We start from the raw sequence: 54815 nt of genomic DNA, 5'->3' as shown, positions 1-54815 counted from the left end.
CAGGTACATGCCGAGCTGGCCGGCGCCCATCATCCGTTGCACGTCCTCGATTTGCAGCAGTTGCCGGCTGCCCATCGAATTGTCGTCCCAACGCATCTGGTGCAGGTAGTTCAGCGCCGCGCGGCCCTTGTCGTTGTTGAAGTCGGCCTTCCAGGCGTCGCCGGCCTTGCTAGCGATATCACCACCCATCGAGTACATCCAGGCGGTGAAGTGCCAGCCGCCCTGGTTGTTCTTGCTGTAGTCGGCATATCCAACGGTGTTGTTGCCCAGCGCGCTGATCTTCTTGGCGGCGGCCCGTACGTCATCCCAGGTTTTGGGTGGATTGTTGGGATCCAGCCCGGCCTTGGTGAACAGCGTTCGGTTGTAGAGCAGGCCCATCGTGTAGTTGGCGGTTGGTACGCCGTAATACTTCCCTTTCCCGTCACTGAAAACGTCCCGCAGCTGTGGCTGGATGTCCTGGTAGTGCGGCACTGACGGCAAGTAGCTGGTGATGTCGGCGGCCTGGTGCCGGGCGATCAGCTGAGCCGGATCGGTGAGATAGACGTAGAAAACGTCCTCGAGCTTCCCGCTCGCGAGTTTCGCGCTGAAGGTCTTCGGATCCATGAAGCCTTCGTGCGGCTGGATGTCGATGTTCGGATGCGAGGCCTCGAAAGTGGCCACGTCCTGGTCGAAGATCTTCCGATCGAAAGGCTGCGTTTTCGGTGGTTGGCCGTTGATGCTGATGACGATCTTGCCGCCGGCCTGATCGCCGGACGCACCGCAGGCAGCGGCACCAAGGCACAGCGCGGCGACGCTCAACAACGCCGCTGTTTTTTTGCCGAATCTGAACGGTTTCATCGGTGGAGCGCCTTTCCTGCGCGGGCGAGCAGACCGTCGGCGCGCAGCGTCGGATCGCTGGTGCCGGCGGGCGGTGAAGGGGTCGGTGGGTGTTCGGCGTCACCGAGGGTTCGGCGGGCCGTCGTGTGACAGGCACCATAATCAGCAAGGACACCCGAGCGCAATATCACGACGAAAATTCGCAAAATCAAGACAGTCGCAAGAACAGGCAATTCTTGCAACGGTCAAACATCGATTAAGCGGTCATAAAACGGCGATTGGGAGAACCATCCAGACCTGGACGGTCAGGCAGTCGTACGAGTGACTGGTGCAGTGGAGCCACGGACGACCAACTCCGGTTCGTACAACAGTTCTTCGGTCGGTACGTGCCCGCCGGCCAGTTGGGTGGCGAGCAGTTCGACGGCCGCGTAGCCCATCGCTTCGATGGGCTGCCGGATGGTGGTCAGCGGCGGGTCGACGCAGGTCATCAGCGACGAATCGTCATAGCCGATCACCGAAACCCCGGTCGGGCAGCGCATGCCGGCCCGCCGGACGGCCCGGATCGCGCCGAGCGCGAGCGGGTCGCTGGCGCAGATCACCGCGGTGACCCCCGACCGCAGCAGCCGGGTGGCCGCGGCCTGGCCGCCTTCCAGCGAGAACATCGCGTGTTCGACCAGCGCCGGGATGCCGGCCTCGGCCGTACGCTCCCGGAACGCGGCGAGTTTTCGTTGCGACGGCACGTGATCGGGCGGTCCGAGGAGCAGACCCACCCGGCGGTGACCGAGCGCGAGCAAATGCCCGAGGGCCTGCTCCGCGGCGACCGCGTCATCACACGACACGCGCGGGAAGTCGAGCCCGTCAACGGCCGCGTTGACCAGCACCGTGGGCAGCCGCCGGTCCAGCAATGTGCGGTAGTGCTGGTGCGGGGCGCAGGCCTGGGTGTAGAGGCCACCAGCGAAAACCACCCCGGAAACGTGCTGTTGGAGCAGCAGGTCGACATGGTCGGCCTCGGACACGCCGCCGGCCGTACCGGTGCACAGGACCGGGGTGAAACCGCGCTGGGCCAGCGCGTTTCCCATCACGTCGGCGAAAGCCGGGAAGATCGGGTTCTGCAGCTCCGGCACGACCAGGCCGACCAGCTTGGCTCGCTCGCCGCGCAATTGCGTCGGTCGCTCGTATCCGAGCACGTCCAGCGCTGTCAGCACCGCGACCCGAGTGGCCTCGGCGACCCCCGGCCGTCCATTGAGGACACGGCTGACCGTCGCCTCGCTGACCCCCCCACCTTGTGGCGACCTCGGCCAGCCTCTTACCTGCCATGGTGGAATCTTACGACAGATCGACGGAAGTTCTTGCGGAAACTTGCGACGGCTTTCAGGCTACCTGCGGGCACGATCGTGGGCTGGCGTGGCGGCGACGTACCAAGGGGCGAGAAGGGCGGCGGTCTCGGCGAGCCGCGGGGTGAGGGCGAGCAGATCCTGCGAGGTCACCAGGAAAGTCACCGTGGAGATGCTGAGCCCACCGATGGGCCGGCCCTGCCGGTCCAACAGGGCCGCCGCGACACACCGGATCGTCGGCTCGTTCTCCTCGTCGTCGACGGCATAGCCGCGGTCGCGGACCTCGGCCAGGTTGGCCTCCAACTTGTCCAGGTCGGTGAGTGTCGCGGGCGTACGGGCCGGCATCCCCACCTCGGCCAGCAGCTGCGCACGCTCGCTCGCCGGCAGGTACGCGAGGATCGCCTTCCCGATCGCGGTGCTGTGCAACGGCAGTTGCATGCCGACGTGCGAGGCCATCCGATATGGCTGGTTGCCCTCGATCTTGTTGACGTAAACGGCCTGATTTCCGCTGCGCAGCCCCACGTGCACGGTGTTGTCCACATCGGACTGGAACTGCCGCAGGATGGACTCCGCGCCGACGCCGTGGGCACCGGAAAGGCGGGCGGCCAGCGCGTACGACCGCGGTCCCGGCGCGTACCGGCCGAAGCCGTCCGCGCTGACGAAGCCGGCTTCGCCGAGCTGCGCGAGGATCCTGTGCACACTCGGTTTGCTGACGCCGGTCTCGGCGGCGATGTGGCCGAGCCGGTGCGGGCCGACGCCGGTCGCCACCGCCTCCAGGATCCGTAGCGCTCGGAGCGCGGCGCCGTCCGCCGAAGCGCTCGCCGCGGGTTCGGTTGGGGTCGCGTTTTCGATGGTCACATTGACACCTCACCGGCTGCGTCCATAGGCTCGCGTTCGTGTTAATGGAACCACGTTCCGCCCACCAAAACCGATAATCGACTGCACAAGGTGGGCGAAAAGCCGGTTTTAATGGTTTTTGTCGAGTTAATGCGGGCAGTCTGTGCCTGATGAGGCGATATTTTGCCAGCGGTTGGCGGAAGGAAAGCGTGGATGAGTGCCGAGATCGTCGAGCGGATCGGGGCGGCGAGGGTGCTGCCGGTGGTGCGCGCTCCTGACCGGCAAACCGCTCGTACGTACGCCAAAGCCGTCCTCGACGCCGGCCTCGGCGCGATCGAGCTGACCACCACGATTCCGGGCTGGGCCGACCTGCTGCCCGAGGTGGTGGCCAACGCCGGCGACACGCTGATCGGCATGGGAACGGTGACCTCCGCGGCGGACGCGGCCTTGGCCGTCGCACTCGGCGCACATTTCCTGGTCAGCCCGTATCCCGTCGAGGATGTCCGCACTTTCGCACGAGAGCACGGAATCCTGTTCATCGAAGGCGGCATGACGCCAGCTGAGCTGGCGGTGACCGTACCAGCCGGAATCGGCAAGCTGTTCCCAGCACACGTCGGCGGGTTGGCCTATCTGAAGTCGGTGAGCGCGATCCTGCCCGGCCTCAAAATCATCCCGACCGGTGGGATCCCGGTCGCGGACGTACCGGATTGGTTGGCCGGCGGGGCTTTCGCGGTCGGGGTGGGCAGTGATCTCTATGCTGGCGGGGATATTTCGGCGAAGCTTGCGACCCTGAAGGTGGATGATTGACAGAGGTAGTCACGTATGTGGAAATGACCGCACGCGACCAGTTGCTGCCTTCGGCGGCCGTTGAAGGTGTCGGGCTTTCGCTGGAACCACCAGGCGATCCCGTTATCCGGCCGCTGCTGGCGCGAGTCGCCGCACCGCATGCCTGGCCGAGTCTCATGTGGACGGACGAGCAATGGACAGCGTGGTTTGCCGAGCCGCGCCGGCGGCTGTGGAGCGTACGGGTCGACGGCGCGCGCGCGGTCGGCGTGGCCGAATTGGAGGCCCAGCAGGGGCCAGCGGTAGAGATCGCCAGTTTTGGCTTGGTGCCGGAGTTTGTCGGCCGGGGGATCGGTGGATACGCGCTGACACTGGCGATCGAGCAGGCCTGGCGTTTCGATCCGACCGGGGACGGGCCAGCCAACCGGGTGTGGCTGCACACCTCCACGTTGGATCATCCGCACGCGCTCCAGAACTACCAGCGACGTGGATTTCGCCCGTACCACACCGAAACCCGCTGACTTCTACGGCCACTCGGACAGTGCGTGACGAGATTGCTGGGCTGCGGCAGCAGGTCGTCGTCCAACTGACCCAGCAGCTGGGGGCGACCAAGGACGCGGGCGTACAGGCGAAAAAAAAGTCACGGCAGTCACAGCTGGATGCTCGAGAGCGGAACAAAGTCCCACACTCGACACCCAGAGCGGGACAAAGTCCGACAGTCAACACCCCGACCCCCCACCGGGCCCAGGTACCTACAAATCTGACGCATACCCTCGGCTGGTCCTTCCAGCAGTTCGGCTGTCGGCCGATGGTGGTTATCTGAGCTGGCGGCTGGCGCGCCGGAGAAGGCGCGTCTGGTCGTTTCGTCGGCGGGGAAAAAAAAAACGACTCGATGGCGAGTTCGGTGAGGGTGATGTCCATTGGCGTACCGAAAGTGGCGATAGTGCTGAAGAAAGACAGCTCAACCTCGCCCAGCCGGATCCGCAGCGGGATCACCAAATCGGCGGCGGTCGGCTGTTCCGGATGCGTGACGGGGGAGCCGTAAGCGACCACCTCGTCGTAGAGCTCCTGCAGTTCCGCGCTGCCGCCGGCGGTGATCTGCCGATAAAGCCGAGCGAGCAGGTGTTCGCGCCATTGCGCGAGATTGGAGATCCGCGAAGAAGCGCCGTCCGGGTGCAGCGCGAGCCGCATGACGTTGATAGGCGGCGCCAGCAGCTCGGGGGAGATGCCGTCCAGCAGCGCGGTCATGCCGGTGTTGCTGGCCACCAGGTTCCAGGCGTCGTCTATCACCAGCGCCGGGTACGGCTCGTGGCCGGCCAGGATGGTGTCGATGGCGGCGCGTACGTCCTGCATCTGCGGAGCGTTCAACGGAGTTTCCGTGTAGGCGGGCGCGTGGCCGGCCGCGACCAGCAGCGTGTTGCGCGCTCGTACGGGCACCTCGAGGTGCTCGGCGAGGCGCAGCACCATCTCACGGCTGGGCTGGGCCCGGCCGGTTTCGATGAAGCTGACGTGCCGGGCCGAGGAGTTCGCGGCCAACGCCAGCTCCAGCTGGCTGAGCCGGCGACGCTGGCGCCAGTCGCGAAGCAGCGGGCCGATGCGCAGTTCCTGCCGAGGTGCTACCACGTTCGGCACTCTACGGCGGAGCCCGTGTGCAAGCCCATTACCTCCGAGGTAATCGACACCGTCCCGGCCCGCCACTGACGATGTATTCATGCACATTGGCATCATGCTTCCCAGCCGCGAGACCGCGATGACGGGTCACCACGACGCGGCCGCACTCATAAGTTTCGCCCAGGCGGCCGAGCAGGCCGGCTTCGACTCGGTGTGGGCCGGCGACTCGCTTGCTCGTACGCGCGTCGAACCTCTTTCCCTGCTTTCCGCGGTCGCCGCCGTGACGTCTCGCGTACGGCTCGGGACCGCTGCACTTATAGCCCCGCTTCGCCATCCACGACTGCTGGCGTACCAAGCCGCGTCCCTCGACCAGCTGTCCGCCGGCCGGCTCGTTCTCGGGCTCGGGTCCGGTGCGCCGGGGCCGACCAGTGAGAGCGAGTTCGCCGCTGTCGACATCCCGTTCGCCAAAAGGGCCACGCGGCTGGACGACGCGGTCGACATTCTCCGTCGTACGTGGCAGACCGAGGGCCCGTTGCCGCCGGTCCAACCGGGTGGGCCGGCGCTGTGGCTGGCCAGTGGCGACAGTCCGCGGGTGATCGCCCGGGTCGCCGATCACTACGACGGGTGGCTGCCCTACCTGCCAGACGTCGACGCTTACGCGCGCGCGCTTGGGAACAGATCGTCGGCCGGACGGATCGGACCATCGCCGCGGGTCTCTACGCGACGCTGGTCGTCGACGCGGACGAGAATCGCGCCCAGCGGACTCTCGACAGCTATGCGCAGTCTTACTATCGCCAGCCGCTGGACGTTATGAGCACGATCCAGGCGTACAAAGGCGGCTCCGCGGAGGCGTGTGTGGACTGGCTCGGCCGGTACGTGGAGGCCGGCGCCCAGCATCTGATCCTGCGGATCGGGTCGCTCGCAGCCCGTGAGCAGCTCGACGTACTCGCCGAGCGCGTCCTCCCGAAGATCCGGTAAAAGGTGACCTTATGGACGCAAACGAAATAATCGCGCTGATCCCGTTCGCCGCTGGGCTGGGCATCCAGCTCGACGAGGCGACGGCGGCCCGGGTCGTGGGCCGGATGAGCTGGTCGGAGCAGGTGTGTACGACCGGCGGCATCGTCCACGGCGGTGCACTTATGGCATTCGCTGACACGATCGGTGCGCTGTGTGCCGCAGTCAATCTGCCGCCCGGAGCCGGCACCGCGACGATCGAGTCGAAGACGAACTTTCTTCCGAGCCGTACGCGCCGGTGAGGTGACCGCGACCTGCGTACCGCTGCATGTCGGCCGCAGCACCATCGTCGCCCAGACGAACCTGACCGACGACCAGGGTCGGCTGGTCGCCCAGACCACCCAAACCCAGGCCGTCCTGCCCGCTGGCGACTGATCAGACGCTGTTTTGCGGACCTCGGTAGGGCAGCGTCTGGCTGTAGACGACGTTCGTCGTGGTGCTGCCGAAGGAGGCGAGTTCGTTGACGATCTGCTCCAGATGCGGCATGGAGGTCGCGGCCACTTTCAGCGCATAGCAGTCATCCCCGGTGGTACGCAGGCATTCCAGGATTTCCAGCCGTTCCTTGAGCAGCTGGTGCAGCGGCTCGTGGTGGCTGCCGGGATATTTGAGGCGTACGACGGCAAGAACGGGAAAACCGGCCTTCTCGAGATCGATCTCGGCGCGATAGCCGGTGATCACTCCGGTTGCCTCCAGCCGCTTCAGTCGCTCGGTGGTCGCCGAGGCGCTGAGGTTCACCCGGCGGCCCAGCTCGGTCAGTGGGATGCGGCCGTCCCGCTGCACCTCGGCGAGGATGTTCCAGTCGGTCGCATCAAGACTCTCGGTCATCGCCTCAGAATACCGGGAGATCCACGGCCGATGAAGTTGTACGCCGGGAGAAGTCTCTTTCGGTCGGCGATCCACCTTGGATAGCCTTGACCTGTGCGAATGGGCGTGAACGTGCCGAACTTCGGCCCCGGAACCGATCCTGGCGTGCTGCGTGACTGGGCGCGGACGGTCGAGGGTCTCGGTTTTGACCTTCTGATGCTGTCCGACCATCTGGCGGTGACTCCTGATGTCGCCGAGCAATACCCGGCGCCTTTCTACGAGCCCTTCACCGCCCTTTCCTGGCTGGCTGGCGTGACCCAGCGGGTACGGCTCGGGACCTCGGTTCTCATTGTCCCGTACAGGCATCCGCTGCAGATGGCGCGAATGGTCGCCAACCTGAACCAGTTGAGCGGTGGACGGCTGGTGTTGGGCGTTGGCGTCGGGTGGGCGAAACAGGAGTTCGCGGCGCTGGGCGTGTCGTACGAACGGCGTGGGGCACTGACCGACGCACATCTGGCTGCCATGAAAGCGGCCTGGGACAACAAAGACGACTATCGCGGTGGCCAGATTCCGATCTGGGTGGGCGGTGGCAGTGATGCCGCGATGCGCCGGGCCGTCCGCGCTCGGCGACGCCTGGCATCCGTTGCGATTCTCGGCAGGCTGGCTGGACGAGCGGCTTCCCAGATTGAGATCTCTTGCGTACGAGCAAAAACGCCCGGTGCCGGCGCTGGCGCCGCGGATTGTCTTGCGGTTGACCGAAAAACCTGTCACCGTCGCCGGCCGGCTGGTCGGTGAAGGGACCATTGATCAGGTCATGGAAGACCTGGACCGCTTGCGGATTCTCGGCGCGGACACGGTCATTCTGGATCCGGTTGGCGACGATCCCGAGGAAACCCGTCATCCACAACAAGCTTGGCAGGCGATCGCCACCGTGGCGGCCCGCTGGAACTGGGAGAAGAAATGAAGCCAGAAGAGGAAAAAACTTCCTTCGCCGCGCGGTGGACCAGGCCGCCAAGGCTCGGGCCACCGGCGACGCGCCGTTCGGATCGCTTTTGGTGGGACCCAACGGTGACGTGCTCGCCGAGGACCGCAACACCGTACTGACCGACAACGACATCAGCGCGCATCCCGAGCTCAAGCTGGCCCGCTGGGCGGCTCGCGAGCTGGATGCCGAGACCGCGGCCGGGACGACCCTCTACACCAGCTGCGAGCCCTGCGGCATGTGCGCCGGCGCGCTCGCCCGCTCCGGTGTCGGGCGAGTCGTTTTCGCGCTGTCCAACGCGCAGCTGGCCGAGCTGAAACCCGGTGGCGGTTTTCCGGCGGTGCCCTCGGAAGGGCCGTCGTCGCTGGAGGAGGCAGTGCGTGCGGTGATCGCCGGCTACTACAGCTGATCTCGGGCGCCATGAGTGAAATTGGCGCGCTTTTGAGCGCCGGATCGGGAATGATCGGCGATCGTGCTACTGACCATCGCCACCACTCACCAGCCGGCCACCGATCTCGGGTTCCTGCTGCACAAGCATCCCGACCGGGTGCAGACCTTCGACGTCACCGCCGGGCACGCGCATGTCTTCTACCCGGCGGCGTCTGAGCATCAGTGCACCGCGGCGCTGATGCTGGAAATCGACCCGATCGCGCTGGTTCGTGGTCGCGGTCGAAAAGACGAGGGTTTCGCGCTGGGGCAGTATGTCAATGATCGGCCGTACGCGGCGTCCAGCATGCTCGCGGTCGCGCTCGGCAAGGTCTTTCGCACGGCGATGGCCGGCCGCTGCGACCACCGCCCGGAGCTCGTCGACGTGGCGATGCCGTTGGTGATCCAGGTGCCGACGCTGCCCTGCAAGGGCGGCGCGGACCTCGCGGCCCGGCTGTTCGAACCGCTGGGCTGGCAGGTCGAGGCGACCGAGGTCCCGTTGGACGAAACGACGATTCCGGAGTGGGGATCCTCGCGCTATGTCGCCTTGACCTTGACCGGCACGATGCGGCTCGCCGACGCGCTAAACCATTTGTACGTGCTGATGCCAGTTCTGGACGACGCCAAGCACTACTGGGTGAGCCCGGACGAGGTGGACAAGCTGGTCCGGGCCGGCGATGGCTGGTTGTCCAGTCACCCGGCCAAAGAGCTGATCAGCCGGCGCTATCTCGCGCACCGCGGCGGCCGGTTCGTACGATCGGCGCTGGCGCGGCTCGCCGAGGTCGACGACACCGAGCCCGAAGAAAAATGGACAACGCGGTCACCGAAACGCAGGACGAGCGACCGATTCCGCTGGTCCAGCACCGCCATGGCGCGGTGCTCGCGGCGCTGCGCTCCAGTGGCGCCCGCCGGGTCGCCGATCTGGGCTGCGGTGAAGGTGCGCTGGTGGGGGAGTTGCTGGCCGAGCCGGCCTTCACCGAGGTGCTGGCCACGGACGTGTCCGTACGAGCGCGCTGGAAATCGCGGCCCGCCGGTTGCACCTGGAGACCATGCCGGAGCGCAAGAAGGCGCGCCTGCGGCTTTTCCAGTCCTCGTTGAACTACCGCGACGAGCGACTGTCCAATCTGGACGCTGCTGTCTTGATGGAGGTCATCGAGCATGTCGACCCGCCTCGGCTGTCCGCGTTGGAGCGAACCGTCTTCGGTGAGGCGAAGCCGAAAACCGTGCTGGTGACCACGCCGAACGGGGAATACAACGTGCGTTACGAGACGCTGCCGGCCGGCCGGTTCGGGCATCGCGACCACCGGTTTGAGTGGAGCCGCGGCGAATTCCAGTCCTGGGCCGGTGAAACTGCCCGAACCTGGGGTTACCAGGTCCGTTATCTACCGGTGGGAACCGACGATCCCGAGGTTGGTTCGCCCACTCAAATGGCTGTTTTCACCCGTGTGGAGGTGACCGCATGACCAAGGAACTCACCGTTCCGGAGCTGAGCCTGGTGGTGCTGATCGGCGTCACCGGTTCCGGCAAGTCAACCTTTGGGCGCGCTCACTTTCTTCCCACCGAAGTGATTTCCAGCGACTTTTGTCGGGCATTGGTGGCGGACGACGAAAACGACCAGGCGGCGACCCCGGATGCGTTCGCGGTGCTGGACTTCATCGCTGGCAAGCGGCTGGCCGCTGGACGGCTGACCGTCGTCGACGCGACGAATGTGCAGCCCGAAGCACGCAAGAAGCTGGTCGCGCTGGCCCGCGAGCACGACGTGCTGCCGGTGGCGATCGTGCTCGACCTGCCCGAGCGGCTCTGTGCGGATCGCAACGCGTCCCGGCCGGACCGCCAGTTCGGGCCGCACGTGCTGCGCCGGCAGCGAGACCAGTTGCGGCGCAGCCTGCGAGGCCTGGGCAAGGAAGGTTTCCGCAATGTCCACCTGCTGCGCAGCGAGGAGGAGATCGCGGACGTTCAGATCGTCCGTACGAAGCTCTTCAACGACCTTCGCGACCAGACCGGTCCTTTCGATGTCATCGGTGACGTGCACGGCTGCCGCGCCGAATTGGAGTCGTTGCTGGAAAAACTCGGATACACGCTCGCGTACGACGACGGCCGCGCGGTGGGCGCGCACCACCCGGCCGGCCGCCGCGCCGTCTTCGTCGGTGACCTCGTCGACCGCGGACCGGACACCCCGGGCGTGTTGCGGCTGGTGATGGGCATGGTGGCGGCCGGCGACGCGTACTGCGTCAGCGGCAACCACGAGGCCAAGCTGGTGCGCGCGTTGCGCGGGAAGAACGTACGAGTGACGCATGGGCTCGCCGAGTCGCTCGAACAGTTGGCCGCCGAGCCCGAGGATTTCCGTGCCGCGGTGGAGAAGTTCACCGACGGCCTGATCTCGCACTATGTCCTTGACGACGGCCGGTTGGTCGTCTCGCACGCCGGACTTGTCGAGCGCTACCAGGGCCGGGCATCCGGCCGGGTCCGTTCTTTCTGCCTGTACGGGGAAACCACCGGCGAGACGGACGAGAGTTCGGGCTGCCGGTGCGGTATCCGTGGGCGAACGACTACCGCGGCAGGGCCATGGTGTTGTACGGGCACACCCCGGTGCCGAACGCGGAGTGGGTCAACAACACCATGTGCCTGGACACCGGCTGCGTTTTCGGCGGCCGGTTGACAGCTTTGCGTTACCCGGAAAAGGAAGTCGTCTCGGTGCCGGCCGACAAGGTCCACTACGAGCCGGCCAGGCCGTTCCCGAAGGACCCGGCTGCCGCACCGGCCGAGCCCGGCCGGCGGGACCCGGGTGTGCTGGATATCAAGGATGTCCTGACAAACGGTGGCATCGAGACCCGGCTGCAGGGCCGGGTGACCGTGCGGGAAGGCCACGCGGCCGCCGCGCTGGAGGTGATGAGCCGGTTCGCGGTCGATCCGCGCTGGCTGCTCTACCTCCCACCGACGATGTCGCCGGTGGCCACCTCGTCGCTGCCGGACCTGTTGGAACACCCGCGACAGGCGTTCGACGCGTACCGTACCGAAGGCGTGGATGCGGTGGTCTGCGAGGAAAAGCACATGGGCTCGCGGGCGGTTGCCTTGGTGTGCCGCGATCTCGCCACGGCCGAAGGCCGGTTCGGGATGACCGAAGCAGCGCCGGCGCGGTGTGGGACGCGGACCGGGCGGCCGTTCTTCGAGCCGCCGATGATGGCGCCGTTCGTCGACCGGTTGCGAGAAGCCGTGACCGCGGCCGGACTTTTCGAGGAGCTGAACACTTCCTGGGTGCTGCTGGACACCGAAACTGTTGCCGTGGAGCGCGAAAGCCGAAGGGCTGCTGCGGAATCAGTACGCGGCAGTGGGCGCGGCGGCGCGCAGGGCGCTGCCAGCGGTGGCCGACGTGCTCGGCCAGGCTGCCGGTCGTGGCCTGGAAGTCGACGAGTTGCTGAGCCGCACCCAAACGCGGGCCGCCAACGCGATCGCCTTCACCGAGGCGTATAGGCGCTATTGTTGGCCGACCCGCGATTTGGACGGCATCCGGATCGCGCCTTTCCAGTTGCTGGCAACCGAAGGCGTGACCTACCACGATCGCCCGCACGTCGACCACCTGGCGTGGGCGGACCGGCTGGTCGCGGCGAACCCTGACCTGGTCACCAAAACTCGACGGTCTTATGTGGACACTACGGACCCGCAGGCGGTGGAAGCTGGAATCGCGTGGTGGCAGGAGCTGACCGCGGCCGGCGGGGAGGGCATGGTCGTCAAACCAGCGGCCAATCTCGTACGCGGAAGTCGTGGTTTGGTGCAGCCAGGGCTGAAGGTGCGTGGCCGGGAATACCTGCGCATCATTTACGGCCCGGACTACACCGAGCACCTCCCGCAGCTGCGTTCGCGCGGCCTCGGGCACAAGCGGTCGATGGCTGCCCGCGAGTACGCGTTGGGCTTGGAGGCACTGGAAAGGGTGGCTCGCGGCGAACCGCTCTGGCGCGTACACGAGTGTGTTTTTTTCGCAGTGCTGGCACTGGAATCCGAGCCCGTCGACCCCCCGCGTAAGGGTCAGCTGGCGGCCAGCCAGCGGGCGATGCCGGCGATGACCACCGGATCCACGTGTTGCGGCGATTCGTAACTGGCCGGTGTTGACGGGCCTTTCCCAGGGAAAAACAGGTGATCGTCGGCGTCATAGACGCGGATCGTGACGTTTGGTCGGCCGGCGAGTCCGGCTCGCCAGCGTACGAGATCATCGGCGACGGTCACCTGGTAGTCGCGGCCGCCCTGCAGAATGAGCAGTGGTTTGTCCAGTGCGGCGGCGGTCCCGACCCGGTCGTATCCGCGCAGGTCCAGCCAGTACGAGGCGGGCCAACCAAAAGGCAGGTCCGCGGCCGGAGTCGCGGGGGACAGGTCAGGGCTCTCGACGAGTGCGGCCTGCCGGGTGATGGTGTCGATCACCGCTTGCATCTCGGGGCCTGGAGTCAGCTCGGCGATATAGCGGGCGACCCGTACGACAGCCTGACTGAGCGGCAGGGCATCGGCGGCGAGGGTCACCAGACCGGCGACCGACGGCTCGGCGGTCGCGACCCGGGGTGCGGCGCTGCCGCCCATGCTGTGGCCGAGGACGAAAACCCGTTCGGGATCGACCGTTGGCTGCGACTGGAGCAAGCGGACCGCGGCGACCGCGTGCGGCACGTACTCATCCGCCATGGTGAAACCCGGCTCGGACCCGACCTCACTGTGGACGTGCGTCACCTTGTCGAACCGGGCCACCGCCACGCCGCGGCTGGCGAGCCCCCAAGCCAGGTCCTTGAACGGCTTGTTCGCGCCACTGGTCTCGTCTCGGTCGAAGGTTCCGCCGCCGCTGAGCATGACCACGCCAGGAAACTTGCCGCGCCCGCGGGGCACGGTCAGGGTGCCTGGCACGGCGAAGGGGCCGTCGCCGATGGTGACCTCGTGCTCGGCGAACCGCTTCGGGTTGGCATAACCCGGCGGCTCCCAAGCGCCCCCGGCCGGCGGCGCGAGCCGCATGCCTTGCACCATGCCGTCGTCATCATCGACACCCAGGACCACCGTCAGCCCGCCACGCTCACAGGTCACCGGGATGCTCACGCGTACGAGCCCTGGTTTGGCTGGCTCCGATAGTGGCTCCCCGACGGCCAAAACCGGCCCGATTCGGGCGAGTTCACCTTCCCAACCGATCCGCAGGGTGTCGGCGGACGCAGCCGCTCGCAGTCGTGGCCCGAACAGCTCCTCGACCTCGGCGAAGCGCCCGTTCCGGGTCATCTCGACGACCGCCGTACCGACCGCCGCCGCCGCTCTCTATCCACCATGGGACAACCTTTCTCGCGTTTTGCGAACGGTATCACCGCGTGAGATTGTTGGGTAGTGGACACCTTGGAACTGCTGGCGCACCCGGCCCGGCTGCGGATCGTGCACGCCATGCGCGGCGGTCGTACGCTCACCACCGCCCAGCTCAGCGAGCGGCTGCCGGACGTGTCGAAGGCGATGGTCTACCGGCACGTCGACCTGCTCGCGGCCGGCGGCATCCTGGAAGTGGTCGAGGAACGGCGCGTACGCGGTGCGGTCGAGCGCCACTATCGGTTGCGCCAGGACCGGGCGTCCGTCGACGCCGACGCGGTCGCGGCACTGTCGCCCGAGGATCATCGGCGTGCATTCGCGGCGGTGGTGGCCGTGTTGGTCGCCGAGTTCAACGCGTACCTCGACCGCCAGAACGCCAACCCGGCGGCCGATCCGGTCGGCTACCAACAACACGGGATTTGGCTCAATCACGAGGAACTCGTCGCCATGGTTGAAGAACTCCGGGCCGCGATCCTGCCGCGGCTGGCCAACCCGGCCACCCCCGACCGCGCCCGGTATCTGCTCACTCCGATCCTGTTTCCGAGCGAGGAACCCGCCGCCGGCTGAGGCCACTGTCGGCCCACCTCCTTGACCGTCGTCTGGGTCGTCGTTACGTTCATCGGAAATCGATTTCACATCCTTTATGTCGCCTTATGTGGGAGCGCCGATGACTGATGACACTGCGAGAAAGCTGTGCGGCGGCGGGGGGGTCAATCGGCGAGTCTTCCTGAGCCCCGGGGCCATCGGGATCGGAGCGATGTCGCTGCCCGAGCGGGCTGCCGCGTCCATGGGCATCAGCTCGCAGAACCTTGTCGAGGTGCCGGCGGACAAGCACCTGTCCGCCGAGTTCGTGGCGGAGCTGACCGCTCGCGGGATGCCCACCGAGGTCACCGGCGCCGCGCTGGGAACGGTGGGAATGCCGGTCGGCGGAGCCTGTGCGGGGCAGGTCTATCTGTCTGGTGACGGTCGGTTGTGGCTCTGGGATGTGGACAACCCGCGGAATTTCCGGCAGGGCGGCGCGATTTGCAACGGGCCGCATTACGTGGACCCGCTGCAGGTCAGTTCGCCATTTCGAAACGGCTTCGCCGTACGGGTCGGCGGCGATGGCCCGGCTCGGACGAAATCGTTGGACAGCAAGGGTTTTGAGAAGGTGTCGTTCGTCGGGCGATATCCGGTAGGGCGGGTCGAGTACGCCGAACCATGGTTCACTGGCGGTCTCACTGGAAGCCAGCTCGACATTCGTACCGACCTCGGTGGCTGACTCCACCCTTCCCGCGGTGTGCCTGTCCTACACCATGCGCAACACCGGAAACCACCCGATCACCGCGACCATCGCCGGGTGGACGGACTCGCCGATCAACCTGGACAGCCGTGGGACCCAGCCGATCATCTTGCGCAGCAAGACATTCCAGACCGGTGAAGCGCGCGGCGTGGAGTTTTCCGGCGCGCCCGGCCAACTCGGAGCGCCGCGCGAGGACATTCTGTTCGAGGACTGGGAACGCGGCACGTACGCGCCGTGGACGGTAGAGGGGACCGCGTTCGGGCCTGGGCCGCTCACCAGGGCCGAGATGTCGGCGTACATGAAAGGCTCAGGTGACATGCACATCACCGGCGACCGATTCGTCACGTCGCAGAACTTTCGGGGCCCGGCCGGTGATACTCAGAAAGCCGACGACGAGACCGGCAAACTCACCAGCCCACCCTTCATCGTTTCCCGCCGGTACGTCGCGGCCGCGGTCGGCGGCGGCGCGTGGATCGGTGAAGCCTGCCTCAACGTGATTGTCAGCGGTCAGGTGGTCGCGAGTTTCACCGGCGCGAATGCTGAGCCGATGCTCACTCAGTGGTACGACGTCAGCGCGTACGAAGGAAAGACGGCCACTATCGAGATCGTGGACAGCCGGATTGGCGGCTGGGGTCATGTCAACTGCGACCGGATCTGGTTCACCGACAAGCCGGCCGAGGTGATCGCGTACGAAGATCTACCTGATCACGGCACTTTCGCGCTGGCGGCCTTGGAATCCGACGCGACCGTGAAGCCTTCCATCGCGAATGCCGACTCGCTGGATGCCATTTTCGACGGCATCGCTGGACCTACCGAAGTCGCGCCGGGCGATGGCACCATCACGGCCGCCGTCAGTGTGCCTGTCCACCTGCGTCCGGGTCAGACTCGTACGGTCCGGTTCGCCGTCGTGGTTCTTTCCCAAGCCGTCGCCGTTTTTCTCCGCGGTGCAGGACTATTCGAGCGTACGAAAGCACTACCAGAACGACTTTTCCAGTGCCAGCAAGGTGATCGCCCGGGTCGCCGGCAGCGCTGGCGCCGCCGCACTGGCCGCGACTCGCCTGTGGGAAACAACCTGGTATGCCGATTCGACACTGCCGCACTGGTTCCTGGAACGCACTCTCGCCCCCGCGTCCACGCTCGCGACGATGACCTGTCAGTACTTCGCCAACGGTCGGTTTTACGCCGAGGAGGGAATCTATTCCTGCGACGGCACCTGCCAGCACGTGTGGGGTTATGCGCAGTCGGTGGCGAGGCTTTTTCCCGAGTTGGAGCGCTCGGCCCGGGAGATCGGTGACCTCGGCACCGGATTCGATCCGGCCACCGGCCAAATGGGTTTTCGGCAGGAGGCCGACCGTACGTGGGCCGCGGACGGACAGTCCGGCACGATCCTGCGGATTTATCGCGAGCACCTGATGTCGGTTGACGACAGTTTTCTGCGCCGGGTCTGGCCGAGGACGAAGCTGGCGATCCAGTTCCTCATCAATCAGGATGCGGCCGACGGTCATGGCGCCGATGGCGTCCTGGAGGGGCGCCAGCACAACACCCTCGATCAGGACTGGTACGGCGAAATTCCATGGCTGACCGGGCTTTACGTGGCGATGTTGCGAGCCGCCGTGGCGATGGCCGGCGAGGTCGGCGACAGCGCTTTCGCGGCTACCTGTCAGGCGTTGGCCGACAGGGGAAGCGGATACCTGAACGACAGCCTGTGGAATGGCACGTACGGCTATTTCGAGCAGAAACTCGACCGGGCACACCTGTCGGCGACGAACTCCAACCGCGGCTGTTTCATCGACCAGCTTTTCGGTCAGAACTATGCCCTTCAGCTAGGGCTGCCGAGGGTTTTCGACAAAACCAAGACCGACACCGCCCTGGCCAATATCTACCGGAACAACTTCCTGCCCGACCCGGCGGCGTACGCGAGAACCAAAGGAATCAAGGGCCCGCGCCGGATCTACAACGAGGACGGCGAGCCCGGCACGATCATGTGCACGTGGCCGTACGGTGGGAATGACATCGCGCCAGGTGCCGGCGTTCCCGGGCTGGTGGGCTATTTCGACGAGGTCTGGACCGGGCAGGAATACCAGCTTGCTGCGCACCTGATCGGGGAGGGGATGATCACCCAGGGGCTGGCCGTGATCCGAGCCATCCACGACCGATACTCGGCCAGTAAACGCAACCCGTACAACGAAATTGAGTGCTCCGATCATTACAGCGCGCGATGATGAGCCACGGCGTCTATCTCGCCGCGTGCGGCTACAGCTATCACGGCCCGGCCGGTCGTCTCGGCTTCGCACCGAAAATCAGTCCAGACAACTTCGCCGCGGCATTCACGGTCGCCGCTGGCTGGGGAAGCTACCGGCAGACCCGGCGGACCCACCAACAGGTCAGTTCCATCGACCTTCGCTACGGCACCCTCACGCTGCGGTCTTTCAGCACGGAACTACCAAAATCCTGTCGTTCCGTGGAGGTCAGCCTGCTCCGGCACGGCAGCCACCTGCGGGTAGTGGATGGTCGTCTCAGCACCGATGGCGATCAGGTAGTCGTGACCTTCGACAGGGCAGTGGAACTGGTGGCCGGTGACGAACTCAGCCTCGTGTACGTCACGTCGTGACCTTCGCGAGGGTGAGGTTGAACCCAAGAGGCATATTGACCCCAGAACGTCACCTTCGGCGTTGAGTTAGTCGACGGCGGCGGGTTCGCGGTGGTGGTCGGCAGGGGAGGGGTTGGCTGGTGGAGAGGGCAGGTGTGGGTCGGCGATGCCGCGGCGCACCTCGCCGGGGCTGTGTTGCGGGCGGCGGCGGTGCGGGCCGATGCTGGATTCCAGCTGCCACGGCACACTGGTCACCATCACGCCCGGTTCGAACAGCAGCCGGCCCTTCAGCCGCAGCGCGCTTTGGTTGTGCAGCAGGTGTTCCCACCAGTGCCCGACGACGTATTCCGGGATATAGACGCAAACCACATCCCGGGTGCTGACCCGTCGGATGTTCTTCACGTACTCGACCAGTGGCCGGGTGATCTCCCGGTACGGTGACTCGACGACGGTCAGCGGCACCGGAATGTTGTGTTCTTCCCATTCCGTACGAAGAGCCTGCGTTTCCTTGTCGTCCACGTTCACGGTGATCGCGGTCAGCGTGTCCGGTTTGCTGGCCCGCGCGAAAGCGATCGCCCGTAGCGTTGGCTTGTGCAATGTGGACACTGGTACGACGGCGTGTACGCGGCTGGGCAGGATGTCGCTGGTGGCGTCCGGCCGGAGCTGCTCGCGGACTCGGCTGTAATGTCGGTGAATACTGCGCATCATCACGTAAAGCACCGGAATCGCGATCACCACGAGATAGGCGCCGTTGATGAATTTCGTAGCCATCACGACCACCAGGACCACACCAGTGATGCACGCACCGAATGCGTTGATGAACCGAGAGCGGTGGATCCGCAGCCGCTCGGCCGTGCTCGTCGCATGCGGCAGCGCCCCCTGTTCCAGTGCCGCACCATGCCGGCCTGGCAGAGTGTGAAGGACGTGAAAACGCCGACAATGTAGAGCTGGATCAACCGGGTCGTCGAGCCGTCGAACACCACGATGAGGACGCCCGCCACGCCGGCCAGCGCGATGATGCCGTTCGAGAAGGTCAGCCGGTCGCCACGGGTGTGCAGCTGCCGAGGCATATAACGGTCCTGCGCAAGAATCGAGCCCAGCAACGGAAAGCCGTTGAACGCGGTGTTCGCCGCGAGGATCAGGATCAGCGCGGTGGTCGCTTGGATGTAATAGAAGAAGACGTTATGGTCACCGCCGAAAACGGCAGCCGCGATCTGTGCGATCACCGTTCGCTGCGGAGTTGTCGCGCAGGCCGCGAATCCGGTCAGGTCACACGAGTTCTCCGCGATCCTGACCTTGGTGATCAGCGCCAACACGGTGATCCCGGCGAACATCGCGATGGAGAGCACTCCCATCGCGGTCATCGTACGGGCCGCGTTCAGGCTCTTGGGTTTGCGGAAAGCCGGCACCCCCCGTTGGAGATCGCCTCGACCCCTGTCAGTGCCGTACAACCTGAGGAAAACGCCCTCAGGACAAGGAAAACCACCGCGATGGTAGTCAGGTTCACCGACTCCGGATGAATTCCGTAGCCGGCGCTCTCGGCCACCGGCGGGTGCCCGCTCGCGGTCCGGACCAGGCCGATCACAATGGTGACCAGCACGCCGACCACGAACGCGTACGTCGGCACCGCGAACGCGCGGCCCGACTCGCGGACGCCCCGAAGATTCATGGCTGTCAGCACCACGATAAAGCCGAGGTTCAGGCCAAGTCGATACGGATTCAGTTCCGGGATCGCCGAAATAATGTTGTCCACGCCGGCGGCCACCGAGACCGCCACCGTCATGATGTAGTCGACCAGCAGCGCCGCCGCGACCCCAGCCCGGCCGAGCGGCCCAGGTTGCGGCTGGCCACCTCGTACGAGCCGCCGCCGGTCGGATAGGCGCGGACGACCTGCCGGTACGAGATCACCACCACGGTCAGCAGGCCGATGACGGCAAGGCCGACCCACGGTGCCAGGTGAAAGAAGGTCAGCCCGGCGAGACTGAGGATCAGCAGGATTTCCTGGGTCGCATAGGCAACCGAGGACAGCGGGTCGCTGGCGAAGATCGGCAGCGCGACCCGCTTGGGCAGCAAAGTCTCGCCCAACTTGTCGCTGCGGAACGGCCGACCGACCACCAGCCGCTTTAACCACGAGGTGGGAGACGGCACGTCCGGAGCATAAGGAGCCACGACCTACCGGCGGCAGATCCAGCCGTGTATGGATCCCGTTAAGATTGATCCGCGGGCCGTTCGAGCTGCGTCAAGACTGTGCCGGTCGACACAGCTCCCGGTCTAGAATCCGCTGCTTTCATCACCCATGTTTTGTGGCTGGGGGACGACGTAAACGGCGGGTTCAGCAGACTATTTTCTGTCGGAATCGGCGCCACCACGGCGCAGGCCGTATCGATCGGAATGTCGATCGGAACGTCGATCGGAAGACCATCGGCGGGGGCCGATCGTGATCAGGTCGGCCGCTGGCCGCGGAAGTTCGATGCCACCGGGTGGCAGGGGCAACCGGACCGGCGACAGTCGAGTGCCCGAACTCCGGAGATCCATGGGATAGCTCCCTCGCATTTCCACGCCCACTTCGTTGTGGCCGCGCGGGTGAACCAGCATGGCACTCGCGCCGTGTAGGTGCTTGCCGTCGCTCTTTCGCTCCTATGTTTCACCTGTGAATTGAAGAAAAGACGCCGTCTGGACACGCAAAAAGTATTTGGCATCCTGCATACCGTGAGGAGTTTGTCCGAACAGTCCGATTTTTGTCGTAGAATGCCAGGTGTTGCTGTCGTGTGGTCTGCCTCACAATGGCGACGAGCGTGACAGTCATATTTCTTATGTACGGGCAGTTGCGCGCACCCGGCACAGGTGCCGTGGTCGGCTGGACCGTAAGGGTGCCGGGGTGGGGTGGACATCGCATAATGGTCGGATGCAGCAGGCGACCGCGATCCAGATGCTCGGTGCCGGCGCGTTCGGCTTCCTGATCGGCTGGTTTGTCTACTACATCAACCGGCACCGCTCCTCGCCGGTCCGGTTCGCCGACATCGCCGGCCTGGTTGGTGCGGTCGGCGGCGGCGCGGTGCTGGCGCTGTTCCCGGCTGGGACCGACTTGTTCGGCGCGTACGGCATTGGCCTGTTCCTGGGCTTCTTCGGCTATCTGGGGATCCTCGCGGTGCTGGTGATCTCGTCGCGGAACTTCGGCGTCGACTACTTCATCGACGGGCGACGCAAAGGACCGGCGCCGGACGAGAAGGTCCCGGACGGTCCAGGTGGTGGTGGCGCGATGGGCGAGACCGCGGAATCGGGCCCGCGGCGCTGATGACCGAACCGCTTGTCTTCAGTTTCGGTGCTATCGCGCCTCTTGTCCCGCGCTACGGCGACACCACGATGCACGTCATGCTGTCGATTCGGGCCGAGCCAAACGACAACGGCCGCTGGGTGACCGATGCCGACCTGGTCATCCACGGCGTCGGCGGCAGCAAGATCACCGATCTTCGGGAGTCCGGTGGGCTGGCGCTGGCGCCTCCGGAGCAGGACGGGGTACGGGTTCGGCTGACCGGTTGGCTCGCGGGTACGCGATATCTCTACCTGGTGCTGCGACTGCCGTGGTCAGGTCCTGGCGGGGGCCTCTGCGCGCAGGTTTGGCTGCTGGACCCGGCGGCCCCGGACGGTGCGAATATATTGGCCAGTACCGAAATCCGGGTGAGTTCAGCGCCTCCCTATTCGCCGCCCGCGTTCGGAGCCAGCCAGCAAGGACAGCAACCTGGCCCGCCACTGGGATCCCACGATCCGCAGGCCTGGATGGGGGGGAGCAATACCGGAGGCGGCAGATCAGCGCAGCGCCCTACCCCCATCCCGCCGAGCCGGCCGAAGAATCTGAGCCGGCGCAGGAATGGGAGCTGCTTCGCCCACGTCCGGTGCCACTGTCGCCGGCGGTGGTGAACACCGGTTTCGCGCTGCCCCGGTCGCCGGCCACCCCGCTCAGCCCGGACTATGCGCTGGCCACTGGCGGCCGTTACCTCTTCTGGCTGGACATTGGCCGGCTGGTCGCCGAGTCGATCGAGCGTACGCCCATGATGCTGCCGCCCGGGTTGCCCACCGGTGCGGTGCTCACCGTCGCGCTTTTTTTGTGTGCCAGAAGGAATTGGCATCGATCCGGACCGTGCCGTCGGGCGGCTCACGTTGCGTACGAACGGAACGGCCTTCGTGTCGTACCAACCGTCCCCTGTGGACAGTGAGGTCGGCGCCGAGCGGTTGTTCTTCCCCGTCGATACGCCGGCGAAATCCGGCACGGCCCGGCTGTGGTGCCATATTTACTGGCGGCAGGTGTTGTTGTTGCAGTCCAGGCTCATCCAGGCCGAGGTGGCGAGCTCGTCGATTCTGGCGCCGCACGCGATCACGTCCACTGTGGACTATCGGCTCGCGGATCCAGATGACGCGATTTACCAGCCACGGCAACCAGAACACGCAGCGAGCGTCACTATCGGCCAGGAAGGCGGCACACACGTGCTGCGGGTGATGGCCACCGACGGGCGAGACCTGCTTCGCGCGGAGGCGACCCTGGGCGAAGGTCAGCTCGGCAACCAGATCCAGCTGGCCAGGAGCGCACTGCGCAGGGTGGCGTGGGGGGGCAGTGAGGAGCCGTGGCAGCCCGGCCAGGACTATCGGTACGAGCGGCCGCCGTCGTTGGAGCAGGTCACCAGCGACCTGATCTTGTTGGCTGTGAACGGTTATCGGCTGCATCACCTGCTGCTGCAGGCGCTCGGCCGCGGCGTCGGCGCGGACCCCGTACGACGTCGCGGACCGGGTCGGGAAAAGCGTTTGCGCAGCCCGGGTTTCGTGCAGATCGCGCTGACTCGATCGGCCGGGCATGTGGTGCCGGCCGCGATGCTTTACGACCTGCCGCTGGACAGCAACGCTGCGAACCTCAGCCTGTGTGCCGATTTTGTGGCTTCCGCTGAGAAAGGCGAACTCTTCGGCAGCGCATGCCTGACTGGTACGTGCAAACAGGCCAGCGAGCCGGATCCGCGGCTAGTCTGCCCCGGCGGCTTCTGGGGGTTCCGGCACGCGCTGGGAATCCCGTTGTCCATCGGGGGTGGGCCGGCGGTGCCGATGACGCTCCCGTACCGCGACGGGGTCGCGTTGGCGGGCGGTGTCTATCAGGATTTTCCCTCTGCTCAAGGACATGTTGAGGCCTTGCGTGGACTCGTGCGGTGGCGGGACTACCGGATGGGCCGGGATCGCCTGGGCACCCTGGAAGCGCTCGGCGAGCAGGCGCAGATCGTTTATTTCTACTGCCACGGCGGAGTCGAGGGCGACGTGCCGTACTTGCGGGGGGCCGGCCGACGGTGATCCGGTGATCACGCCCGACAACCTCTATCAGCGACGGATCCGCTGGTCGCTCAGCCGGCCGCTGGTTTTTCTCAACGGTTGCAGGACAACCGAGCTGAGCCCGGAGCGGGCGATCGAGTTCGTCAGCTTCTTCGTCCAGGACGCGTGGGCGAGCGGGGTGATCGGCACCGAGATCACCGTGTTCGAGCCGATGGCGGCCGCTTTCGCGCAGGACTGCCTGCACGCTTTTCTCGTTGAGGGCCACCCGATCGGCGCGGCGGTCACCCGCGCCCGTATTTCGCTGCTGGCGGCCGGAAACCCGCTCGGCCTCGCGTACATCCCGTACGTACTGCCCTCGATTCGGATGGAAAAACAGGGTTTGTGACCGTTTGGGTGGGTGAGGCTCCCAAGATCAACTACCGATAGGGTGCGTTTGTGCCTGAACGGCTGGGGTTCCGGATGGAGATCATGGTGCTGCCCGGAGCGACCGAGGTGCATGCCCTCGTGTCGGTCAACGGCCGCCGGGCCAGCGCCCGCGGAGCCCGAGACAGCACTGTTGGTGCAGCTGGTTTCGGGCGCAACAGTCCGGTTTTTGCGGCAAAGCAGGCCAGGTCGCGAGGAGCTCGTCCGACGCGACGGCGAGCCCGGCTACCGCACCGGCGGGTGGGCGGCTGCGCAGGCCCGCGAGTTCCACCTCTGCGTCGCCGTGCCGGCCTTCGCGGACGGCCAGAAACGCGTGGTGGCCCGCGTCCTGCTCGTACGCCTGGGCACCGACCCGGCCACCCTCGCCGAGGGCACCGTGCTGGCGGGCCGCTCCGAGGGCTTCATCGCCCCGCCGCCACCCCTCCCCCCCCCGCCAGCGATAGGCCCGACGTCGAGTGCGGGACTTTAACCCGCACTCGACGCCGAGAGCGGGATAAAGTCCCACACTCGAAGAAAATCTCGCCCTCGCTCCCGGAGACCCGACCACCCAAGGACCACGCTCTTCGCGCGAGTCGGTGGATGCAGGCCAGCGCACGGATCGCGTCGATGCGGACAACGCAGCGGAGGGGAGGAAACGGCGGGTGAGGGTCAGCTCCAGGTCCAGAAGTAGCGGCCGTCGGCGTTCCAGGTGACGGGCACGGTCGTACGGATCGCGAACGCCATCCCCTTGCCCTTGGCGATGTACTGCGTACGGTCGATCTGCAGCCCGTACGCGTGCGCGTTGTCGTCCCACCACTGCTCGTGCTGCGTAATGCAGCGCTGGCCGGAGAAGTAGGCGTTCGAGCACCCGGTCGGCGCGCCCCACACCTGCCGGTGCCGGAAATGCACGACCGACCCGTTCACTGTCGACGTGATCGTGCCGGTCGCGTCCAGGCAGTAGCCGGCGGCCGGGATCGTCCACTTCGCATAGTGTTGGCGGCCGCCGTCCGATGGCACCACGGTCATGCCGGTGCAGCTGGCGGTGCCGAGCGTCTCGGAGGTGACCCGCTGGACTTCGGTCACCGGCTTGCCGGCGCCGCCGGAGTAGTAGTCCAGCTCAACCCAGTCACCGCTGCGCAGGAAATGCTCAGCGGAGGCCGGCGGCCACTGCGCTGGGTCGCCCCAGGAGATGTCGCTGGTGGTGGCGCTCTGGGGGTTCCACGCCCACTGCCCGCCGACCTGGCCGCCGGCCCAGTACTGTCCGGCCGTACGACCGAACATCAGCGAATAGTCACCGTACGTCTCGGTGGCGGCGCTGGCCGGCGCTGGAATGACCGTAATGAGACCAAGGGCAGCGGCCATTAGCGCTAAACGCTTTCGCACTGAGAACTCCCGAGATAGGGCGGACGGAACCGCCGCCATTGTGCCCCATCGCGTCGACCGCACGGCCGCCGAACCTTGGGCTCCTTCCACGTGGGCTCGGCTCTCGCCGCCGAGGGTGGAGAGGTACGGCCTAGGTTGCTCTGGTGGACCAGCAAGCGGAATACCACTCCTTGGCCAAGGCCGCTCGACACTCCGGCGCTCTCCAGCGGGCAGTCGTCCTCGCCGGTTGGGTTGGTACGGGCAAACCCGTCACAGCCACCGGTCTCCCTCGTCTGGCCGACGTTGCGAGCGTACGACAGCGGCGGCCGAGGGTGAACCTCGACCGCCGCTGAATCGTACGGATTAAACGTCGTAATAAAGGGCGAACTCGTGCGGGGTCGGGCGGAGGCGGATCGGGTCGATCTCGTTTTCCCGCTTGTAGTCCACCCAGGTCTCGATCACGTCAGGGGTGAACACGTCGCCGGCGAGCAGGTATTCGTTGTCGGCTTCCAGAGCGTCCAGCACCTCCGGCAGCGAGCCAGGCACCTGGGCCATGCCGGCGAGTTCCTCCGGGGGCAGCTCGTAGAGGTCCTTGTCGACCGGCGCTGGCGGCTCGATTTTGTTCTTGATGCCGTCCAGGCCCGCCATCATCATCGCGGAGAAAGCGAGATACGGGTTCGAGGACGGGTCCGGCACCCGGAATTCCAGCCGCTTGGCCTTGGGGTTGCTGCCGGTGATCGGGATACGCGTACAAGCCGACCGGTTGCGCTGCGAGTAGACCAGGTTGACCGGTGCCTCGAAGCCTGGCACCAGCCGCCGGTACGAGTTCACCGTCGGGTTGGTGAAGGCGAGCAGCGACGGCGCGTGCGAGAGCAGGCCGCCGATATACCAGCGGGCCAGGTCCGACAGACCCGCGTAGCCGGTCTCGTCGTAGAACAGCGGCACGCCCTCTTTCCACAGCGACTGGTGGCAGTGCATGCCGGAGCCGTTGTCACCGAACAGCGGCTTGGGCATGAACGTCGCGGTCTTGCCAGCCGCCCAGGCGGTGTTCTTCACGATGTACTTGAACAGCTGCAGGTTGTCCGCCGAGTGCAGCAGCGTGGAGAACCGGTAGTTGATCTCCGCTTGGCCGGCCGTACCGACCTCGTGGTGCGCACGCTCGACCAGCAGGTCGACACCCATCAGCTGGGTGGTGATCTGGTCGCGTAGGTCGGCGTAGTGGTCGACCGGCGGGACCGGGAAGTAGCCGCCCTTGTAGCGGGTCTTGTAGCCGAGGTTCTTGCCGCCCTCCTCAGCGCCGGTGTTCCACTGACCCTCGATCGAGTCGATGTAGTGGTACGCGCTGTTGGCGGTCTGGTCGTACCGCACCGAGTCGAAGATGTAGAACTCCGCCTCAGCGCCGAAGTACGCGGTGTCCGCGACGCCGGAGGCGGCCAGGTATTCCTCGGCTTTCTTGGCGATGGTGCGCGGGTCGCGGCTGTACGGCTCGCGGGTGAACGGGTCGGCGATGAAGAAGTTCAGCGCGACGGTCTTCTGCTCCCGGAACGGGTCGAGAAACGCGGTCGTCTCGTCCGGCACCAGCAGCATGTCGGACTCGTGGATCTGCTGGAATCCGCGGATCGACGAGCCGTCGAAGGCAAGCCCGTCGGCGAGGGTGTCCTCGGTGAACGACTCGACCGGCACGTTGAAGTGCTGCATCACGCCGGGCAGGTCGCAGAAGCGGACGTCGACGAACCTGACGTCCTCCTTCTTCAGGTATGCCAGAAGCTCGTCTTGGCTGGAAAACATCCGTCCTCCGTCGCGGTTCGGGTGATGCGTCCAAGCTACGAACGCGGCGTTGCCCGTCCGTATCCCCATTGTTTCGAGCAGGTTACGGCCGACGTGACGATCACCATGGTCGGGCGCCTGGTGACCGGCTCGCTACGCTGGCAGCTGTGGGCAGTCAGGCGAGTAACGAGATGACCGGTGATCATACGGCCGAGCACCGGGGTGCGCTCCTCGGACTGCCGGCATCGGGGCCAGGGGCGTTGGCTGGCTTCGGGCGTCGGCTCGCGGCCCTCGTTGTCGACGGCCTGCTGTCGGTGCTGGTCGCCCTCGCGGTGGTGAGCCTGGTGACCGGCCACCCGCAACCGCCAGGCACGTGGTCGGCGGTCGCCCTCTTCGTGGAATACACGTTCTTCGTGGGGTTTTTCGCTCAAACGCCGGGCATGCGAGTGCTGGGTATCGCGTGCGTACGGCTGCCCGACGGTGGCCCGCTGGGGCTGTGGCGGGCAGCCGTACGAGCGGCCCTGCTGCAACTGTTCGTACCAGCCGTCATCACCGACGAAAACGGCCGCGGCTGGCACGACCGCGCCGTCCAGTCGGTCATGGTTCGTACGAAATAAGCCCGCTCTAGGTCCGGGGGGAGCGGGCGCTCTTGGGCATCCGGGCGCCCTTGGGCATCGGGCCCTTCGGGATCGGCATGTTCGGGCCGGAAATGGCGACCATCCGCTTCTGCAGGGCGGTGACCTGTTTCCCGGTGAGGTTCCGCGGCAGCTTCAGGAAATGTCGCTGCAACTTGTCCAGCGGGACCTGCCCCTCCTCGGAGCCGACCACCACGCGGTAGATCTCGATCCCGCCAGTGACGCGCGAGACCCGCTTCATCTCCTGGCTGAACAGGTGCTTCAGCCGGTTCGTGTTGCCCTCGCCGACCAGCACCACACCGGGCTTGCCGAGCACCCGGTGAATCATGTCCTGGTGGGCGTTGAACTGGACGGGCGTCTCCGACGAGATCCAGCCGCCGCGCATTTGCTGGATGACCCCGAGCGCGGCGCCGGGCTGCCCGGCCATCGAGTCATACTGCGCCTTGGTGGCCCGCCGGGTGAAGATGACCATGCCGGCCAGCGCGCCGAGCGCGACGCCCAGCGGCATGCTCTGACCCCAGTAGCCGATGAACAGGCTGACGATCGCCGCGATCAGGATCGGCGCCAGGAAGGCGCCGAGCATCAGCGGCACCAGCAGCTTGTCCCGCTTGCGGGTGATGGTGAAAACCTGCCAGATCATCCCCGCGCGCTCGCGGAAGGTGTTGATGCGCGCGCGGATAGTCGGCTTGTCGGGATCCCTTGCCATGCGGCCAGTCTAGTAACAACGGGTCTTCCGAGCGTCAGGCGGCCAGGCCGCTAGTCGGCGGCCTGACCGGCGCGCTTGCGGGCACGCTCGTCGGCTTCGTCGGCGTCGAGTTTGGTGGCGACTTCCAGCGTTGGGGCAGTGCCGCCGAGGCGGGCGGGCAGCCACCACTTGTCGTCCTCATCGCGCGGTTTGTCCGGATATGAGTCCTGAACTTGGTGCAGCAACTCGGTCATCCGACGGCGCAGCTCGTCGTTGATGACTTCCGGATCGACGCCTTTCGGTACATCCATCGGCTCGCCGATCGCGACAGTCAACGCATACTTGTGGCGGCCGAAGTCGCGTTTGCGGCCCTTGGTCCAGACCCGCTGTGAGCCCCAGATGACGGTCGGCAGGATCGGCACCTTGGCCGAGCGGGCCATTCGTACGGTGCCGGACTTGAAGTCCTTCAGCTCAAACGACTGGGAGATCGTCGCTTCCGGGAAGACACCGACGATCTCGCCGGCCTTCAGCGGTCAAACGCAGCCCGGAAGGAGGCGGCGCCGGCTTCGCGATCGACCGGGATGTGTTTCATGCCGCGCATCAACGGTCCGGACACCCGGTGCCGGAAAACCGAGTCCTTGGCCATGAACCGAACAGCCGTTTGGACGGCAGGGCGGCGAGGCCCGCGAAGGTGAAGTCGAGGTAGCCGACGTGGTTGATGGCCATCACCGCGCCGCCGCTGGCTGGCACGTTCTCGGTGCCCTGCAGGTCGAACCGCAGACCCAGATAGCGGAAAAACGTACGCCCGAGGGCGATTACCGGTGGGTAGACACACCTCAGCCATACGGCGAGGTTAAAGGAGCTGTCGCCCCGCGTCTGCACCGGCCGATGTGAAGGCGGTCTCGGCCTCCCGGCGTTGCCGGGCCCTGGCGGCTCCCTCGCTCATGGCAACCCAGGCATTACGCCGTGCCGTCCGCTGCCCGCCGTGCGGGAGCAGTCGACCGATTGACCACAAGAGGACGTCGCCGAGTGCAGATGCCATGCCGGACTCCGAGCGGTTGGTGGCGCCTTATCTACCTGGACATGCTGCCAGCCTGGCCTGCCAGTGTTGCAGGCGGGTGACGCCGCCGTAACCGTTCGTGACTCGTCTCATGAAGTCGTACGCGTCACCAGGCCACTGATCAGCAGGTCCAGTGCGGCCTCCAGATCGCGTTCGGGGTCGGCGTTCTCGATCGCGTCGAAGAGCCGGCTGAAGTTTCGGGGATGAGGGTCCTGTCGACCTTGGTGCGGTACGGCTTGAGCTGCTCGGCCTCGGCTCGCGTGCTGAACTCCCGGTCGAAGCCGGCGGTCGCCAACATCAGTGACCCGAACACGAGGCCGTTCAGCGCCGACAGCACCTGCCTGGCCTGCACTTCGTCGAGGCCGGCCTCAAAGAGCGCGCCGACCATGTCGTCCAGTGGCAGCAGGGCCGCCGTCGAGGTCGGGTTGGCCCGGTCTTTGGCCACCGCCATTGGCACGATGGGATGTTTCTTGAGCGTCTTGTACATGGCCAGTGCCGTCACCTTGAGTCGCTCAGGCCACGGCAGCGACGGGTCCGCGCGCGCTCGATGCTGGTGTACGCGCGCTCAGCGATGCCGTCGAGGATGTCGGTCTTGTTGGCGACGTGGTTGTAGAGCGACATCGCCTCGACGCCGAGTTTCTTCGCGAGTTTGCGCATGGAAAGACCGTCGAGACCTTCCTCGCTGGCCAACTCCAGGGCTGCGTCAAGGACCTTCTCGCGGTTCAGCTCGCGCCTGGGCATCGCATCTTCTCCGCTCTTGACCTTGACGTAACTTACACCGTATGTGTAATACTTACGTCGTAAGCATACAGCGTAAGTAAGTAGTGGGACAATGACTGACATATTGGTGATTGGTGGCGGACCGACCGGGTTGTTGCTGGCCAGCGAGCTGAAGCTGGCCGGGGCGGAACCTTTGGTGCTGGAGGCGGCCGCGGATGGCGCGGCACGGAGGCGGCGCAGTTTCGGGATGCGTGGCATCAACGGACGCAGTGGGCAGTCGCTGGCCCTGCGCGGGCTGGATGGGCCGGTGGGGGACGCGCAGCGGGCGATGTTCGGCCGGCTGGCGGTGTCCCGCGGCAGCGATGATGAGGATGTCGTCGATGGCCTGCTGAAGATGATGGAGGAAGGCAAAGCAAGAGGGCATTTCGCTGGTTTGCCGCTGGTGAGCGACACCCCAGCCGTCGGCCGAGGGTTCTTGCTGCAGCAGCATTTGCTGGAACAGGTGCTGGCTGAGCGGGCGGAGCAGTTGGGCGTACGCATCTGGTCGGGTTGTGAGGTCGTCGACGTGATCGACGACGGCACTTCGGTGACGGCGATGCTGGCTGATGGTCGATCCGTACGAGCGTCTTATCTGGTCGGATGCGATGGCGGCCGCAGTGTGGTGCGCAAGAGCGCTGGCATTGACTTTGTTGGGACGGACGCGACCATGACCGGGCGTACGGCAGCGGCAACCCTCGCGGATCCCAGCATGATCAAGTCGAGCCTGCGTAGTCCCGGCGGTCTGGTGAACCTGTCGATGGTGCCAGGGGAGATCGCGACCATCGAGTTCACCGGCGGGCCCGCGGACCGGCACGCGCCGCTGACGGCCGCGAGAGATGCAGGACAGCATCCGCCGGGCGAGCGGGAACCCGGGCGTGGTGTTGACCAGCTTCGATGGCGGGGTTCGCTACAGCGACAACACGCGGCAGGCAGCGACTTACCGCCTCGGCCGGATTCTGCTGGCCGGCGACGCGGCACACGTGCATTCGCCGATTGGCGGGCAGGGCCTCAACCTCGGGCTGCAGGACGCGATGAACCTCGGTTGGAAACTTGGTCTCGTCGTACGAGGCATGGCTTCTGATGCGCTGCTCGACACGTACACGACCGAGCGGCACCGGGTCGGGGAGTGGGTGCTGCGGAACACTCGTGCGCAGGTTGCCTTGATGCGTCCCGGCCCGCAGGTCGACGCGCTGCGTGACGTGCTTTCCGAAGTTTTCCCGACCCCTGGGGTTAAGCGGCATTTCATCGCGCTGGCCAACGGCACCGAGATCGACTATTCGCCTTCCGATGACTCGCTGGTGGGGCGCTTCGCCCCTTCGCGGTCTCTCACGTCCGGCAGGGGGCTTGCTGGTTGGCCCGTTTTCGTTGTCTGGCTACGAAGATCGGGTCGAGACGTGCTTCGGCGCTGCCGGAATGCTCGTACGCCCGGATGGCTATGTCGCGTGGGTATCTCCGGACGGCGGCTCGACGGGGGGCTCGCCGAAGCCCTCGACAGCTGGTTCGGCGTACCCGCCGCCCGCGCCGCCTGAATTCGTCCCGCCCGAACGGCCCGCGCGGCCCGAGGTAGGTCGTTCTGCTGACTACATACCCGGCATGGGGACATGCTGATCGCCCAGAATGGAGGCCTCGTCGCCTTCGTCCGCGCTGGGCGGAAGTGGGCGATCTCGCACCGGGCTGCTGTACGCGAGGTTGCTCGTCACCTGTCCGAACGTGAGGAACTTTGCGGTGACACGCTCAAGGTCAGGCATCGACCGGGCGATCAGCTTCAGCAGGAAGCAGTCCTCGCCGGTGATGTAATGCGCCTCCAGGACCTGCGGAGTGCCGTTCAACAGGTCGTAGAAAAACCTTGCCGGCCGGGTTGGTCATCCGGAGGCGAATGAACGCGGTCAGTGGGTATCCAAGGGCGACGGAGTCGACGACGGCCCGGTAGCCCTGAATGACGCCCTGGTCGGTCAGGCGCCGCACCCGGTCCGCGGTGGAGGAGGCGGACATGGAGATCGCCCGCGCCAGCTCCGCGGTGGTCATCCGCCCGTCGTGCTGCAGGAGCTGGAGGATGGCATTGTCGGTCACATCGAGCACTGGTCGTTGATTCACAGGCACAGGGATAATTATAGCCTCGATCCCAAGCCTAAAGTGGCGGGATGCCGCTGGATTCCCATTCCGTTGGGCAGCGAATGCGGCGACGATCTTTGCCATGACCGCTCCCTCTCGTATCCGGAACGGGATGGCACTTACCGCCATCTGTCTTGCCGGGCTCATGTTTGGCCTGGAGATCTCCAGCGTCCCGGTGATCCTGCCGACCCTTGGCAGCGTGTTGCACGGTGGCTTCGCCGACCTGCAATGGATCATGAACTCGTACACCATCGCGTGCGTCACCGTCCTGGTGGCGACCGGTGTCCTCGCGGACCGGTACGGCCGCAAACGGGTGTTCGCGATCACCGTCGCCGCGTTCGGCGTCACGTCACTGCTCTGCGGGTTCGCCCCGAACATCGCTGTGCTGATCCTGGGCCGGTCGCTGCAGGGCCTGAGCGGCGGCGCCATGCTCATCTGCCATGTGGCGATCCTCTCGCACCAGTTCCGGGAGGGGCGGCAGCGCTCCCGGGCCTTCGGGACGTGGGGTCTGGTGTTCGGCTTCGGACTCGGCTTCGGGCCGGTCGTAGGCGGCGGCCTCGTCGCGGTGTTGAACTGGCGCTGGGTCTTCCTCGTCCCCGTGTTCGTTGCCGCGGTCACGCTCGTACTGCTCGCGCTCGGCGTCCGCGAGTCCCGTGACCCCGAGGCCAGGCGGCTGGACATCCGCGGGATCGGCACACTCAGCCTCGCGGTCCTAGGACTGACCTTCTACATCACCCAGGGGGCCGACCTCGGTTTTGTCAGCCCGGTGGAACTGGCGGTCCTTGGGCTGTCCGTCGCGTTTTTCGTCGCCTTCGTCATCGTGGAGACGACCGGCAAGCAGGCAATGTTCCAGTTCTCGCTGTTCCGGATTCGCGCGTTCTCCGGCGCTCTGCTGGGGTGCGTGGGCATGAACTTCAGTTTCTGGCCACTGATCATCTATCTGCCGATCTACCTACAACACGGCCTCGGCTACGACGTAGGCACAGCGGCCGTGGTGTTGCTCGCGTTCACACTTCCCACCCTGGTGCTGCCGCCTATCGCTGAGCGGCTGGCGCTGAAGTATCGGCCGTCAGTGATCATCCCGCTGGGTCTGTACGTCATCGGCGGCGGATTTCTCCTGCTCAACCTCGGCAGTGGTATCGACCATCCAAGCTGGCTGACGATCCTGCCCGGCCTGCTGCTGAGCGGCATCGGGCTCGGGCTGACCTCCACTCCGGTCACCAACACCACCACAGCCTCGGTGCCCAGCAACCGGTCGGGCATGGCGTCCGGGATCGACATGAGCGCCCGATTGGTGACGCTGGCCGTGAACATCTCCGTGATGGGGCTCCTGTTGTCGGTGGGGATCCTGGACAGTCTGCGGGAACGGCTGGCCGGAAAACTGCCTGGACAGCAGGTTCGGGCGTTGGCCACCCACGTGGCGAACGGCGACGATCCAGTGGCGTTGCACCACACGTTCCCGCAACTGACACTCCTGGACCCGACTGGAGGCCTGGTGCCTTCGGCGCTCGCCCGAGGATTCGGCATGGTCACGCTGTACGGCGGGATGGGCGTGTGGGTGCTCGCCACCGCCAGCCTCATCACGTTCGGCCTTTTCCGCAGGTCTGTGTCGACGAGCAGAGTCGTCGAATCCGCGTCCGGGCCCGTCGATGATCATCAACAACGGGAACCCATCAACGACTGACAGACAACCAGGAGATCATCGATGCGTATCGCAGCAGCGCGGGACTCGAACCCGCTGACCCCCACACTGCCAGAACGGGGGTCAGCGGGACAGTAGGGAGCTGGCCTCCTGGGCGGCGGGGCCGGCGGCGCTCGCGGCGGCGGCGAGGTGGGCCAGGTTTGCTGGCAGGGAGTCGCGCCGCGTTTGGTGACGGCCTGCGCGTACAAGCGGCCCGCGCGGTAAGAAGACCGGACCAACGGCCCGGACATGACGCCGGCGAAGCCGATCTTCTCGGCCTCGTCGCGCAGCGACACGAACTCCTCCGGCTTCACCCAGCGGTCGACCGGGTGGTGACGCACGGACGGACGCAGATATTGGGTGATCGTCAGCAGTTCGCAGCCGGCGTCGTGCAGGTCCTGCATGGCCTCGACGACCTCGTCATATTCCTCGCCCATGCCCAGGATCAGGTTCGACTTGGTGACCAGGCCATCGGCGCGGGCGTTGGTGATCACGTCGAGCGAACGCTGATAGCGAAAGCCCGGCCGGATCCGCTTGAAGATCCGCGGCACCGTCTCGATGTTGTGCGCGAGCACCTCCGGCCGCGAGCCGAAGACCTCGGCCAACTGGTCGGGGTCGTTGTTGAAGTCGGGGATCAGCAGCTCGACGCCGGTGCCCGGGTTGACCTCGTGGATCAGCCGTACGGTCTCGGCGTAGAGCCACGCGCCGCCGTCTTCCAGGTCGTCACGCGCGACACCGGTGACGGTCGCATACCGAAGGCCCATCGCCTGTACGCTCGCGGCCACCCGACGCGGCTCGTCCCGGTCCAGCGCGGCCGGCTTGCCGGTGTCGATCTGGCAGAAGTCGCAGCGCCGGGTGCACTGGTCGCCGCCGATCAGAAAGGTCGCCTCGCGATCTTCCCAACACTCGAAGATGTTCGGGCAGCCGGCCTCTTCGCAGACCGTGTGCAGCCCTTCCCGTTTCACCAGGCCCTTCAGCTCGGTGTATTCCGGACCCATCTTGGCCTTGATCTTGATCCATGGCGGCTTGCGTTCGATCGGGGTCTGCGCGTTGGCGCACTTCCAGTCGAAGCATCTTGCGCCCATCAGGCTGCACACTCGTCACCCCAGCACTCTACGTCGCCCGTCAGCCCCGTCGCGAACCCGACGTTTTCGTCGTCAAGACGCCGCTGTCCACGACGAAAACGTCGAGTTCGCGCAGGCTGGCAGGACTCCGTCGTACGGTGCCGGGGTCAGTGCAGTTGGTTAGCCTTCACCGCGGTGAGGAAGTCGGTGAAGGTCGTACGACTGACGGCCAGCACGCCACCGTCCGGGTCTTTCGAATCCCGCAGCCCGATCACGTGTAGTGCTTGGGCGACCTCCACACACTGACCTCCGTTGCCTTGACTTCGAGCGGACTTTCGCCACGCAGCGCCGGAGAAATCCGTGGTCATCATCGAGAAGGCCTCTTCGCGCATCGACTACATGTGTGCGGCCTTCATTCTATCGATCAACGCACGTGAGTCGCCGCTCGTAAGGGCTGCGAACCGTAGACGGTCGAATATGACGCTATAGCGGGTGTATTGCTCCGGTTCCCATAAGTACGTCGCACCGAAGGTCTTCGAGGTAGACGGTCGAGAGCCGCTGTTCGGCCAGATGCATCAACGTAACTGTCGAGGACACCGTGATCCCGCTCGGGTTGGCGAACGGAAGGACCTGCAGGAAGACGTTCGGCAGGTGCGAGATCTGGATGAGATGTTCTAGCTGTTCGCGCATGATTTCGGGACTGCCGAGCACGCGGTGAAGTGCCGCCTCGCTCAACACGACATGCAGTTGAATCGGGTCAGGCTCGCGAGTAAGAACCTCCTGGCGTCGCATCCGTGTTTCGACCTGCCGATCGACCAATCGGGGATCCGCCGCTGGTTCCCATGCCAGCAGAACCGCTCGCGCGTAGTTCTTGGTCTGTAGAAGTCCGGTGACCATCTCGACCTCGTAGAGCCGCATCGTCGTGGCGTCGGATTCGAGTGCCAAAAATCGTTGAAACCAGTCCGGCACGGCGTCGCGATGCATGCCGCTCGCCGATTGCGTTTGGGGATTTTGCCGGCCAGATCGGCAAGGTATGTGCGGCGGCTGAGAGGAGTGTCGTACAGCTCGGTGAGGATCATGACCTCGTCGGGCGTGATGGCCTGCTTGCCGCTCTCGATCTTGCTGATCTTCGGTGGCTGGCCGCTGAGCGCGACCGCCGCTTCGGCGGCGGTGAACCCGGCGTCCTCGCGGAGCTGGCGGAGCTCGATGCCGAGCTGGATCTTGATCATCCGAGGATCGGACAGCGGGGGCACGTCGTACATCCTTTCAGGTGAACTCCTGGGGTTTCCAGCAGTTTCCTGAGCTTGTTATGGAGAAACTTTCTCGCTAACATTGCGCGCACAGCGTACCGGGTGGGAAGGGAATCATCATGTCGGGGCTCAGGAGACTGGATGATCTGGAGTTCCTCCGGCATGGTTGGCCGCTGGTGGAGATGCCTGAGCTGCTGCTCAGCAAACTGGTGACCGACAGCGCGCCGCGCCGGTTCGCGATCTGTGCCCTGGAGCTGGCCGGTGACCGGCTCACGGACGCCGCGATCGTCGGGTGGGGGCTGGAGTTTCGTTATGTGGACGAGGACCTCGAGGACGAGCAGACCGAGGTGCTCGTCGACCTGATTGCCGGCGGAATGGCGCGGCTCAGCACGGCCGATAGTGTGCGACGCCTCTTCCCCGAGCCCGAGAACGTCCGCCTCGTCTGGTGCTGATCTCCGCTCGGTCGTGGAGGTCAGTGGGCCGGCGGGAGCATCGGTTTGACGAGGTGGATGAGCTCCATGCGGGCGTCGTCGGCGGGGGGGGGGCAGTGATCGCGGTGGCGGCCATCCCGGACTGGAGCCGCACCAGGACCGGGGCGCCGGTGAAGGCGCGCAGTGCGTCGGTGAGGTAGCGGGCCCGGAAGCTGGTGGTCAGGTGGTTGCCGGTCACCTCGGCCTTGATCGTCTCCTCCGACTCGCCGGCCAGCGGGTCGTGGCCGGTGACCGTGACGCCGGAGTCTCTGGTCGTCAGCGTGACGCTGCCGCTCGCGCCCGAATAGAGGGTCGCGCGTCGTACCGCCGCGGCCAGCTCGTCGGTCTCCGCCTGGATCGTGCACTCGACCTTGGTGTCCAGCAGTTTGGCCAGTTGCTGGTCCGGATATTGGCCGGCCAGCAGCACGGTTGACACGCTGGTGCCGCCCCAGCGCAACGCGATCCGGTCGCCGTCGGCGTGCACGCTCGCCTCGTCGGTCGACGCCAGCCGGCGGGCCGCGTCGACCAACATCCCGGCCGGCGCCAGCACGTCGATCGACGCTTCCGGCGTGGCCGGCTCCCACGGCACGTGGCCGACGGACAGCCGGTAGCGATCGGTGGCCAGCACCCGCAGGCGGTCGCCGTCGCTGTGGATCCGCACCCCGGTGAAGATCGGCAGCGCGTCCTCGGTCGACGCGGCGCCGGCCACCGCGGCCAACAGCGCCCCGAAAGCGTCGCCACGGACCGTGCCCTGCAGTCGGGGTGCCGCCGGGATGCCCGGATGAATGGCGATTTCCAGCAGCGGCAAGGCAAAACGAGCCGACGGCGTACGGATGGCCAGCCGCGAGCCCTCGGTCACCAGCCGCACTTCGGGATCCTGCAGCGCCCGCAAGGTGTCCGCGAGTGGCCGGGCCGGCACCAGCACGGTGCCCTCGGTGTGCGTGGTCGCGCCGGTCGACACGTCGGCGAACCGCTCGCGGTCGGTGCCGGCGAGCCGGACGCCAGAGCGGTCTGCCCGTACCAGCACGCCGGCCAGCACCGGCTCGGTGATCCGGCCCGGCAACAGGCGGGTCAGCTCCACCGCGGCGGCGGCGAGCGAACTGGTTGGCGCGGTCAGGTCAAGGCCCATGCGAGGCACGCTAGCCGTCCCCACCGACATTCCCGCCGGCTGGCCCACGACCGCCGGCACCCTCTCGGCGTGTCGCCCTCATCTGTACGCCGGGACGCCGCGCGGCGGCGCGTCCCATGGCGGGATGATCGCAGGTCAATGGCGTGAATAGGATCTTGGTCATGGCTATCAGTCTGCGCATTTTCACCGAGCCCCAGCAGGGCGCCAGCTACGACGACCTGCTGGCCGTTGCCAAGAAGACCGAGGAGAACGGCTTCGACGCGTTCTTCCGCTCCGACCATTTCCACAAGATGGGTCCCATCTCCGGGCTGCCCGGGCCGTCCGACGCCTGGACCTCGCTCGCCGGGCTGGCCCGCGAGACCTCCCGCATCCGGCTCGGCACGCTGGTCACCTCGGCGACCTTCCGGCATCCGGCGGTGCTGGCCGTCCAAGTCGCCCAAGTCGACCAGATGTCCGGCGGCCGGGTCGAGTTCGGGCTGGGGTCGGGCTGGTTCGAGCAGGAGCACCAGGCTTTCGGCCTGCCGTTTCCGGCCCTCGGCGAGCGGTTCGAGCGGTTCGCTGAGCAGCTCGAGCTGATCACTGGCATGTGGGCGACGCCGGCGGGAGAGACGTACAACTTCGACGGCAAGCACTACCAGCTCGTCGACTCGCCTGGGCTGCCCAAGCCGGCACAGTCACCGCGGCCGCCCATCATCATCGGCGGCGCCGGGAAGAAGAAGACTCCGGCTCTCGCGGCCAAATACGCGGACGAGTTCAACGTGGCCTTCCGGGACATCGACGCGACCACCGCGCAGTTCGACGTCGTACGCGACGCCCTCGTTGCCGCTGGCCGGGACAAGGACGCGCTGGTCCTGTCGTACGCGAACACCGTCGCGATCGGCAAGGACGAGGCCACCGTCGCACGGCGGGCCGCCGCCACCGGCCGGGAGGTCTCCGACCTGAAGGCAAACGCCCTCTGTGGCTCGCCCGCCGAGATCGTCGACAAACTCGGCGCCTTCGTGGCCGCTGGGGTCACCCGGTTCTACCTGCAGGTTCTGGACCTGTCAGATCTCGACCAGCTGGACCTCATCGCGTCCGAGATCCGTCCACAGATCTGACCGCCGAAAACAGCCGGTGCGGCGCGAAACTGTTAGTTCCTCAGCTCATCGACCGCCGTACAAAGTCCCGCACTCGACATCGAGTGCGGGACATTGTGCCGCACTCGACGAGCCGACATCACGCTGAGTATCACGAGAGCCCCAAGACCTGCCTCCGGTCGGCTAAGGCTGGGTGAGGAGCTGGGGGAGAGCGGCCTCGGTAACGGCGATGACCTCTTCGACCGGCACCCGGGCGCCGAGTTCCTGAGTCAACGACGTGACACCTGCGTCGGTGATGCCGCAGGGGACGAACGTGGTGAACGCGGCCAGGTCGGCGTCGCAGTTGATCGCGAAACCGTGCATGGTCACGCCCTTGGCGATCCGCAGCCCGATGGCCGCGACTTTGCGGTCCGGGCCGCGGTCGTCGGCCGGCACCCAGACGCCGCTGCGGCCTTCGACCTGTACGCCGGTCACGCCAACGGTCGCGCAGATGTCGATCAACATCAGCTCCATCCGGCGGACGAACGCGATCACGTCCACCGGGTCGGGCAGCTTCACGATCGGGTAGCCGACCAGCTGGCCCGGCCCGTGCCAGGTGATCTTGCCGCCCCGGTCCACGTCCACCACAGGCGTGTCACCGGCCGGCCGCTCCCAGGCCTCGGTGCGCTTGCCGGCCGTGTAGACCGCTGGATGTTCCAGCAGCAGCACGGTGTCCGGGATCTCGCCGGCCACCCGAGCGGCGTGCAGTTCCTTCTGACGCTCCCACGCCTGGACGTAGTCGACCGTCCCGGCGCGTACGACCGTCAGCTGGTGCGAAAGAGAAGTCGTCACGCCGACAAACGTACGCCGCGACTCAGGAGTTCGCGCTCATCCGCCCAGTGGTCATCCCGGACAGCCGCCGCATCAGCCCGCGTGGGCTGAGCTTGCTGGTGGTCGCGATCGCCGAGTTGAGTGTGCCCGGCACGATGGTGGCCCGGCCGAGCGCGCACGCGGTGAGCGCGATCCGGGCCACGTTTTCCGGACTGTCCCACAACAACGCGCCGGCGCCGGAGTCCGCGACGCCGGTTTGGTCGCCCATCGCGGTCTTGGTGAAGCCGGGCATCGCGACCGTCACGACCACCGACGAGTCACGTACCTCCTCGTGTACCGACTCCGAGAAGTTGGTCAGGAAAGCCTTGGTGGCCGTGTAAACCGCGAAGAGCGGGGCCGGTTGCAGCGCGCCCAGCGACGAGACGATCAACACCCAGCCGCGTTCGCGCTGGATCATCCCGGGCAGCGCGGCCCGGGTCAGCCGCATCGGCGCGATCGCGTTCAGGGTGACCAGCCGGGTCGAGTCGTCCGCGTCCAGTTCGGCGAACTTGCCGAACATCCCGCCGGCCGCGTTGTTGACCAGCAAATCCAGCGGCCGCGAGTCGTCCGCCAGCCGGGTTTCGACCTTCTTCATTCCGGCTGGGTCGCTGAGGTCGGCGGGGAGTACGTCCACGCTGACGCCGTGCCCTTCGCGCAGCTCGGCGGCGAGTGTTTCGAGCTTTTCGGCGGACCGCGCGACCAGCACCAGGTCGACGCCGACCCCGGCCAACAGCTGGGCCATCGCGGCCCCGATCCCCGAACTCGCCCCGGTGACCAGGGCACTTCTGAACGGCAGCGGCATGGCCAAACCGTACCCATCCTGGCCCCCGCTCGCTGCTCCGCAGGGTCTTCACGGGCACTGGCAAGGGCGACGGTGACTAGTGGTCGTGGGTCGCGTAGTGGGCGGCGAGGATGTCGTCGCCGAAGTCGGCGGTCGGAAAGCGGCAGACGCTGTGGATGTGGTTCGCGTCGTTCTGCGTGTTGTCGTATTCGACCAGGAAATTCGGCGCCTGCAAACGATAGTAGTGGCCCTGGCCGGGCTCCAGAGGACCTTCCCAGGCGAACTGCAGCTCATTCAGGTCAGGGCGCCGATCGGCGGCTAGTACGGCCGGAAGTCGGTCGACATAGAGATCGACCAGTCGGCGCAACAGTTCCGCGGCGGCACCGGGCAGCTTCGCCCCGCTGACGCCCACCGGCTCGATCGCGGCGGCGCCGCCGACGCGCGGCGAGTCGCTCGTACGGATGTCCCACGGCGCCGCGTCGGCGACGATCGCGGTGGACCGGCAGTCGGCGCCCATCGCGGCCAGCAGCTCCCGAGGCAACTGCGCTTCCTGGGTGAGCGGCGCGATGACCGCCGTGCCGCGGTAGTCGATGACCGCCGGGTTGGAGCCCAGGAAACACGGGCTGACAGCGACCTGGTCGCCCACGACGGTCACGTTGACCGACACGTGATGGCCCTCGAACCGCCAGCCCCAGGCGTCGTCTTTTTGCGGATCGCCAAAGAAAACTGTCCAGTAGTCGGTGTTGTGTCGACCGCGGGCGCCACCCTCGCGCAGGTCAAGCACGTCCTCCAACGCCATGATGCTGGCGGCCTGCGCGTACGCGTGCGGGCTCAGCGCGGTGGCCAGCAGCCGGTGGACTCCCTTGCGCTGGGCGCGATTTAGGTCCGCGAAGGTCAGCCCGGCCCGGTCGGCCGGGACGTACGTCCAGTCGCGGCGCAGGTCCTCGTCGGTCAGCGGACGACACATCTCGGCGCGTTGCGCGTCGGTCAGTGATGTCGCGAGCTGGGCAGCCGCCGATCCCATTTCCTGATGGATTCGCACGGCCCTCACCGTACGGCACCCTGGGCCACTTCGCCGACGGTCACGAAATGCCGGACAAAAGCGGCAAAAGGAAAATGCCTGGTCACCTACGGCGTTTCCCTGACTACGCCCCTAAATCGTGGGCACGAGATCAGCTCATCCCCGCGAAGGACGCAATGACCGTCCTGGACCGAAAGTGTAAGAGGGCCATGAATGTCCCCCGATGGGAGCAATACATGCGAAAGAAACGACCGGCCGGAGTTCTCGCGGCGGTGCTGATCGCGGTGTCCGCGACCGGCCTCATCGCGGCTCCGGCGCTGGCCGCGCCGGTGACCGCCGCGGCCCCGACCATCCAGTGGGGCGCCTGCCCGCCCGACATCGCCGCCGAACCTGGCGCGGCCGCCCTGCAGTGCGGGACGATTTCCGTTCCGCTGGACTACAAAAGGCCCAGCGGACCGCACATAAACGTGGCGGTTTCCAAACTGACAGCCACCGACAAGGCCAAGCGCCGGGGCGTGATGCTCCTCAACCCGGGCGGTCCCGGCGGTCCCGGCCTGGACCTGCCGCTGGTCTTCGGCTCGCTGATGCCGGCGAGCGTCCTGCAGTCGTACGACCTGATTGGCTTCGATCCCCGCGGCCTTGGTCATAGCAACCCGCTGACCTGCGGACTCAGTGCGCAACAGCAGCAGAACCTGATCCCGTACCCGAGCCCGGACGGGTTCGCCGCGCAGGTCGCGTCCCAGCGGCAAGTGGTGCAGCAGTGTTTCGATCACAGTGGCGCGCAGCTGCCCTACATCACCACCGCGAATACCGCTCGCGACATGGACCAGATCCGGATGGGCCTGGGGGAGCCGAAAATCTCCTACCTCGGCTATTCGTACGGGACGTATCTTGGCGCGGTTTATCGTCGCTTTTCGCGACCCACACTGACCGGATCATCCTGGACAGCTCGGTCGGGTCGCAAATGATCTGGCGCAACGAGTTCCGCGCCTGGGGCCCGTCGACCGAGATCCGGTTCCCGGATTTCACCAAGTGGGCGGCGGCTCAGAACGCGACCTACGGATTGGGCGCCACCTCTGACGCCGTACGAGCGACGTATTTCCGGTTGGCCGCGAAGCTGGACGCGCATCCGCAACCGAGCATGACCGGTAACCTTTTCCGTGGTACGACCCGTGGCGCGCTCTACAATGACGCGAATTTCTCCGCGTTGGCTCAGCTTTGGCAGTCTGTTGACAAAGCCGACGTGGTGAAAGCAGCGAAAATAGCGTCGGTGTTCGACGCCGCTCCGGATGATTCGAGCGCCGTGGTGCTGCTCGGCGTGCTGTGCGGTGACACGACCTGGCCGAAGTCGCTGCCGCAATATCAGGCCGACAGCAAACACGACGCCCGACTTTTCCCCGTCTCCGGCGCGATGGCGGGCAACGTCTGGCCATGCGCGTTCTGGCCGAAGGCGCCGACCGAGCCGCTGGTGCCGATCACCTCGAACGGGCCGTCGAACATCCTGGTGCTGCAGAACCTGCGGGACCCGGCGACGATTTACTCAGGTGGCGTACAAATGCGTGCCTCGCTCGGAAATCGAGCGCGGTTGGTCACCGTCAACCAGGGCGGCCACGGCGTCTATTTGCTCACTCCGAACACCTGTGCGGCGAACATCGCGACGGCATTCCTGGTGGACGGCACTTTCCCGAACACCGACAAGTATTGCGCCGCTGGGAACGCGCAGCTGCAGTCCAAGGCGACTGGCGCTGACCGTACCCAGTTGATCCAGCAGATCGAATCCCGCCAGCGACCCTTCTAACCCCACCGGGTCGATGGCATCAGTGTGCGCGGCCGTGGATCCCCAGTCCGCGGCCGCGTTCGCTATTTGGGCAGCCTTCCGCTGGTTTGACGGCCACACCGTCGACGCCTGAGCGCGCGCTTATCTCGCGCGCGCGTCAACTTGCGTAATGAAAACCCGCCACCCACCCCCCCACCCTTCTGAAAGGGCGGGGGCTCAAAATTTCACGTCGGTACGACAGTTTCGCGCCGCACCCTAGTAGTACTTTGTTAGGTTGTTTCGGCGTGTCGAGTCGGAGTTTTTGTTGTTATTCGGGACAATGTGTGGCATGAACCTGAAGCGCGGGATTCGTCAGGATCTTGAGCGGTACGTGCTGGATGTTTTTGGCGCGTTGCCGCGTTCGGATCAGCGGGTGAAAGCGGGCGCGTATCTGCGTGGCGTGTTGACCGATGGTCGGCGTAAGTCGATGTGGCCGATGGCGGAGCGGGTCGGCGTGGACTACCAGCAGATTCAGCAGTTCGTGTCGTCCTCGACCTGGCCGGTGGAGCCGGTTCGCGCGCGAATCGCGCGGCTCGCCCAGGAGTTGGTCGACCCGGTGGCGTGGGTCGTGGACGACACCGGGTTTCCTAAGGACGGCAAGCATTCCCCGTGTGTGGCGCGGCAGTACAGCGGCAGCCTGGGCAAGGTCGGGAACTGCCAGGTCGCGCCCAGCCTTCACCTGGCCACCGACGTGGCGTCGGTACCCGTGAACTGGCGCTTGTTCGTGCCTGAGCGCTGGGACGACTCACTCGCCGACGACGGTGATGCCGAGGCGGTCGCGGTGCGACGAGCCGCGGCGAAAAAATCCCGGCAACCGAACGACACCGGGAAAAATGGCGGATGGCACTGGAAATGATCGACGAAACAACGAAATGGGGCCTGCGCCCCGGCGTGATATGCGCGGACCCCGGCTACGGTGACTGCGGCGATTTTCGCACGGCACTGACCGACCGTGGATTGTCTTATGTCGTCGGCGTCAAAGGTGACACCGGCGCGCACGCCGTGGACACCGAACCCGATATGCCGCCCTATTCCGGGTCCGGTCGCCCGCCGACAGCCCGCTACCGCACCAAACCCCTCAGCCTCAAGCAACACGCGATACGTGCCTCAACCCAGGCCGCGCAGACGATCACCTGGCGCAAAGGCACCATCGGTCCACTTCGTTCCCGGTACGTCATCATCCAAGTCCGACCCGCCAACCGCCACATCCCCCGTCAATCGGACGGCACACTACCGATCACCTGGATGATCGCCGAATGGCCCCCAAAAGAAGAAGAACCCACAAAATACTGGCTATCCAACCTCCACCCCAGCACCCGACCGAAAACCCTCGTGCAACTCGCAAAAATCCGCTGGCGCATCGAACACGACTACAGAGAACTCAAAACCGGACTCGGCCTCGACCACTTCGAAGGACGATCCTGGCTCGGCTGGCACCACCACGTCACCCTCACCAGCGCGGCACACCTGTTCATCACCAAAACCAGGCTCACCAACCCAAAAGCACCAGCGCCGGCCCACCCCCAACCCTTTACCAAATAATACGAGAAATCCAGCACATCCTCGCCACCTGGGCCGGCGCATGCCATTACCTGCCACCAAATTCTACGAACCTAACAAAGTACTACTAGGTAGACCTGCACAATCGGAATCCGATTGTGCAGCGAGAGCGACGGTCAGGAGGGTGAGGGGAGCAGCCGTACGGGCAGAGCGGTCTCAGTGGCGGTGCCGTCGCCGGTGGGTTCGACGAAGTAGGCGCCTCGGTCGGGGACCTCGGTGAGTGCTTCGACGAAAATCGTCCCGCGGTAGAGCAGCCCCACTCCGTCGTCGGTGGCGTAGCCGGCTGGCAGCGTGCCGTCAGCGATCAGTTTCTGGAAGAGCGGACGGCGCTGTTTCTCGCTGTCGTAGTGCACGCCATTCGAGTACGGGAGCATGGCGAGGCCGTTGGTGACTGGCCGCAGGTCCGGGCCGTACGAGTCGGTGGTGCCGCCGATGTGCCAGCACAGCGAGCCCGCCGAGACTCCGCCGAGGACGACGCCGGCCTGCCAGACCCGCGGGAAGATCTCGTCGAGGCCGTGGACGCGCCAGACGGCCAGCAGGTTCGCGACGCTGCCGCCGTTCACCCAGATCACGTCCTGGTCGAGCAGGTGCGCCTCGATGTCGTCGACGTTCGGCATCGGGAACAGGTTCAGGTGACTCGCCTCGACGCCGGCCAGCCGCCGGCCGCCTCGTCCTCGGCGGCGAGCCAGAACTGCTGGTCTCCGCCGGCGGTGCCGATGTGGCAGACCTTCGGCCGGCGGCCATCCACGCCGGACAGCTCCAGCGCGAGGTGCAGCAGTGGGCCGTATGTCAGCTGATAGCGAGACCCGCGGCTCCAGCCGCCGGAGGTAGCCAAGATCGTCGGTTCCGTCATGGGCTCATTCTGCTGTGTCGCGATGGCCGACTACACCGGCCGCCAGGCCGTTCCCGGTCATTGGCGGTAGGTCCGACCGCCAACTGGGTCGGGTCTGGCGACGTGATCGGACGCGGCCCGCCGCAGGCACTCCGGCCGCCAACGGAGTCTGACAAACCACATGATTGCCCCCCCAGACTGCTAGTTAGCTAAGCTAAGCTAAGCTAACTATCCAATCGGGAGGAGCGGCACCATGACGCAGACTCAGGAGACCCCCGCATTTCCGATGAGCCGGCAGTGCCCGTACGACCCACCGCCGGCTTATGACAGCTGCGGGAGACTGAGCCGATCAGCCGGGTACGCAACTGGGATGGCCAGGAGGTCTGGTTCGTCACCCGCTATGCGGACGCGAGGGCGGTGTTGGCGGACCGCCGCTTCAGCGCGGACTCGCGACTGTCCGGCTATCCGAGCGTGAGCGTCGCGAGCTCGATCAGCCGCCAGCATTTCCGGTCGTTCATCAACATGGACGACCCGGAGCACTCCCGGTTGCGCCGGATGTTGATCAGCAGCTTCACGATGCGCCAGATGGAGGCGCTGCGGGCGCCCATTCAGTCCATTGTGGACGGTCTGATCGACGACATGCTGGCGAACGGTTCGTCGGCCGACCTGGTGCGGGATTTCGCACTGCCGCTCCATCGCTGGTGATCTGCCAGCTGCTCGGAGTCCCGTACCAGGACCACGACCGTTTCCAAGGCTGGAGTCGGCGGCTGATTTCTTCAGCCACCACCAAAGAAGAGGCGCTGCAGGCGACCCAGGAACTCGGCGCGTACCTGACCGAGCTGGTCGACGCGAAGGACCGTGAGCCGGCCGACGATCTGATCAGCCGGCTCGTAGTCCAGCAGTTGCGCGCTGGGACCCTGACCCGGCAGGAGATCGTCGGGATGGCCCGGCTGCTGCTGGTCGCCGGCCACGAGACGACCGCCAACATGATTGGGCTGGGCACCGCGGCGCTGCTGCAGAACCCGGACCAGCTGGCGCTGCTGCGTACGGACCCGAACCCGGCGCTGGTCAAGAGCTCGGTCGAAGAGCTGTTGCGCTACCTGACGATCACCCAGAGTGGGCGGCGCCGGGTCGCCACCGAGGACGTGACCGTTGCCGGCCAGTTGATTCGGGCCGGGGAGGGCGTAATAATCGTGGCCGGCGACGCGGCGAACCGTGATCCGGACGCCTTCGCCGACCCGGACGCGCTGGACCTGGCCCGATCGGCCCGCCAGCACGTCGCTTTCGGGTACGGCATCCATCAGTGCCTCGGGCAGCCGCTCGCCCCCGAGTGGAGTTGCAGGTCGTCTACGGGACCCTTTACCGCCGGATCCCGACCATGAAACTGGCCATCCCGCCCGAGCGGATCCGGTTCAAGCACGACATGATCGTGTATGGAGTGCACGAACTTCCGGTTAGCTGGTAGGAGAAGAACATGAAGATAATCGTGGATCGTGACAAATGCATCGGATCGGGACAGTGTGTGATGACCGAGCCGGCCGTTTTCGACCAGGACGAGGACGATGGCCTGGTGGTGTTGCTGCAGGCATCGCCGGGCGCTGAGTACGCGGCGGCGGTACGGGACGCGGCGATGATCTGCCCCTCCCAGGCCATCACGATCGAGGAATAGCCAACAACGCTGTCTGTGGCTGTGGCACCGGGCGGAGCGTGCGGCTTCGCTGGGGACCTGACTCGTGCCGTTCGGCACAGGTGGACGGGGCGCCGGCCGCCGTGGTTGTGGCCGGCACCGCGATCGCATCTGTACGCCACCTGAGCGGCTCGGACCTCGCGCCGCGCGATAAATGTGTTTTCGGTTACTAGGACCGAATCGGCCCGCTTGGGTGACAATTGTCATTCAGTACGCTCGAAATACCGCCTGAATCGGGCGGTTTCTCATTCGAGCGAAGAGGTGACGGTGTTGGTGGGGTAACAAGGTGCTGGTAGCGGTGGCGGGTGCGGCGATAGCCGGTGCGATTTTCTCGGCGGCACCGGCCAGTGCCGCGGTGGCTCGCCCGATGTCCACGCCGGACGTGCCGGGCCAGTGCTCCGATGGCACGAACATTCGCAGCTCGTGGCCCAATGGCGCGGTGCTGGGAAGTTGCTACTCGAACCACTCGCTGACCGTGCACTGTAACAACGGCAACGAGGACAACTTCTGGTATTACGCGACGGACAACACGACCTCCGTCACCGGCTGGATGTATGCCGGCTACGTCTCGGTGGGCCGGTTCGTCTCGGTACCGACCTGCCGTTAACGCTGGTAAATCGTTTGCCGGGCCGGCCGTCGCCCAGGAAAATGTGACGACGTGTCTGAAGACGATCAAGTCGAGAATCCTGGTTGGCGGCGCCGGTTGGCGTCCCTGCGACTGGACGTGACCCCGTTGCGCGGCGACCGGGATTTCCGGATCCTGTTCGCGGCCGGCACGGTTTTCTATTTCGGCTTCATGATCACGTATGTGGCGCTGCCGTTCCAGCTCTACCACCTGACCGGCTCCAACTTCGCGGTCGGCGCGCTGGGGCTGATTGAGTTGCTGCCACTGATTGTTTGCGGTCTTTATGGCGGCGCGCTGGCCGATCACGTCGACCGGCGGACGATGTTGGTGCTCACCGGGGTCGGGCAGGTGCTGCTGACCGTGGGCCTGCTCGGGAACGGCAATGTTGCCGCATCCGCAGGTCTGGATCATCTATGTCCTCGGCGCGCTGTTGGCGGCCGTCGCGTCGCTGCAGCGGCCCAGCCGGGAGGCGTTGCTGCCGCGGGTGGTCAGCCACGCGCAGCTGCCGGCGGCGGCGGTCGCGTTGTCGTCTTTTGGCGTACAGCTGTCGATGTTGGTCGGTCCGGCCCTGGGCGGCATCGTGATCGCGCAGGTCGGGGTGCCGCTGGCGTTCGGGATCGACGTGGCTGGGCTGATCGCCGCGACCGCTCTTTTCGCGGGCCTGCGGCGCTACCCGGTCACTGACGGGGGCCAGCCGCCGTCGGTGGCGTCCATTGTGGATGGCATCCGTTACGCGGTCCGGCGAAAGGACCTGCTCGGCACGTACTTGGTGGACATGGTCGCGATGCTGATGGCCTCACCGGTAGTGCTTTTTTTTTTTCCTGCGTACGCCTCGGAAGTGCTGAAACAACCGACGGTGTGTTGGGGCTGCTCTACTCGGCCGGTACGGTCGGCGGCCTGCTCGCCACCGCGACCAGCGGCTGGACTTCCCGGGTCCATCACCACGGCCGCGCGGTGGTGCTGGCCGCCGCGACCTGGGGCGCCGCCACCGCGGTCGCCGCGCTGACGAACTCGATCTGGCTGGTGCTGGTCGCGGTCGCGGGTGGCGCGCGGACATGATGAGCGGCCTGTTCCGCTCGGTGATCTGGAACCAGACCATCCCGGACTCCAAACGCGGCCGGTTGGCCGGGATCGAGGTGCTGTCCTACTCGATCGGGCCGCTCGGTGGCGAGGCCCGCGCTGGCATGATGGCGGACCTGACCGGCGTACGGTCCGCGATCCTGTCCGGCGGCGTGCTCTGCTGCGTCGGCGTGGGCGTGACCGCACTGTGGCTGCGCGACTTTTGGCGCTATGACTCCCGTACGGACGAGCATGCCATCGCCCAGCGTGAACTCCACACCGTCTAGCGGTAACCCACCACCACGGGTCGGCGCGTGCACTGACTTCTTGCCGACATTGACCGTCAGAGTTCGGGTGCTCGCCGACCAGGTCCACTGGCTGGTGGACCTTCCGTCGATCGTCACGCTGGTCGGCGGGGTAGCGTTCTGGAACTGTACGGTCCAGGTCCGCTGCTGGACCTGTCCGGCGAAGGTGCCGGACGACGGCGCGATGGCCAGTCGGTGGCCGTGGTCGGCATAGGTGACAGCGGTGGTCGCGTAGGCGGAGGTGTTCGTCGTCGTACCGTCGTCCTCATAAAGGGAAAAACGCGCGCCATCGGCACCGACCGCGACGTTGACAGTGGCGGCGGTCAGCGGATTCTGTACGTCATTGGTCACGTTTCCGGTTCTCAGCGGCAAGATCCCGCCGGACTTGACGAGCACCGGCATCGTCGACCAGGTGCTGCTGATGTCCACTGTGGACGGCCCGGTGTACGTGACGCCGGTGAAGTAGTCGGTCCACTGACCCGGCGGCACCCAGACCGAGGTGGTGGCGGTGGTGCCCGCGGGTTGTCGTCGGCGCGACGAGGACGCTCGGGCCGTAGAAATACTCACCGCCGGCCGCTGCGTACGCGTCAGGCTGGCCGGGATATTCGAGGTAGGTCGGGCGGACGATCGGCACGCCGGTACGGTTCGCCTCCGCCGCGAGGCTGTATGTGTACGGCACCAGGTTTTCCCGCAGATTCAGGAATTTCTCAACGGCCGCCCGGGCCGCGTCACCGTACTCCCATGGCAGCCGATTGCTGTGGTTGCCGTGGAACCGGAAGATCGGTTGGAAGGCGCCGAGCTGGGCCCAACGCACGTAAAGGTCGTCCGGCAGATTCGACTGGTTGGCATTGAAGCCGCCGATGTCATGGCTGGTTGCCGACAATCCAGTGGACGCGGCTTCGCCCGGTGTGTAGCCGACCTCGAATTTCAGGGTGTCCCATGACGAAGTCGTGTCACCGGTGAAGTGGACGGTGGTGCGTTTGTCGGCCCACGGACCGGTCGGCAACCCCTGCTGGCCGCTGTAACCACCGGCCTGCAGCGACCCGAAAGCGCGCGAGAAGGCGAAACCTCGACCGATGTTCTTGCTCGTGTTATGGGCGTATTGCTGGTTGATCCAGGCATCCGGGGTGACGCCGGCCGCGGAGGACTGCGACGGCTCGCAACACCAGTCCAGCCACCAGAAGTCGACACCCTGGCTTTCCATGCCCTGATGCAGGTTGAGATACGCGGCGAGTTGGTCAGGATCTGACCAGTCGAAGACATAGCAGTCGCCCGCGTGTGACGTGTCGGTGTAGCAGTTGGCATTCTGTTTGGTGAGTTTTCCCTTTGCGGTGGCCATCGCCTGGGCGAACTGCGGATCGGAGCTGAGTACGCTGGGATGGATGTTCAGGGTGTTGTGCAGGCCCATGGACGCGGACCAGTCGAAAAACTCCTGAGGATTCGGGAATTTCGCCGGGTCTATTTCCCAGCCGTCCCAGGTGTCCGGCGACTTGATGTCCGTGTCGGTGACGAGTACGTCCAGTGGCACGCCTTCGGACCGGAATTTCGCGAGCATGGTCTTGTAGTCAGCCTCGTGGTAGTCGTAATACTTCGAATACCACAGCCCGTACGCCCACCTCGGCAGCAGTTTGGGCGGCCCGGTCAGGGTGGCCAGGTCGGACAATGCACGCTTGTAGTCCTGCCCGTACGCGAAAAGATAACCGTCCTGGTAAGGCTCGCCCCCGTGATTCGTCCGCGCTGTCACCGATTGTCTCGCTGGGTCGAAAATCGCGGACGTGGTGTCGTCGAGCAAATACCAGCCGTCCTGGTAGAGCAGGCCAGGCGTGGTCAGTGCCGCGCCATTCACGCCGTCCAGGCTGCGCCGATATCCGCCAAGCGGCGCGTGTGGGGCGAGCAGCGCGGCACCGGTACGGGTGACCGCCACCGTGTCGAGGTTGAGATGGCAGGAATCGGCGTCGGGACAGCCGATGGTCACCGTGTTGTCGCCGGCCTGGAGGTTGACCGGAATGCTGCTGATCCGCCAGGAATCCCAGCTGCTGGTGGGTGGCAGCGTGGCGGGCACCTCGTTTACCGCGATCGTACGAGCAGCGGACTGCGCGTTCGCGTATCGCAGCTGCAATGCGTACGTTCCCGCCGCCGGCACTCCGGTCAGGTGCACGGCCGCGCGCGGCGCGCGGCCTGCGTGAGCCCGGCGACGAACCCGTCGCCGGAGAAGTCGTTGTGGTCGCTCTGCTGCGAGGCGCCGCCGGTCAGGTTTGCCTTCTCCGCCTCGCAAACCGTGCCGTACGGGCATGGCTGGGCCTGCTGGCCCGGCCCTGGATAGGGCGCGTCCGCGCTGGTGACGGCAAGACTGTCGAGGTTGACATGGCCGGAATCGCTTGCTGCTTTGGCGACGGTGACAGTGTGGTCTCCGGCCGGAAGAATCAGATTGGTGTTGGCCAGCGCCCAAGTGTCCCAGCTCCCGGTGACCGGGAGAGTGAGCGCACTGGGTGCGCCGCCGTCGACGCTCACACTCAGCGTACGAGTGACACTTTGCCCGTCGCCGCCGAGCGCGTTCGCATAGCGGGCGCGAAAAAGGTACGTGCCGGTGGTCGCCGCTGTGGTTCGGTAACTGAGCGAATCACCGGTGTCCTCGAAGCCGGCCGCGAAACCGGTGCCGGTGAATCCAGTGTGGTCGGTGGCCACCGAAACCCCGCTGAGACCTGCCTTTTCCGCCTCACAGAGCGCGCCGATCGTACATTCGGCGGTGCCCGGGAAGAGGGGATGCGCGGTCACCTGCTGCGCGCCGTTGCGCAGTTCCACCGAGACGTTGCTCGCCGTGTACGGGCCAGAGCCGACCTTGTATCGCAAGGTCAACGCGGACGTGCGGATCGTGAGCCAGCCATTGCTGGTCTGTGAGGTGAAGTCGGTACGCGAAAAACTGTCGCGCCCGATCGCGTTGAAGGTCGCCGCGTCCACAAACCGCGTGTCGCCGGCGTATTCCATCCGGATCAGGGCCGGGGAGAGAACCTCAAACCGGGCGTTCCCGGAGGTCACCACCGGTGGTTTTGGGGCGTGCCTCGCCGCGGCCGGTGAGACCAGCAGCCCAGCGGCGGTGACGATAGCGGTGAAGGTGGCGATGAGCCGGATACCCACGTGAACTCTCCTCGATGATCGTGTCGACGAGCAGCCCTCTGGCAGGTGCGATGTGCCCCATTCGACGTGCATCGACCACAGCCGTCAAGGAATCGGCCGGATCGGGCCATTCACCGTCCGCGAACTCGACGTTTTCGCTGTCAAGCCCGGCGATGTTCACCACCACAAGGTCAAGTTCGCGACGGGTTATCTCGGCTAGCTGGCGATCCAGGCCATCGCGGCATCGACGTCGGGGTGCTGGAAGGAAAAACCGCATCGACGAGTTTCTGCGGGAGCGCTCGTTGGCCCGCCAACACGCCTTCGTCAGCGAATTCGCCAAGCGCGATCCGCAGGGCAAAGCCGGGTACCGGCAGATACGCCGGCCGGTGCAGCGCCCGGCCGAGTGCGCGTGGCTGAACTTCGCATTGGTCACCGGTGTCGGGCCGGTCAGGTTCACCGGTCCGGAAATGTCTTTTGCGGTAAGCAAGAACTGGATCGCGGCAAGCTCGTCGGGGAGGCTGATCCATGGCCAGTACTGCTTGCCTGAGCCCATCGGGCCACCGACGCCGGCCTTGAATAGTGGCAGCATCCGGCCCATGACACCGCCACCGCGGCCGCAGACCAATCCGCTGCGCATCAGCACCACCCGCACGCCAGCGTCGGCCGCGGGCGCTGTCGCTTTTTTTTTCCACTGCCGTACGAGATCGGCCAGGAATCCGTCGCCGACGGGCGTCGACTCCTCGACCGGGATCGTGCCGGTGTCGCCGTACCAACCGACCGCCGACGCGGACAACAACACGCGCTGCCGCCCGTCCGCGGCAGCTTCGGCCAGGGCGTGGGCGACCGCGGACGTACCATTAACTCGACTGTCCACCAGAAGTTTCTTGTACGCCGAAGTCCAACGTTTGTCGCCGACACCGACGCCGGCTAGATGAATCACCGCGTCCACATCGGACAAGAGTGTCGGATCGAGCTTTCGGTGGTCGGGATCCCATTGAGCCTCGTCCGGCGCTGCTGGCTCGCGTCGGACCAGCCGGAGGATTTCGTGGCCGTCGGCGCGCAGCAGAGGCTGAAGGGCCGTACCGATCATCCCGCTTGCCCCGGTGATCGCGATCTTCATCTACCCATACTCCCGCTGATGGCCGCAGGAAGTTGATCTTGGTTAGTTGGCCTACGCAAAACGGACATCGGTTCGGAATATCCTTTTCGTACGGGCCAACTAACCAAGATCAACAACACCGGAGCTAGCCGAGGCCTACTTCGCTGTGGAACTGGCCGGCTTCCAGCCGATCCTTGATGGTGACCAGGAAGCGGGCCGCATCGGCGCCGTCGACGAGGCGGTGGTCGTACGTGAGGGCCAGGTAGACCATCGAGCGCGGCACGATGATCTCGCCGTGCGCGGGGTCGTCGATGACCACGGCCCGCTTCACCACCGCGCCGGTGCCGAGCATGCCGACCTGCGGCTGGTTCAGGATCGGGGTGTCGAACAGCGCACCCCGGCTGCCGGTGTTGGTCAGCGTGAACGAACCGCCACCCAGCTCGTCCGGGCTGGCCTTGTTCGTACGCACCCGCTCGGCGAGGTCCGCGATCTTGCGGGCCAGGCCACCCAGGTTCAGGTCGCCGGCGTTGTGGACGACCGGGACCAGCAGGCCGCGTGGGCTGTCCACTGCGATGCCCAGGTGCTCCGCGTCGTGGTAGGTGACCGTCTCGTTGTCGTTGATCGTCGCGTTGACCTGCGGGTGCTGGCGTAGCGCCTCGACGGTCGCGAGCGCGAAGAACGGCAGGAACGAGAGTTTCACGCCCTCGCGGGCCGCGAAGTCGGCCTTGGCCTGATTGCGCAGCTTCGCGATGGTCGTGACGTCGACCTCGACAACCGTGGTGAGCTGCGCGGAGACCTGCAGCGACTCGACCATCCGCTTGGCGATCACCTTGCGGATCCGGGTCATCGGCACGGTCTTGCCGCGCAGCGCGGCGGCGGCCTCGCTGACGGCACCGGGCTTGGCGGCCGGCGCTGACGGAGCTGCCGGAGCCGCGACGGCTGCCGGTGCGGGCTTCGCGGCGGCGGCTTTCGCCTTCTCAGCGGCGTCCAGGATGTCCTGCTTGCGGATCCGGCCGCCGACACCCGTACCGGTCAGGCTGGCCAGGCTCACGTTGTGCTCAGCGGCCAGCTTGCGGACCAGCGGCGTGACGTACGCGCCGGCCGCCTCGCCGTTCGAGGTCTGCGCCGCCGGGGCGGCGGTTGGAGCCTGAGCCACCGGGGCGGGGGCGGCAGCAGGAGCCGGTGCGGGCGGAGCCTCTTGCTGCGGAGCTTCCTGTTTCGGGGCTTCCCGAGCAGGAGTGGGAGCGGCGGCAGCCGGCGCGGACGAGCCACCGGACGTACCGATCACCGCGAGCTGCGCGCCCCCCCGACCGGAGCGGTCTCGTCCTCGGCGACGCTGATCTCCAGCAGGGTGCCGGCGACCGGCGACGGGATCTCGGTGTCGACCTTGTCGGTGGAGACCTCAAGCAGCGGCTCATCGACGTCGACGCTGTCACCGACCTGCTTCAGCCAGCGGGTGACGGTGCCCTCGGTGACGGACTCGCCGAGCGCCGGCAGGGTGATCGGCGTGCCA

The 54815-nt window shown here is 66.0% G+C and carries 59 protein-coding genes and 12 pseudogenes (2 of these 71 running past the window's edge); 41 read left to right on the top strand and 30 right to left on the bottom strand.

Annotated features, from left to right (window positions below; genetic code table 11):
• From GNX96_RS10855 to GNX96_RS10845, 3 genes are all read right to left on the bottom strand, one after another.
• Positions 1-837, bottom strand: partial view of an ABC transporter substrate-binding protein gene (locus tag GNX96_RS10855; protein ID WP_279579975.1) — the 5' portion only. It extends 444 nt beyond the left edge of the window; only the first 837 of its 1281 coding nucleotides appear in the window; it begins with the start codon at positions 835-837; its stop codon lies beyond the left edge, outside the window.
• A gap of 284 nt (positions 838-1121) precedes the next feature.
• The gene (locus GNX96_RS10850; protein WP_163568051.1) at positions 1122-2141 is read right to left on the bottom strand and encodes a LacI family DNA-binding transcriptional regulator; all 1020 of its coding nucleotides are present in this window, start codon (positions 2139-2141) and stop codon (positions 1122-1124) included.
• Between the two features lie 51 nt (positions 2142-2192).
• On the bottom strand, positions 2193-3008 hold the full coding sequence (locus GNX96_RS10845) for an IclR family transcriptional regulator (RefSeq protein WP_163567979.1): 816 nt from the start codon (positions 3006-3008) through the stop codon (positions 2193-2195).
• Positions 3009-3200: 192 nt separating this feature from the next.
• Between GNX96_RS10845 and GNX96_RS10840 the strand changes: the two genes are divergently transcribed.
• Together GNX96_RS10840 and GNX96_RS63095 are read left to right on the top strand one after the other, a co-directional pair.
• Positions 3201-3794: a bifunctional 4-hydroxy-2-oxoglutarate aldolase/2-dehydro-3-deoxy-phosphogluconate aldolase gene (locus GNX96_RS10840; protein ID WP_163567978.1), complete on the top strand. Its 594-nt coding sequence runs from the start codon at positions 3201-3203 to the stop codon at positions 3792-3794.
• Positions 3795-3817: 23 nt separating this feature from the next.
• Positions 3818-4291, top strand: a complete 474-nt coding sequence (locus tag GNX96_RS63095; protein ID WP_390623972.1) for a GNAT family N-acetyltransferase — start codon at positions 3818-3820, stop codon at positions 4289-4291.
• Positions 4292-4709: 418 nt separating this feature from the next.
• Here the strand turns inward: GNX96_RS63095 and GNX96_RS63090 are convergent.
• Positions 4710-5483 (bottom strand): annotated as a pseudogene (locus GNX96_RS63090) (helix-turn-helix domain-containing protein); the annotation flags it as partial.
• Here GNX96_RS63090 and GNX96_RS10825 point away from each other — a divergent pair.
• The 4 genes from GNX96_RS10825 to GNX96_RS50670 are packed head-to-tail and all read left to right on the top strand — an operon-like array spanning position 5482 to position 6770.
• Positions 5482-6195, top strand: coding sequence for an LLM class flavin-dependent oxidoreductase (locus GNX96_RS10825; RefSeq protein WP_279579973.1), 714 nt, complete (start codon positions 5482-5484; stop codon positions 6193-6195). The pseudogene GNX96_RS63090 and the gene GNX96_RS10825 overlap by 2 nt on opposite strands.
• Positions 6192-6359 carry a hypothetical protein gene (locus GNX96_RS50675; RefSeq protein WP_279579972.1) on the top strand — a complete coding sequence of 56 codons (168 nt, stop codon included), beginning with the start codon at positions 6192-6194 and terminating at the stop codon, positions 6357-6359. Before GNX96_RS10825 ends, GNX96_RS50675 begins: the two co-directional genes overlap by 4 nt.
• A gap of 11 nt (positions 6360-6370) precedes the next feature.
• Positions 6371-6637 (top strand): PaaI family thioesterase, encoded by a 267-nt coding sequence (locus tag GNX96_RS10820; RefSeq protein ID WP_279579971.1) that lies wholly within the window; start codon positions 6371-6373, stop codon positions 6635-6637.
• A gap of 1 nt (position 6638) precedes the next feature.
• Positions 6639-6770: a hypothetical protein gene (locus GNX96_RS50670; RefSeq protein WP_279579970.1), complete on the top strand. Its 132-nt coding sequence runs from the start codon at positions 6639-6641 to the stop codon at positions 6768-6770.
• On the opposite strand, the gene GNX96_RS10815 is transcribed toward GNX96_RS50670, so the two are convergent.
• Positions 6771-7220, bottom strand: coding sequence for an Lrp/AsnC family transcriptional regulator (locus GNX96_RS10815; protein ID WP_163567977.1), 450 nt, complete (start codon positions 7218-7220; stop codon positions 6771-6773).
• A gap of 111 nt (positions 7221-7331) precedes the next feature.
• On the opposite strand from GNX96_RS10815, the gene GNX96_RS10810 reads away from it, so the two are divergent.
• From GNX96_RS10810 to GNX96_RS10795, 6 genes and pseudogenes are all read left to right on the top strand, one after another.
• Positions 7332-7994 (top strand): LLM class flavin-dependent oxidoreductase, encoded by a 663-nt coding sequence (locus GNX96_RS10810; RefSeq protein WP_279579969.1) that lies wholly within the window; start codon positions 7332-7334, stop codon positions 7992-7994.
• A gap of 19 nt (positions 7995-8013) precedes the next feature.
• The gene (locus GNX96_RS50665; protein WP_279580015.1) at positions 8014-8163 is read left to right on the top strand and encodes a hypothetical protein; all 150 of its coding nucleotides are present in this window, start codon (positions 8014-8016) and stop codon (positions 8161-8163) included.
• Positions 8099-8590, top strand: a complete 492-nt coding sequence (locus GNX96_RS10805; protein WP_163568049.1) for a nucleoside deaminase — start codon at positions 8099-8101, stop codon at positions 8588-8590. Before GNX96_RS50665 ends, GNX96_RS10805 begins: the two co-directional genes overlap by 65 nt.
• Before the next feature lie 63 nt (positions 8591-8653).
• A complete protein-coding gene (locus GNX96_RS10800; protein ID WP_313885627.1) occupies positions 8654-9814 on the top strand; it encodes a 3' terminal RNA ribose 2'-O-methyltransferase Hen1 in 1161 nt (386 codons plus the stop codon).
• Positions 9750-10070 (top strand): hypothetical protein, encoded by a 321-nt coding sequence (locus tag GNX96_RS60990; protein ID WP_313885626.1) that lies wholly within the window; start codon positions 9750-9752, stop codon positions 10068-10070. Before GNX96_RS10800 ends, GNX96_RS60990 begins: the two co-directional genes overlap by 65 nt.
• Positions 10067-12619: pseudogene (locus GNX96_RS10795) on the top strand (polynucleotide kinase-phosphatase); the annotation flags it as partial. The gene GNX96_RS60990 and the pseudogene GNX96_RS10795, both read left to right, overlap by 4 nt.
• An 11-nt stretch (positions 12620-12630) precedes the next feature.
• Here GNX96_RS10795 and GNX96_RS10790 read toward each other — a convergent pair.
• Positions 12631-13848 carry an alpha/beta hydrolase gene (locus tag GNX96_RS10790; RefSeq protein ID WP_163567976.1) on the bottom strand — a complete coding sequence of 406 codons (1218 nt, stop codon included), beginning with the start codon at positions 13846-13848 and terminating at the stop codon, positions 12631-12633.
• A 102-nt stretch (positions 13849-13950) separates the two neighbouring features.
• Here GNX96_RS10790 and GNX96_RS10785 point away from each other — a divergent pair, with 102 nt between their 5' ends.
• From GNX96_RS10785 to GNX96_RS10765, 5 genes are all read left to right on the top strand, one after another.
• Entirely contained in the window at positions 13951-14490 is a 540-nt protein-coding gene (locus GNX96_RS10785; protein ID WP_163567975.1) for a helix-turn-helix domain-containing protein, read from the top strand.
• A 190-nt stretch (positions 14491-14680) separates the two neighbouring features.
• Positions 14681-15184 (top strand): hypothetical protein, encoded by a 504-nt coding sequence (locus GNX96_RS10780; RefSeq protein WP_279579968.1) that lies wholly within the window; start codon positions 14681-14683, stop codon positions 15182-15184.
• The gene (locus GNX96_RS10775; protein ID WP_163567973.1) at positions 15177-16499 is read left to right on the top strand and encodes a hypothetical protein; all 1323 of its coding nucleotides are present in this window, start codon (positions 15177-15179) and stop codon (positions 16497-16499) included. The genes GNX96_RS10780 and GNX96_RS10775 overlap by 8 nt, the downstream gene beginning before the upstream one ends.
• On the top strand, positions 16450-17427 hold the full coding sequence (locus GNX96_RS10770) for a GH116 family glycosyl hydrolase (protein ID WP_163567972.1): 978 nt from the start codon (positions 16450-16452) through the stop codon (positions 17425-17427). The genes GNX96_RS10775 and GNX96_RS10770 overlap by 50 nt, the downstream gene beginning before the upstream one ends.
• Entirely contained in the window at positions 17400-17816 is a 417-nt protein-coding gene (locus GNX96_RS10765; RefSeq protein WP_163567971.1) for a hypothetical protein, read from the top strand. The genes GNX96_RS10770 and GNX96_RS10765 overlap by 28 nt, the downstream gene beginning before the upstream one ends.
• 66 nt (positions 17817-17882) lie before the next feature.
• On the opposite strand, the pseudogene GNX96_RS10760 reads toward GNX96_RS10765, so the two are convergent.
• Positions 17883-19943, bottom strand: a pseudogene (locus tag GNX96_RS10760) (APC family permease).
• A gap of 757 nt (positions 19944-20700) precedes the next feature.
• On the opposite strand from GNX96_RS10760, the gene GNX96_RS10755 reads away from it, so the two are divergent.
• From GNX96_RS10755 to GNX96_RS10730, 6 genes are all read left to right on the top strand, one after another.
• A complete protein-coding gene (locus GNX96_RS10755; RefSeq protein WP_163567970.1) occupies positions 20701-21090 on the top strand; it encodes a hypothetical protein in 390 nt (129 codons plus the stop codon).
• Positions 21090-21713 carry a hypothetical protein gene (locus tag GNX96_RS10750; RefSeq protein WP_163567969.1) on the top strand — a complete coding sequence of 208 codons (624 nt, stop codon included), beginning with the start codon at positions 21090-21092 and terminating at the stop codon, positions 21711-21713. The genes GNX96_RS10755 and GNX96_RS10750 overlap by 1 nt, the downstream gene beginning before the upstream one ends.
• Entirely contained in the window at positions 21710-22009 is a 300-nt protein-coding gene (locus tag GNX96_RS10745; protein ID WP_163567968.1) for a hypothetical protein, read from the top strand. The genes GNX96_RS10750 and GNX96_RS10745 overlap by 4 nt, the downstream gene beginning before the upstream one ends.
• Positions 21978-23123 carry a hypothetical protein gene (locus tag GNX96_RS10740; RefSeq protein ID WP_279579967.1) on the top strand — a complete coding sequence of 382 codons (1146 nt, stop codon included), beginning with the start codon at positions 21978-21980 and terminating at the stop codon, positions 23121-23123. The genes GNX96_RS10745 and GNX96_RS10740 overlap by 32 nt, the downstream gene beginning before the upstream one ends.
• A gap of 4 nt (positions 23124-23127) precedes the next feature.
• Positions 23128-23487 (top strand): hypothetical protein, encoded by a 360-nt coding sequence (locus GNX96_RS10735; protein WP_163567966.1) that lies wholly within the window; start codon positions 23128-23130, stop codon positions 23485-23487.
• A gap of 174 nt (positions 23488-23661) precedes the next feature.
• Positions 23662-23994, top strand: a complete 333-nt coding sequence (locus GNX96_RS10730) for a hypothetical protein (protein WP_163567965.1) — start codon at positions 23662-23664, stop codon at positions 23992-23994.
• Positions 23995-24173: 179 nt separating this feature from the next.
• Here GNX96_RS10730 and GNX96_RS10725 read toward each other — a convergent pair whose 3' ends face one another.
• Positions 24174-24887, bottom strand: a complete 714-nt coding sequence (locus GNX96_RS10725) for a hypothetical protein (protein ID WP_163567964.1) — start codon at positions 24885-24887, stop codon at positions 24174-24176.
• Positions 24888-25229: 342 nt separating this feature from the next.
• Positions 25230-26654, bottom strand: coding sequence for a type I glutamate--ammonia ligase (gene glnA / locus GNX96_RS10720; protein WP_163567963.1), 1425 nt, complete (start codon positions 26652-26654; stop codon positions 25230-25232).
• 170 nt (positions 26655-26824) lie between these two features.
• Between glnA and GNX96_RS10715 the strand changes: the two genes are divergently transcribed.
• The gene (locus GNX96_RS10715; protein WP_163567962.1) at positions 26825-27250 is read left to right on the top strand and encodes an RDD family protein; all 426 of its coding nucleotides are present in this window, start codon (positions 26825-26827) and stop codon (positions 27248-27250) included.
• Positions 27251-27257: 7 nt separating this feature from the next.
• Here GNX96_RS10715 and GNX96_RS10710 read toward each other — a convergent pair whose 3' ends face one another.
• The 4 genes and pseudogenes from GNX96_RS10710 to GNX96_RS10695 all read right to left on the bottom strand — a co-directional run bounded on the left by GNX96_RS10710 (position 27258) and on the right by GNX96_RS10695 (position 29754).
• Entirely contained in the window at positions 27258-27974 is a 717-nt protein-coding gene (locus GNX96_RS10710) for a DUF4191 domain-containing protein (RefSeq protein ID WP_163567961.1), read from the bottom strand.
• 50 nt (positions 27975-28024) lie between these two features.
• A pseudogene (locus GNX96_RS10705) lies at positions 28025-28793 on the bottom strand (lysophospholipid acyltransferase family protein).
• Between the two features lie 341 nt (positions 28794-29134).
• Entirely contained in the window at positions 29135-29515 is a 381-nt protein-coding gene (locus tag GNX96_RS10700; RefSeq protein WP_163567960.1) for a hypothetical protein, read from the bottom strand.
• Positions 29512-29754, bottom strand: coding sequence for a TetR family transcriptional regulator (locus GNX96_RS10695; protein ID WP_163567959.1), 243 nt, complete (start codon positions 29752-29754; stop codon positions 29512-29514). The genes GNX96_RS10700 and GNX96_RS10695 overlap by 4 nt, the downstream gene beginning before the upstream one ends.
• A gap of 91 nt (positions 29755-29845) precedes the next feature.
• Here GNX96_RS10695 and GNX96_RS50660 point away from each other — a divergent pair.
• Together GNX96_RS50660 and GNX96_RS10685 are read left to right on the top strand one after the other, a co-directional pair.
• A pseudogene (locus GNX96_RS50660) lies at positions 29846-30457 on the top strand (FAD-dependent monooxygenase); the annotation flags it as partial.
• Positions 30458-30608: 151 nt separating this feature from the next.
• On the top strand, positions 30609-31301 hold the full coding sequence (locus GNX96_RS10685) for an FAD-dependent monooxygenase (RefSeq protein WP_163567957.1): 693 nt from the start codon (positions 30609-30611) through the stop codon (positions 31299-31301).
• Between the two features lie 51 nt (positions 31302-31352).
• Here the strand turns inward: GNX96_RS10685 and GNX96_RS50655 are convergent, their stop codons facing one another.
• Together GNX96_RS50655 and GNX96_RS50650 are read right to left on the bottom strand one after the other, a co-directional pair.
• Positions 31353-31601, bottom strand: a complete 249-nt coding sequence (locus GNX96_RS50655; protein ID WP_279579966.1) for an Lrp/AsnC ligand binding domain-containing protein — start codon at positions 31599-31601, stop codon at positions 31353-31355.
• Entirely contained in the window at positions 31513-31797 is a 285-nt protein-coding gene (locus GNX96_RS50650) for an Lrp/AsnC family transcriptional regulator (protein WP_279580007.1), read from the bottom strand. Before GNX96_RS50650 ends, GNX96_RS50655 begins: the two co-directional genes overlap by 89 nt.
• A gap of 199 nt (positions 31798-31996) precedes the next feature.
• Between GNX96_RS50650 and GNX96_RS10675 the strand changes: the two genes are divergently transcribed.
• Complete coding sequence (locus GNX96_RS10675) at positions 31997-33568, top strand: MFS transporter (protein ID WP_279579965.1); 1572 nt, start codon at positions 31997-31999, stop codon at positions 33566-33568.
• Between the two features lie 81 nt (positions 33569-33649).
• Here GNX96_RS10675 and lipA read toward each other — a convergent pair.
• From lipA to GNX96_RS50640, 4 genes and pseudogenes are all read right to left on the bottom strand, one after another.
• Positions 33650-34639 (bottom strand): annotated as a pseudogene (gene lipA / locus GNX96_RS10670) (lipoyl synthase).
• Between the two features lie 157 nt (positions 34640-34796).
• Positions 34797-35021 (bottom strand): DUF397 domain-containing protein, encoded by a 225-nt coding sequence (locus tag GNX96_RS10665; RefSeq protein WP_279579964.1) that lies wholly within the window; start codon positions 35019-35021, stop codon positions 34797-34799.
• Between the two features lie 91 nt (positions 35022-35112).
• A complete protein-coding gene (locus tag GNX96_RS50645) occupies positions 35113-35526 on the bottom strand; it encodes a DUF5753 domain-containing protein (protein ID WP_279579963.1) in 414 nt (137 codons plus the stop codon).
• Between the two features lie 152 nt (positions 35527-35678).
• Positions 35679-35858, bottom strand: a pseudogene (locus GNX96_RS50640) (helix-turn-helix domain-containing protein); the annotation flags it as partial.
• A 140-nt stretch (positions 35859-35998) separates the two neighbouring features.
• Between GNX96_RS50640 and GNX96_RS10655 the strand changes: the two are divergent.
• A complete protein-coding gene (locus GNX96_RS10655) occupies positions 35999-36331 on the top strand; it encodes a hypothetical protein (RefSeq protein WP_163567955.1) in 333 nt (110 codons plus the stop codon).
• Here GNX96_RS10655 and dnaN read toward each other — a convergent pair.
• On the bottom strand, positions 36264-37478 hold the full coding sequence (gene dnaN / locus GNX96_RS10650; RefSeq protein ID WP_279579962.1) for a DNA polymerase III subunit beta: 1215 nt from the start codon (positions 37476-37478) through the stop codon (positions 36264-36266). The two genes, GNX96_RS10655 and dnaN, sit on opposite strands and share 68 nt — an antisense overlap.
• Positions 37479-37645: 167 nt before the next feature.
• On the opposite strand from dnaN, the gene GNX96_RS10645 reads away from it, so the two are divergent.
• Complete coding sequence (locus tag GNX96_RS10645) at positions 37646-38575, top strand: LLM class F420-dependent oxidoreductase (RefSeq protein WP_163568047.1); 930 nt, start codon at positions 37646-37648, stop codon at positions 38573-38575.
• A gap of 162 nt (positions 38576-38737) precedes the next feature.
• On the opposite strand, the gene lipB is transcribed toward GNX96_RS10645, so the two are convergent.
• From lipB to GNX96_RS10630, 3 genes are all read right to left on the bottom strand, one after another.
• Complete coding sequence (lipB, locus tag GNX96_RS10640; RefSeq protein ID WP_163567954.1) at positions 38738-39385, bottom strand: lipoyl(octanoyl) transferase LipB; 648 nt, start codon at positions 39383-39385, stop codon at positions 38738-38740.
• Between the two features lie 22 nt (positions 39386-39407).
• A complete protein-coding gene (locus GNX96_RS10635; protein ID WP_163567953.1) occupies positions 39408-40205 on the bottom strand; it encodes an SDR family NAD(P)-dependent oxidoreductase in 798 nt (265 codons plus the stop codon).
• Between the two features lie 76 nt (positions 40206-40281).
• Entirely contained in the window at positions 40282-41226 is a 945-nt protein-coding gene (locus GNX96_RS10630) for a DUF3500 domain-containing protein (RefSeq protein WP_279579961.1), read from the bottom strand.
• Between the two features lie 215 nt (positions 41227-41441).
• Between GNX96_RS10630 and GNX96_RS10625 the strand changes: the two genes are divergently transcribed.
• From GNX96_RS10625 to GNX96_RS10615, 3 genes and pseudogenes are all read left to right on the top strand, one after another.
• On the top strand, positions 41442-42173 hold the full coding sequence (locus tag GNX96_RS10625; RefSeq protein ID WP_163567952.1) for an alpha/beta fold hydrolase: 732 nt from the start codon (positions 41442-41444) through the stop codon (positions 42171-42173).
• Positions 42170-43003, top strand: a complete 834-nt coding sequence (locus tag GNX96_RS10620; RefSeq protein WP_163567951.1) for an alpha/beta hydrolase — start codon at positions 42170-42172, stop codon at positions 43001-43003. Before GNX96_RS10625 ends, GNX96_RS10620 begins: the two co-directional genes overlap by 4 nt.
• 307 nt (positions 43004-43310) lie before the next feature.
• A pseudogene (locus GNX96_RS10615) lies at positions 43311-44563 on the top strand (IS701 family transposase).
• Positions 44564-44697: 134 nt separating this feature from the next.
• On the opposite strand, the gene GNX96_RS10610 reads toward GNX96_RS10615, so the two are convergent.
• Positions 44698-45198, bottom strand: coding sequence for a Type 1 glutamine amidotransferase-like domain-containing protein (locus tag GNX96_RS10610; RefSeq protein WP_279579960.1), 501 nt, complete (start codon positions 45196-45198; stop codon positions 44698-44700).
• Positions 45199-45209: 11 nt separating this feature from the next.
• Entirely contained in the window at positions 45210-45434 is a 225-nt protein-coding gene (locus GNX96_RS50635) for a hypothetical protein (protein WP_279579959.1), read from the bottom strand.
• A gap of 399 nt (positions 45435-45833) precedes the next feature.
• Between GNX96_RS50635 and GNX96_RS60985 the strand changes: the two genes are divergently transcribed.
• The 8 genes and pseudogenes from GNX96_RS60985 to GNX96_RS50615 all read left to right on the top strand — a co-directional run bounded on the left by GNX96_RS60985 (position 45834) and on the right by GNX96_RS50615 (position 49303).
• Complete coding sequence (locus tag GNX96_RS60985; protein ID WP_313885624.1) at positions 45834-46118, top strand: cytochrome P450 family protein; 285 nt, start codon at positions 45834-45836, stop codon at positions 46116-46118.
• A complete protein-coding gene (locus GNX96_RS60980) occupies positions 46115-46795 on the top strand; it encodes a cytochrome P450 (protein WP_313885622.1) in 681 nt (226 codons plus the stop codon). Before GNX96_RS60985 ends, GNX96_RS60980 begins: the two co-directional genes overlap by 4 nt.
• 92 nt (positions 46796-46887) lie before the next feature.
• Entirely contained in the window at positions 46888-47082 is a 195-nt protein-coding gene (locus tag GNX96_RS10600) for a ferredoxin (protein WP_163567950.1), read from the top strand.
• A gap of 304 nt (positions 47083-47386) precedes the next feature.
• Complete coding sequence (locus GNX96_RS10595) at positions 47387-47707, top strand: SH3 domain-containing protein (protein WP_163567949.1); 321 nt, start codon at positions 47387-47389, stop codon at positions 47705-47707.
• A gap of 400 nt (positions 47708-48107) precedes the next feature.
• Positions 48108-48533, top strand: a pseudogene (locus GNX96_RS63085) (MFS transporter); the annotation flags it as partial.
• Between the two features lie 53 nt (positions 48534-48586).
• Positions 48587-48784: a hypothetical protein gene (locus GNX96_RS50625; RefSeq protein ID WP_279579957.1), complete on the top strand. Its 198-nt coding sequence runs from the start codon at positions 48587-48589 to the stop codon at positions 48782-48784.
• Positions 48784-49071, top strand: a complete 288-nt coding sequence (locus GNX96_RS50620; protein WP_279579956.1) for a hypothetical protein — start codon at positions 48784-48786, stop codon at positions 49069-49071. Before GNX96_RS50625 ends, GNX96_RS50620 begins: the two co-directional genes overlap by 1 nt.
• Before the next feature lie 49 nt (positions 49072-49120).
• Complete coding sequence (locus tag GNX96_RS50615) at positions 49121-49303, top strand: hypothetical protein (protein ID WP_279579955.1); 183 nt, start codon at positions 49121-49123, stop codon at positions 49301-49303.
• Here GNX96_RS50615 and GNX96_RS63080 read toward each other — a convergent pair.
• From GNX96_RS63080 to GNX96_RS50605, 3 genes and pseudogenes are all read right to left on the bottom strand, one after another.
• A pseudogene (locus GNX96_RS63080) lies at positions 49270-49536 on the bottom strand (DUF5110 domain-containing protein); the annotation flags it as partial. The gene GNX96_RS50615 and the pseudogene GNX96_RS63080 overlap by 34 nt on opposite strands.
• On the bottom strand, positions 49430-50833 hold the full coding sequence (locus tag GNX96_RS50610) for a TIM-barrel domain-containing protein (RefSeq protein WP_390623971.1): 1404 nt from the start codon (positions 50831-50833) through the stop codon (positions 49430-49432). The pseudogene GNX96_RS63080 and the gene GNX96_RS50610, both read right to left, overlap by 107 nt.
• Before the next feature lie 404 nt (positions 50834-51237).
• A complete protein-coding gene (locus GNX96_RS50605; protein WP_279580006.1) occupies positions 51238-52125 on the bottom strand; it encodes a CBM35 domain-containing protein in 888 nt (295 codons plus the stop codon).
• Positions 52126-52276: 151 nt separating this feature from the next.
• Here GNX96_RS50605 and GNX96_RS50600 point away from each other — a divergent pair, with 151 nt between their 5' ends.
• Complete coding sequence (locus tag GNX96_RS50600; protein ID WP_279579953.1) at positions 52277-52423, top strand: hypothetical protein; 147 nt, start codon at positions 52277-52279, stop codon at positions 52421-52423.
• On the opposite strand, the pseudogene GNX96_RS10580 reads toward GNX96_RS50600, so the two are convergent.
• Together GNX96_RS10580 and sucB are read right to left on the bottom strand one after the other, a co-directional pair.
• Positions 52420-53323: pseudogene (locus tag GNX96_RS10580) on the bottom strand (TIGR01777 family oxidoreductase). The gene GNX96_RS50600 and the pseudogene GNX96_RS10580 overlap by 4 nt on opposite strands.
• Positions 53324-53447: 124 nt before the next feature.
• Positions 53448-54815: pseudogene (gene sucB / locus GNX96_RS10575) on the bottom strand (2-oxoglutarate dehydrogenase, E2 component, dihydrolipoamide succinyltransferase) (it continues 398 nt past the right edge of the window).

The organism is Fodinicola feengrottensis (assembly GCF_010993775.1).
Taxonomy (GTDB): Bacteria; Actinomycetota; Actinomycetes; order Mycobacteriales; family HKI-0501; genus Fodinicola; species Fodinicola feengrottensis.
Note: the sequence above shows the minus strand (reverse complement) of the source record. Positions and strands in the feature narration are given on the sequence as shown.

Bases quoted from the DNA above. Each gene is read 5' to 3' on its own strand.
- GNX96_RS10710 (WP_163567961.1), bottom strand. From the start codon at position 27,974: ATGGCAAGGGATCCCGACAAGCCGACTATCCGCGCGCGCATCAACACC.
- GNX96_RS50635 (WP_279579959.1), bottom strand. From the start codon at position 45,434: ATGACGGAACCGACGATCTTGGCTACCTCCGGCGGCTGGAGCCGCGGG.
- GNX96_RS60990 (WP_313885626.1), top strand. From the start codon at position 9,750: ATGGAGGTCATCGAGCATGTCGACCCGCCTCGGCTGTCCGCGTTGGAG.
- GNX96_RS10675 (WP_279579965.1), top strand. From the start codon at position 31,997: ATGGCACTTACCGCCATCTGTCTTGCCGGGCTCATGTTTGGCCTGGAG.
- glnA (WP_163567963.1), bottom strand. From the start codon at position 26,654: ATGTTTTCCAGCCAAGACGAGCTTCTGGCATACCTGAAGAAGGAGGAC.
- GNX96_RS63095 (WP_390623972.1), top strand. From the start codon at position 3,818: ATGACCGCACGCGACCAGTTGCTGCCTTCGGCGGCCGTTGAAGGTGTC.
- GNX96_RS10635 (WP_163567953.1), bottom strand. From the start codon at position 40,205: ATGCCGCTGCCGTTCAGAAGTGCCCTGGTCACCGGGGCGAGTTCGGGG.
- GNX96_RS10820 (WP_279579971.1), top strand. From the start codon at position 6,371: ATGGACGCAAACGAAATAATCGCGCTGATCCCGTTCGCCGCTGGGCTG.
- dnaN (WP_279579962.1), bottom strand. From the start codon at position 37,478: ATGGGCCTTGACCTGACCGCGCCAACCAGTTCGCTCGCCGCCGCCGCG.
- GNX96_RS10685 (WP_163567957.1), top strand. From the start codon at position 30,609: ATGCAGGACAGCATCCGCCGGGCGAGCGGGAACCCGGGCGTGGTGTTG.
- GNX96_RS10750 (WP_163567969.1), top strand. From the start codon at position 21,090: ATGACCGAACCGCTTGTCTTCAGTTTCGGTGCTATCGCGCCTCTTGTC.
- GNX96_RS10655 (WP_163567955.1), top strand. From the start codon at position 35,999: ATGTCGGGGCTCAGGAGACTGGATGATCTGGAGTTCCTCCGGCATGGT.
- GNX96_RS50645 (WP_279579963.1), bottom strand. From the start codon at position 35,526: ATGGTCACCGGACTTCTACAGACCAAGAACTACGCGCGAGCGGTTCTG.
- GNX96_RS10610 (WP_279579960.1), bottom strand. From the start codon at position 45,198: ATGCCGAACGTCGACGACATCGAGGCGCACCTGCTCGACCAGGACGTG.
- GNX96_RS10665 (WP_279579964.1), bottom strand. From the start codon at position 35,021: ATGCGCGAAGAGGCCTTCTCGATGATGACCACGGATTTCTCCGGCGCT.
- GNX96_RS10815 (WP_163567977.1), bottom strand. From the start codon at position 7,220: ATGACCGAGAGTCTTGATGCGACCGACTGGAACATCCTCGCCGAGGTG.
- GNX96_RS10695 (WP_163567959.1), bottom strand. From the start codon at position 29,754: ATGCCCAGGCGCGAGCTGAACCGCGAGAAGGTCCTTGACGCAGCCCTG.
- GNX96_RS10840 (WP_163567978.1), top strand. From the start codon at position 3,201: ATGAGTGCCGAGATCGTCGAGCGGATCGGGGCGGCGAGGGTGCTGCCG.
- GNX96_RS10790 (WP_163567976.1), bottom strand. From the start codon at position 13,848: ATGACCCGGAACGGGCGCTTCGCCGAGGTCGAGGAGCTGTTCGGGCCA.
- GNX96_RS50650 (WP_279580007.1), bottom strand. From the start codon at position 31,797: ATGACCACCGCGGAGCTGGCGCGGGCGATCTCCATGTCCGCCTCCTCC.
- GNX96_RS10780 (WP_279579968.1), top strand. From the start codon at position 14,681: ATGTCGCTGCCCGAGCGGGCTGCCGCGTCCATGGGCATCAGCTCGCAG.
- GNX96_RS10625 (WP_163567952.1), top strand. From the start codon at position 41,442: ATGCGAAAGAAACGACCGGCCGGAGTTCTCGCGGCGGTGCTGATCGCG.
- GNX96_RS50620 (WP_279579956.1), top strand. From the start codon at position 48,784: ATGAGCGGCCTGTTCCGCTCGGTGATCTGGAACCAGACCATCCCGGAC.
- GNX96_RS10620 (WP_163567951.1), top strand. From the start codon at position 42,170: ATGATCTGGCGCAACGAGTTCCGCGCCTGGGGCCCGTCGACCGAGATC.
- GNX96_RS10715 (WP_163567962.1), top strand. From the start codon at position 26,825: ATGACCGGTGATCATACGGCCGAGCACCGGGGTGCGCTCCTCGGACTG.
- GNX96_RS10600 (WP_163567950.1), top strand. From the start codon at position 46,888: ATGAAGATAATCGTGGATCGTGACAAATGCATCGGATCGGGACAGTGT.
- GNX96_RS10825 (WP_279579973.1), top strand. From the start codon at position 5,482: ATGCACATTGGCATCATGCTTCCCAGCCGCGAGACCGCGATGACGGGT.
- GNX96_RS50675 (WP_279579972.1), top strand. From the start codon at position 6,192: ATGAGCACGATCCAGGCGTACAAAGGCGGCTCCGCGGAGGCGTGTGTG.
- GNX96_RS50665 (WP_279580015.1), top strand. From the start codon at position 8,014: ATGGAAGACCTGGACCGCTTGCGGATTCTCGGCGCGGACACGGTCATT.
- GNX96_RS10755 (WP_163567970.1), top strand. From the start codon at position 20,701: ATGCAGCAGGCGACCGCGATCCAGATGCTCGGTGCCGGCGCGTTCGGC.